Consider the following 57,076-nt stretch of genomic DNA (forward strand, 5'->3'; position numbering starts at 1 on the left):
CCGACAGCGACGCCGTATAGGCGCCAGTATCCATCTTGGCCTTGAGCGTCTGGCCAATCTCCGGCAGCGCGATATTCTCGTAGCGCCCGTACAGCGTAGGTTCGGCGGCCACCACCGGTAGCGTCAACAACGTCAGCACGGCAAACAGTGATTTCACAAGCAAGGTTCCTTGATCGATTTACGGATTAGACCGCACAAGCAGCCCAGGTTCGCGGTCCAAAGCCTAACCAACATAATGTGAAACATTTGTCCGTGCCGCCGGGCATTGGAGGTTTGGCGTAGTCCGCAAGCCTGCTTATCATTGCCGATCGTTATGGTTCTGACAGAAAGAGTCTCCTTATGCGTCGCGTGCTGACCGGCATACTTACAGCCACCTTGCTGCTGCTCAACACCTTGGTGTTGATCGGGCCCCTGCTGGTGTTCGCCTTGTTCAAACTGGTGCTGCCTGGCCGTGGGCGCGACCGTGCATCAGGAGCCGTGATGTGGGTGGCCGAAACTTGGTCGGAAATCGACAAAGCCATCTTTGCCTTGTGCACACCCACCCAATGGGACATTCGCGGTATCGAAAACCTGCGCCGTGACACCTCGTACCTTGCAATGAGCAATCACCAGAGCTGGGTGGACATTCCCGCCTTAATCGAGAGCCTCAACCGGCGTACCCCCTTCTTCAAGTTCTTCCTGAAAAAGGAATTGATCTGGGTGCCGCTGCTGGGCCTGGCGTGGTGGGGCCTGGACTATCCGTTCATGAAGCGCTACAGCAAGGCCTTTCTGGAGAAGCACCCCGAGCTCAAGGGCAAGGATCTGGAAATCACCAAGGCTGCCTGCGAGCTGTTCAAGCGCCAACCGGTGACCGTGGTCAATTACCTGGAAGGCACCCGCTTCACCGAGGCCAAGCGCCAGGCGCAACACTCACCTTACCGCCATCTGCTAAAGCCCAAGGCCGGTGGCGTGGCGTTCGTGCTCGCAGCGCTGGGTGAGCAGCTCGATGCGCTGCTGGACGTCACCATCGTGTACCCCGGCGACAAGGCGCCAGGTTTCTGGGACTTGCTCAATGGCAGTGTCAGCCGGGTAATTATCGACATTCAGGTGCGCGAGCTCGACCCAGCGCTGTGGGCGGGCGATTACGAAAGCGATCCTGTTTTCCGTCAGACAGTGCAGGCGTGGGTGAACCAGCTGTGGCTGGAAAAGGATGAGCGGATCGGGCGGTTGCGTTGGGAATGAATGCACTTTGTTGCTTCTGTGGCTCTAGCGCCGGCAAGCCGGGGCCTGAAGGATCATGACAGCCATCAGGACATTCAGGCGGCCGGGCTACTTGACGCTGGAACAGCCTGCCAATGCCCGCCAAGTTTTTTTTCGGCCTCCTGATACTTCTTGTCACACACCCCTTTTGTGGATAAAGATCGATCACAGACAACTACAAAAAACTCTGGATCGATCGATGACCCAACCATCAAGCTCAGCCCCACCCCAACTCCGTCGAGTTCTGGGCCTCCCTGCCCTGGTATTCTTCGGCCTTGTGTACATGGTCCCGCTGACCATTTTCACCACCTACGGCATCGTCACCGAGCTTACCGGTGGCCGCACGTCAGGCGCCTATCTGATCACGCTGATGGCCATGCTGTTCACAGCCGCGTCCTACAGTTTCATGGTCAAACGCTTCCCGGTCGCGGGTTCGGCCTACTCCTACACCCACATGGCTTTCGGCCAGAACACAGGCTTTCTGGCGGGCTGGTCGCTGCTGCTCGACTACCTGTTCCTGCCGATGATCAACTACCTGCTCATCGGCCTGTTCCTGAATATCGCCTTCCCAGCAGTGCCGGCTTGGGCTTTCGTACTCGCCTGCATCGCCTTGGTGACCGTCCTCAACGTGCTCGGTATCAGCTCGGTGGCCAAGACCAGCAACCTGATCGTGGGCGCGCAAATCGTCTTCATTGGGGTGTTCATCGCGCTGTCCTGGCAGACCCTCAACCACGGCCAGCCCATCGACTGGCTGGCGCCGCTGCACGGTGACGGTAGCGCACCTGGCTTTGGTCCGATGATGGCAGGCGCGGCAGTGCTATGCCTGTCCTTCCTGGGGTTCGATGCCGTCTCCACCCTCGCCGAGGAAAGCCGCGATGCTCGGCGTGACGTGCCTCGGGCGATCATCCTCACCACGCTGTTCGCCGGCCTGCTGTTCACCGTGCTGGCCTATGTGAGCCAACTGGTGCTGCCAGGCAGCACCTTCGCCAATGCCGATGCTGCTGCGAATGAGGTCATGCTCAAGGCAGGCGGGCAGTTCCTGGCCAACTTCTTCACTGCCGCTTATGTCGCCGGTAGCCTCGGCTCGGCCTTGGCATCGCAGGCCGCAGTGTCGCGCATTCTCTACACCATGGGCCGTGACCGGGTGCTGCCGCAGCGCACCTTCGGTCACCTGTCGCCACGCCTCGGTACACCGGTATTCGCCATCGTGGTGGTGTCGGCGTTCTCACTGCTGGCGCTGGTGATCGACTTGTCCACCCTGGCCTCGCTGATCAGCTTCGGCGCCTTGGTGGCGTTCTCGGCGGTGAACCTGGCGGTGGTGAAGACGCATCTGATGGACGATGCAAGCCTGCGCACTGCGAAAGGGCTATTGAGCTATGGCGTAGTGCCACTGGTGGGCTTGGGATTGACACTGTGGCTGTGGACCAGTCTGTCGGCGCTGACCTTGGTGATTGGCCTGTGCTGGTTTGCGCTGGGGCTGGCATACCTGGCAGTGCTGACCGCCGGCTTCCGCCGCCCGGTGCGCCTGGTGGACTTCACCGAGGCTGCCTGACCCAATCATCTCGCGGCCTGCGCGGCCCCTTGAGCGGCCTTGCCGGGGCGCCGGACCGGTCGGAAAGGGCCGCGTAGCTGTCCTGGCAGTCTCCAAGGCGAAGCTGAAATTCCGGAGCCGCTACGCCAGGGCAGCTCCCCTGAAGTAGTCTGAAGCCAGCGGCGTGCACTAGTAATTCTGCTAGTTGTACCTGGCCTCGAAAGCGCCAAGACTCAGGCTTACCGACTTGCAAGGCCAAACCCTGTGTCAACAACGCTGCCTGCCTATTGCCCTTATGGGTACCACCAAAATCAAGCAAGCCCTGCATCCATGCTTGGCTTCAATGGTGAGCGATACGACCCGTTTACTTATGGGTATGCCTTGGGTCAAGGCTACCGTTGCTACAGCCCGACATTGATGCGTTTCCAAGGGCCAGACGACCTCAGTCCGTTTCTAGAAGGAGGGTTTAATACCTATATTTATTGCAAGGGTGATCCCGTTAATTACCAAGACGACTCAGGGCGTGCTCCGACGCCCGCGCAACTGACTGCGGCCATCAATAAGCTGAAGCCTGTTTCATCGGCCCGTGCCGAACAGCAAATCTTTACCAAAACAAATAGGCACCACGAGCAACCCGCCGCCCGTGCGATTAAAATGAAGCAGAAGGCAAAAAGCGTGAGTTTTGCGGGAGACACCATCTTTGAAAGGAACCGCTCTGCTCATTACAGGGAGTACCAAGAGCGAAAAAAACTCATCAACGAAATGAACCGGCTTCATACATTCAATGAGGAACTGAATAACGACCTCAATCAACTCTGGAGCCCTGTCACTCGAAGCAACTATCGAGCGTATAACCTCTTACCCGATTATCGGCGCCGGCTTGAGTCGATCAATCACAGCCTCCGTAAAGTGCAGTTGAAAAAGGAAGCAATCCAGTTACGCCTGCAACAAATCCGGCGATAAAGCACGCTATTTCACACCGACGGAGTGGCTGCCGCTGCTGGCATAGTCCATAGACTACCCAGATTCTGCAACAACGACCCGGCAATCCCCTGCTGCCCCAGGTACTGCAGAATCAACGGCGCAAACTTCCCGATCATCCCGGTATCCATCCCCAGCGCTTTGAACGCATTGTCCAGGTCGCTCCGGCTCTGCACATCGTAGCCCAACGCCTTGTTCAAGGCGGACTGGCTGCCCTTGTCATTGCCCAGCAATTCACCCAGCGCGCTCAACCCGCCCAGGACATTGGCGCCCGACAGCAGGTCCAGGCGCGGCATGACCTTGGTCAACTGGCCATAGTCGTCGCTGCTCAGGTTGTTACGCGCCAGCCCCAGCATCGCCCCTGCCCCGCCCACGGCCTGCTCGAGGGTAATGTTCAACTGGCTGCCCAGCGTGTTGAGCAGGTTGGCCTGCCCTTCAGGCGACTGCACCTGGCCTTGTTGCTGCGGGTTCTGCATGGCGGAGACGGTGTTGGCAGCATCGCTGAGGTTGAAGGCGAACACAGGGCTTGCGGTGAGGGTCACCAGGGTTGCCAGGGTGAACGCTTGCATCGGGAGGGACCTCGTTGGCCGGGATGGCCTGGGAAACGACGATTTTGACTCGGTAATTGGGAGATTGTTCCGATACTGTTGTCAGCGGGTGTTTTCCGACCAGAACCGTTAGCCACTCCCTGTTATTTCTGCCAGTAGCGGTGTGCGCAGATCGCCGAGATACTAAGCAGTACCCATGTAACGGGGCGAAAAATATGTTCCGCCTTCAAAGCGAGCACAACGGAACAAAGTACCCAAAGCACGCCATCGAGCATCAGCCGGTCACTAACTCGAGGCGGACCACGCCTACGGGTTTCGATTAAAAGATCGGAAACCGCATCCCAGGCCTCATGCGAGATTTCGTATCGCTTTGCCATCACAGGATTCCTTTCCGTTGGTGGCCGGGGAATGTACGAAATCATTGGAGATGCGTGGAGATAACTGGGTTTCTACGAATTTTGTACAGAGCCTAGAAGCAGACGTGCTTTGTGTTGGGACAGGTCGGCTTGTGAAACACAGCTTGAACGCGTGGCGTCTAGCAATTCTGCTAGTTGTGGATGGCCTTACTGTGAGGAACACTTAGCCGACACGTCCTTGCGGAGCCTACACGGTGACAACGGCCTACAGCGCTTACGAGTACAACAGTCAATCTCACCAGCTCGCCATCCTTGGGCTCAACGGAGAGCGGTGCGACCTACTCAGTAGCTTACACATGCTAGGGCAGGGCTTTCGATCATACAGTCCCATGCTGATGCGCTTCAATGCATCGGACAGCTTAAGCCCATTTGATGACGGGGGGGTATCAATATGTACAGTTATTGTTCTGGAGACCCTATCAACTATTCAGACCCAACGGGCAATTTTAGAAGTGTGGCGGGACGCCCAAGAAGCATCCTGAAAAGAACCTCGACCTCCGTATCTATGTTTGCTGAAACGGGTACGCCACGCAGACAGGTTCAAACAGCCGACTGGGTTAAATTCCACCATTACGACGAGGAGGTTCGCATGAGATCTGCAAAGCTCTATACTGAGATGAAACCTATAAAGCTTGAGCCAGACATGACACAGCCCCCATTCGCGGCCCAACCTTGTTACCCATACCTTCACGTCAAAAATTGACAGAGGGTTATCGAGGATTGGTTACAATCTACAGTACAACAACCACTAAGCTTCATCGAGCAAGGTCATATCTTGAATATAAAGCGATCCGGCAGGAGTCAGTATCGCTAGACAATCTTGAGCGCATTGAAAATGCTGGAGTTCCGATACAGTACATTACGCAATCTGTATTATAGCTACCATACCGATTATAGGCGGTCGCCCCCACAGCATGCGGCGGAAGTCCGGCAGTTTGGTTGACTGCTCGATGGTCAGAAACGAGCGCTCCTAAAGGAACCGACGGCGTAGCCGGGAGTTACGACAGTGACGTGCGTTTCCGCAGACACTAGAGACACGATCTGGGCTTAATCGTCCTGATCAGGTTCTGGGGCCGCGCTCCGTGGTGAAACCCTGTATAAACCGGGGCCATGAATTCTCTGTCTGGTGACCTTTCTGATGACCTTATTTTGCTCAAGCAACTTTTGTTTTAGCCCCTCAATCGCCAGGATGAAACCAGGTGCTGAGGCAGCGATCCTTCACCTATCACTTATACCAGTAGATGGACATAAACCAATCAAGATACTGATAGTCCATGGGACGCCAAGTACTCTCAAATATCCAGGAGGTCTGAAAGATGGAGTTGATTGAAACACGTACTTATACTGCCTATGGGCAGTGGCGAGCGTTGTCATCGAACGCGACACGCCTAGGGTTCAACGGAGAGCCCATAGATAAGTCTTTAACACTCTACCTTTTAGGAAATGGCACCCGCGGCTATTACCCGGCATTAATGCGATTCATAAGCCCCGATACAGAGAGCCCATTTTTCAGAGGGGGCCTGAATTGCTATTGCTTCACACTCAACGACCCGATTAACGGTAGCGATCCAACGGGCCACTTTACGATATTCAGTAAAAGCATAACTTACAAATATCCATTATTGCCAGTCAAAAATCTCCCGGGCAAAGCCTTCTATGCCCCCTCCCCTGTTAACCCCGAGATGAAGGCTCTAACGATAATGGCGCATTCTGGAGAGCAGGGCTTTGGCAATAGAACAACTGTAGACTATCGAGAATTAATGACGTTATTAACCAATGCCAAGGTACTCAAGAAAGGAATGCCCTTACATATCATAGGCTGCAGATCTGCACACTTGGCCGAATCAATCACAAAAGACTATAACATCGAAACCATTGCTTATAAAGACATTGTGAACGCCCCCTTTATCCGCGCACCCGCACTCCACTCCAATTTCAAACTCATCGAAAAAGAGTCTACGTTCAATAAGTTGACCGGCAGTAAATCAGCTTACTCCAGCCGGGTAGTTTTCGAACCCATCAGATCAGCTCGGAGGCATACTACAAACAGCCAAGCCATCAGAAACCCTAACCAACGGACTGATTTACTTTATTAAACGAACGCTGCTACCGTCGCCATGACTCCATCCGCACCGGAGGTTGCTCAAATTCCCGAACATTTGAATGTGCATTATTCCCTGGTGGAGGCTTTTGAAAGATACTTGCCGGCGCTCTAGGTCGCTTTTACACTGGGCTGCATGATGGTCTCGGCCCGTCGTTGTGAACGTGCCGTCCGAAGGGCGCGGGTCGGCGTTCTAGGGATTCGTACAGCGCCTAGCATTTTTGTCAGTAGCGGCTCCCCCCTCATCCGATCCATGATCGGTCACATCTCAGTGAATCATGACGGGAAGTCTCCCATGCCAACGAGTATGAATATCACTCAATTGTTCTACTCTGGTAGCCATTTGCATACCGTTTCAGGAGCAACTCACAGCGTCCTCCTGCGTGGCGGAGTCCTGCCACTGGCTGAACTCAACAGCACGCTCCCTACGGGATTGCTCGCAACCGATCAAAACGGCTCAGCCATGCACGCTGTTAACTCAGCTGACCAACTCAAGGTGTATACCCCATACGGCTACCACCGCGCTGCGCCATCAGGGCTGCAACTCGTAGCCTTTAACGGTGAACGGCTCGATCCAATATCGGCAGGTTACCCGCTCGGCAATGGCTACCGGCTATACAGTCCGGCACTGTTGCGTTACTTGGCGGCTGACAGCCTTAGCCCATTCGACATTGGCGGCATCAATCCCTATTGCTACGTGCTAGACGACCCCATCAATAAATCCGATCCTTCCGGACGTGCCCCAGGCATACCGCTGATAAACAAACTAGGTGTACTGGCAATCGCGAAAAAAAAACCTTTTAGCAGGTCGCTTACCATCCAGGCTCATGGTGGGCCAGGCGAGGCGCTCGTGGGCAGTGAAAGACTGGGTGCAGCGGAATTTAATGCGTTTCTTCAAGAGAATGGCGTGTTTGCTGAAAAATACAAAAAAATAACGTTATGCATGTGTTATTCAGCCAGCACCGCCGAGAATAATTCGATTTCTTTTGGGCAAACATTCGCCAACTTTACCGGCCGTCCAATCAAAGCGTTCGATGGCATCGTATTTCACCTCGTGAGTGAATATAAAAAATCCGGAAAATTTGAAATTCAAATCTTGAAAAAGGACGCTCGCAATCACACCGATGCGCAAATCAGTGTCTCTCCGGACGTGCCCTTCAACTACCGCCCCAAAATATTCATGCCAATTGATCAACAAAAAAAGGTAAGGCAAGACTGACCAGTCGGAAATTTATAGGTTCGAGACAGCTCTAGTGCCACACTAAGAAATGTACAAAAATTTGAGCATGAAGAAAGCTTTAGCCTTTTCAAGACACAACAATGACGCCCCAACCGGCCTCAAATATCTTACGAGTAGTTGACCCATAGGGCAATGGAGGCTTTCTTGCTTAATCTATTCTACCAACACAGCACCTTGTGCACAGTCACTGACGCTCATCGTCAACGCTCCCTCTTTCGGTCCGATAAACATAGTCTGGCAGAACATAATTCCGATAGGAGTGGAGCACCTCTTCTGCTAGGCTACGGACCAAAGAAACATCATTCTGCATGACCGCTCTGGCCGGGATCTAGACGCTCACACCTATCTGCCTTTCGGATATTCAGTAAATTCCCCAGCCAGCGAATACTACAAGGCTTCAATGGAGAGTTCATTGAGCTACAGCTCGGCGCCTATCTACTAGATTTGGAATACCGCATGTATACGCCTGCACTGATGCGCTTTCAATCGCCAGACAACCTAAGCCCTTTTAGGCGGGGGGGGGGGGGATCATCTGTTATGCCTACTGTAGCAATGCCCCCGTCAACTACACCAACCCGACAGGCCATGCACTTGTCCACTTGAAAAATGGTCAAACACTGCAACCTTATAAGAACCACGCGGCGCCCCTGCCTCATGTGTTCAAGCCATCCAGGCTAAGACGCACAACCTCTCATGCTAGCGCGCTGAATCCAAACCCACCCAAATATGTTCCTCCCACAGAAGACTATTACAAGAGGATCAGGGAGCCTGACATATTTGAATCAATCATCAGCAATCTTACTTTCCAAGATGCCGCCGCCTTTGCAAAGACTGCCCAATCCAATAGAAGCTATGCCGTGCCGGTCATCGAGCGGTACATGTCAATAATCTCAGATACAGATGCCACCATGGAAGCCGTCCGGTCTGGCGTACTCCCCGGTGTCCCTAGGAGGTTTGGACAAAGCCTGGGCTTGGAGCTGAATCCCTATCTGCGAGACATAAACGCTTTAAGCTCAATTCATAGAGCAGCGCTTGGCGGCATCCGAAACGTTGTCCGACTTATAAGATTTAACGGGGAGTATGATGCACACGCAAATCGTTTGCGTCGCGACAGTCTGCTGGGAGAATGAACCACGGTCGAATCAGCGTGGTTAAATTAACTTGCTATAAATACGCCTGGGATCAACTTACTTGTTCCCTTGATGCAGAAAGCCCCTCGAATTGAGGGGCCTCCATTATTCGGCGCTAATTACGCCGCCCCCCACATCTTATGCGGGTCAATCACAAACTTCTTCGGCACGCCCGCATCAAACTCGCCATACCCTTCTGGCGCCTGATCCAGGTTAATCACCTGCACGCCCACCACTTCGGCAATGTTGATGCGGTCCCACATGATTGCCTGCATCAGCTGGCGGTTGTACTTCATGGTCGGAGTCTGGCCGGTGTGGAAGCTGTGCGACTTGGCCCAGCCCAAGCCGAAGCGGATGCTCAGTGCACCGATTTTGGCAGCAGCGTCCACCGCACCCGGGTCTTCGGTCACGTACAGGCCCGGAATACCGATCTGCCCAGCCACACGGGTCACCTGCATCAGCGAGTTCAATACAGTTGCCGGCGCCTCGTGCTTGGCGCCTTCATGGCCATGACCGCGAGCTTCGAAGCCTACGGCATCGACGGCGCAATCCACTTCCGGCTCGCCGAGAATGTCCACGATCTGTTCGTGAAGCGGCGTGTCCTTGGACAGGTCGACCACTTCGAAACCCTGGGACTTGGCGTGGGCCAGGCGCGCAGGGTTCAGGTCACCGACGATGACGCAGGCAGCGCCCAGCAGGCGGGCCGAAGCGGCAGCAGCCAGGCCTACAGGGCCAGCACCGGCTACGTAGACGGTGCTGCCAGGGCCGACCCCAGCGGTCACCGCACCGTGGTAGCCGGTCGGCAGAATATCGGACAGGCAGGTCAGGTCACGGATCTTCTCCATGGCCTTGTCGCGTTCTGGCAGTTTCAACAGGTTGAAGTCAGCGTACGGCACCAGCACGTATTCGGCCTGGCCGCCCGTCCAGTCACCCATGTCGACATAACCGTAGGCACCACCAGCACGGGCCGGGTTGACGGTCAGGCAGACGCCCGTATGCATTTCCTTGCAGGAGCGGCAGCGACCACAGGCGACGTTGAACGGTACCGAGACCAGATCGCCGATCTGCATGCGCTCGACGTCACTGCCCTTCTCGACAATTTCGCCGGTGATTTCGTGGCCCAGCACCAGACCGACCTGGGCCGTGGTACGGCCTCGGACCATGTGCTGGTCGGAACCGCAGATGTTGGTGGAAACCACCTTGAGGATCACGCCGTGCTCGATCTTCTTGCCGCGTGGGTCTTGCATTTTCGGGTAGTCGATTTTCTGCACCTCGACCTTGCCCGCGCCGAGATACACCACTCCACGATTGCCAGACATGCTCTTACCTCGCTTTATTTGTATTTATGCAGCGGTGGTGAACGCGCCGCCATCCATGGGCGGCATGTGTTACTGGATGGGGGAATTGTGGGCTCGATGGGCGATGTCACAGTGACTGGTTGCGACAGGGGTATGCCTGTTAGCGGCGCCTACCGCCTGGAGGGTGAGCGGTCGCAGCCAAGCCGCTACCTGACATTTATTTGTATGCAGCCAGCGGTGGTGAACGCGTCACCCTCCATGGGCAGCCCGTGTCATTGAAATGTAGGGGTGGTGGGCGTGTTAAGCCGCTGTGCGGTGACTGGAGACAGCAGGGGGATACTTTTTCACCGTGCCCCGTTTGGCAACCTATTAGTTTTGCCAGTGGTAGAGGCACGGCGGGTGTTGAGAATGGACGTGTGTCAACCGCGCTCATCCGTTGCACAGAGACGTTCATCATGACGACAACGAACCGTTCACTTTATTTCTACCAGGCCAACAGACTCATCGCAGTGCAACAGAGTGGCGACCACCGCTCAGTTTTTCGCACCGCAGGCACACCCTTAGCCGAACAATTATCAGGACAACTGGGCACGAGCCTGCTCGCAGTCGAGGGGAGCGGGACCGTACTGCGGGCCGGCTGTGCTGGTCAGAACGAACCACACCACTACACAGCTTACGGGTACGATCCGAAACTGCCGTCCTACATGACGCTGCTGGGGTTCAACGGCGAAGTATTAATTGCGTTGCAAGATGACTACGCCCTTGGCCAAGGCCATCGCTGTTTCAGTCCGGTGAGGATGCGCTTCAATACGCCCGATAGGTTGAGCCCTTTCGAGGCGGGCGGTTTGAATACTTACTGTTACTGTGAAGGGGATCCCGTCAATTACATAGACCCCAGCGGGCAAATGAAACGCTTAGGGAGGAACGCCAAGCCGTCCGTAAGTGCTCCTAATGCGAGTACCCGACGACCCCGCCACTCACCGCCACCCACCACCGGGTTGTCAAACTTAACAAACAACAACACGGTGGCGGCCGCACAACCGCTTGCGTCAAGGAAACCCGTTGGGCTTTTACCCCGGCAGGCCGTATTACGTTCTGACAACCCTAATCCCAGCCCTAGGTCTGACTGGATAGAGGACCCCCGAAGTGACTCATTTATATTCAACGTAAATATAAACCCAAAACCCACGGCCGTGGTCACACCCATTCAAACTTCACGGCCATCAAGCCCCTACCGGCAGCAGCCCCACTCCCCTGCATCTTCAGCGAACTCGTCAAGGGACTCGACGCCCGCTGAAAGTCGATCATCCAGTCCTCCATCTGGACTGATACCCGACTTCGTTCAGAGCACTATCGATATTCGCCAAAGCTCTTTTTACAGCCGTCGACATGATCCATCTAATTTCTATGGCTCATAGCCAGCATGCCGGCTCCCACACGGGCATCCACTGCCCTGATGTCCAAACAGCCAGCACAACCGGTCAGAGCACAACCGTCCGATTGGCGTTCAGAAACACCCGCCTTTCAATGTGGTACCCCACCGCCCGCGCCAAGGTCAGGCACTCGATGTCTCGCCCTTTGGCGATCAGGTCCTCGGGGTAATAGGTGTGGTCCACCACCTCCACGCCCTGGGCGATGATCGGCCCTTCGTCCAGGTCGTTGTTGATGTAGTGCGCCGTGGCCCCGACCATCTTCACACCTTTGTTGTACGCCTGGTGGTAAGGCTTGGCGCCCTTGAAACCCGGTAGTAGCGAATGGTGGATGTTGATCGCGCGGCCATCGAGCTGGCGGCACAGTTCAGGCGAGAGCACCTGCATGTAGCGGGCGAGGATGACCAGCTCTGCGCCCGTGTCCTCGATCACCTGCAACACCTTGCGCTCCTGCGCAGGCTTGTCTTTGGGATCGAGCGCGAAGTGGTAGTAGGGAATCTTGTGCCAGTGTGCCAAAGGCTCGAGGTCGGGGTGGTTGGAAACCACCGCCGCCACGTCCATGCCCAGTTGACCGATGCGCTGGCGATACAGCAGGTCGTTCAGGCAATGATCGGCCTTGGAGACCATGATCACCACCTTGGGGCGATGGTTGGGCGCCGTCAGCTCGAACGCCATGCCAAACGCCTCGCTGCGCTCGGCAAGGCCTGCACGCAACCCGTCTTCGTCGAAGCCATCAGGCACGCGAAACTCCACGCGAATGAAGAAGCGCCCTGACAGCCGATCATCGAAGGAATGGTGCTCCGTCACGTAGCAGCGTTGCTCGAAGAGGTAACGCGTCACCACGTCGACGGTACCGAGCATGCTCGGGCAGTCGGCGGTGAGAATCCAGGTATCCGGTGCCCGACTCATGGTGTTTCTCCTTAAGCCTCGATGGCCAGTCCGTACTCAGCCGATGCGTCCTGCAGCCACAGCCACCAGTAATCGGAGAAGCTGCGGCGGATGACCAGTTCCCAGGTGTCTTCGGCGGTGCGCCGAATCACCAGTTGCGACTTGGCAAACACCGTGCCGACAGCCTTGCCGACCGGGAAGTTGTTCGGATGCACATCATAGCTGGTGGATTTCATCAGCACTTCGCGCACGTTCGGGCCGCGCAGTTCCAGCAGGCTCTGCCCACCGCTGACGTTGACCACCTGGATGTGTTGCCCTTCCAGGGCATCGCGCAACTTCTGCTCAATCGCCACTTCCTGCCCACCCGGAACGATCAGCAGCCATTCGTCAGGGCCGACCCATTGCAGCGACAGGTCGCCATTGGCAACGACGGTCAGTGCCACCGGCAACTCCAGGCCCAGGGCCTTGTGGACGCCACCGGCAAAGGCGGGATCATGGCCGTTGCCACGCAGGGTCAGGTGACCGAGGAACTTGCGCTCGCGCAAGGTCACGCCGGCATTTTTGCGGCCCTTACCCACCAGGCTCGCCAGGTCGGCGTGGTGCAATGGCGACTCGGCCTTGGCCGAGGCACCAGGGTTTTGCTCGAAGACGTTGATAGCGCTCATTTCATACCTGCCTAGAATTCTTGTTCGTCGATGGGATGCAGACATCCGGTCCTGCAAACTCTGCCGGCCTCATCGCCTGCGAGCCTGCGCCGATCCTTGACATCTGCATCGCGCCATTAGGAGCAGGCCTGGCCTGCTCCTAATGGAGCCCGGAGTCAAACGTTCTGCCGCTCACCCTTCGGATCGAAGAACACCGAAGACACGATTTCCGCCTCGATCACGCTGCCATCGGCCTGAGGCGAGTAGACACGCTCGCCCATGCGCTTGAGGCCGCCCTTGACCACACCCATGGCGAACGAGTAGCCCAGAGAGTTGGCAGCGTAGCTGGAGGTAACGTGGCCAACCATGTCCATCGGGATGGGCTGCTTCGGATCGAACACCAGTTGAGCGCCTTCAGGCAGCCACTGGTTCGGGTCGATCGGTTTCAGGCCAACCAGCTGCTTGCGGTTTTCACGCACGCAGTCTTCACGGTTCATGCCGCGCAGGCCGATCCACGAATACGGCTTGTTGCGCCCTACGCACCAGCTCATGTTCAGGTCGTCCGGGGTCATCGAGCCGTCCGTGTCCTGGCCGACGATGATGAAGCCCTTCTCGGCACGCAACACGTGCATGGTCTCGGTGCCGTACGGGGTCAGGTTGTACTTCTTGCCTGCCTCGACGATCTGCTCCAGCACGCCCATGGCGTAGTTGGCCTGCACGTTGATTTCGTACGACAGTTCACCGGTGAACGAGATACGGAAGACACGGGCCGGCACACCGCCGACGTTGCCTTCCTTCCAGGTCATGAACGGGAAGGCTTCCTTGTCCATGTCGATGTCGGTCAACTCGCTGAGCAGCTTGCGGCTGTTCGGCCCGGACAAGGTCATGGTCGCCCAGTGGTCGGTCACCGAGGTGAAGTACACCTTCAGGTCCGGCCACTCGGTCTGGTGGTACAGCTCCAGCCACTGCAACACGCGCGCCGCGCCGCCAGTGGTGGTAGTCATGATGAAGTGGTTGTCGCCGACGCAGGCGGTTACGCCGTCGTCGAACACCATGCCGTCTTCCTTGCACATCAGGCCATAGCGCGCCTTGCCCACATCGAGCTTGGTCCAGGCGTTGGTGTACACGCGGTTGAGGAACTCGCGCGAATCCGGGCCCTGAATATCGATCTTGCCCAGGGTAGAGGCGTCTAGGAAGCCGACGCTGTCACGCACGGCCTTGCATTCGCGGGCAACGGCGGCGTGAATGTCTTCACCGGCCTTGGGGAAGTACCACGGGCGCTTCCACTGGCCGACGTCCTCGAACTCGGCGCCGTTCTTCACGTGCCAGGCATGCAGGGCCGTAAAGCGCACGGGCTCGAACAAGTGCCCACAGTGACGGCCCGCCACCGCGCCGAACGTCACCGGCGTGTAGTTGGGGCGGAACATGGTGGTGCCCATTTCCGGAATGGTAATGCCCATCGAACGCGCCGCAATGGCTAGGCCGTTGATGTTGCCCAGCTTGCCCTGGTCGGTACCGAAACCCAGCGCGGTGTAGCGCTTGACGTGCTCGACCGACTCGAAGCCTTCACGGGTAGCCAGCTCGATGGCAGCGGCCGTGACGTCGTTCTGCTGATCGACGAACTGCTTCGGCGCACGGGCGGTGCCCTTGTCGTGTGGCACCTGGAACAGCGCCAGGGTGGCGTCTTCCTTGCGCGAAACGGTTTTCGGCAAGGTGCCTACGCTGGCCTTGAAACCTGCTTCGGTGGCTGCACGCACGCCGCCTTCGAAGCCGTCGGCAATGGCATCGCCCAACGGGTAGACACCGTTGATGCCGCCAACGCACTCGCGCTTTTGCGGGGCATTGCCCGGCACGAAGCCCAGGATGTCTTCACGCCATACCGGACGGCCGCCCAGGTGCGAAGCCAGGTGAACTACAGGGCTATAGCCCCCGGAGGTGGCGATCAAATCGCACTCGAGGGTTTCACCAGGGCTGGTGACCTTGTGGGCCTGCACATCGATGGCCGCCACACGAGCGCCGGTGACGTGCTTGCTGCCCTTGGCTTCGATGACGGCACTGGAAGTGAGGATACGAATACCCTTGGCGCGCGCTTCTTCGACCAGCGAGCCACGTGGGTTGTGGCGCGCATCGGCGATGGCCACCACTTGCAGCCCAGCATCGTGCCAGTCCAGCGCGGTACGGTAGGCGTGGTCGTTGTTGGTCGACAGCACCAGCTTGCGGCCAGGTGCTACGCCGTAGCGACGGACGTAGGTCGAAACGGCGCCGGCCAGCATGTTGCCCGGCACGTCGTTGTTGCCGTACACCAGCGGGCGCTCATGGGCACCGGTGGCCAGTACGACACGTTTGGCCCGTACACGGTGCACGCGGTGGCGCACCTGACCAAGCGGAGCACGGTCGCCCAAGTGGTCGGTGAGGCGCTCATGGATGGTCAGGAAGTTGTGGTCGTGGTAGCCGTTGACCGTGGCGCGTGGCAGCAAGGTCACTTCCGGCAGGCCTTCGAGCTCCTTGATGACGCCACTGACCCATTCAGCGGCCGGCTTGCCATCGAGGGTTTCACGGGTGTCCAGCAGGCTGCCACCGAATTCTTCCTGCTCGTCCGCCAGGATCACGCGAGCACCGCTGCGCGCAGCGGCAAGGGCCGCCGCCAGGCCCGCAGGCCCTGCACCGACGATCAGCACGTCGCAGTGCTGGTTCATGTAGTCATAGCTGTCCGGATCATTCTGCAGCGGCGCGCGGCCAAGGCCGGCTGCCTTACGGATGTACTTCTCGTACGTCATCCAGAACGACTTAGGGTACATGAAAGTTTTGTAGTAGAAGCCCGGCGGCATCATGCTGCCGCCCACCTTGCCGAGGATACCCATGACGTCATTGTTGACGTTCGGCCAGCCATTGGTGCTGGTGGCGACCAGGCCCGAATACAGGGCTTGCTGGGTGGCGCGCACGTTGGGGATCTGGGTGGCTTCGCTGGAGCCGATCTGCAAGATGGCGTTCGGCTCCTCGGTGCCTGCGGCAATGATGCCGCGCGGACGCGAGTATTTGAAGCTGCGGCCAACGATGTCGACGCCGTTGGCCAGCAGGGCCGCTGCCAGGCTGTCGCCGGCATAGCCCTGGTAAGTCTTGCCGTTGAAGGTGAAGTTCAACACCTTGCTGCGGTCGATACGGCCGCCGCTGGCGAGGCGATAGGTCTGGCTCATACGTTGACTCCCCGTTCGTTTACAGCAGCCGAGCGCGCCGGTGTGTGTTCACGGGCGCTGACTTGCGGCTTCTCGCCAATCTTGTAGGTTTCCAGGATCTCGTAGGTTTCGGTGTTACGGGTGACGTTGAAATACTGACGGCAGCCGGCAACGTGATCCCACAGTTCGTGGTGGATACCGCGCGGGTTGTCACGGTAGAACATGTACGTGCCCCACTCCTGGTCGGAGCAGGCGTTTGGGTCCAGCGGGCGGGCAATGTGCGCCTGGCCAGAGGCGTGGAACTCTTCTTCGGAGCGCAGCTCGCCGCAGTGGGGACAGAAAATATGCAACATGACGGTGTCTCCGGTTAGTGGGCGACGGCGGCAGCGCCGTGTTCGTCGATCAGGGCGCCGTTGTAGAAGCGGTCCATGGAGAACGGCGCGGCCAGTGGGTGCATCTCGCCCTTGGCCAGGCTCGCGGCGAAGACGTTGCCCGAACCTGGGGTCGCCTTGAAGCCGCCAGTACCCCATCCGCAGTTGAAGAACATGTTCTTGACCGGGGTCTTGGTGATGATCGGGCAGGCGTCCGGCGAGGTGTCGACGATGCCGCCCCATTGGCGGTTCATGCGCACACGCGAGAGGTTGGGGAACATCTCGACGATGGCCTGCAAGGTGTGCTCGATCACCGGATAAGAACCACGCTGGCCGTAGCCGACCCAGCTGTCGATACCCGCACCGATCACCAGGTCACCTTTGTCCGATTGGCTGATGTAGCCGTGCACGGCGTTGGACATGATGACGCTGTCGATGATGGGCTTGATCGGTTCGGAAACCAGTGCCTGCAAGGGGTGCGATTCGAGCGGCAGGCGGAAGCCGGCCAGCTTGGCCATGTGGCCGGAGTTACCTGCCGTGACCACGCCCACGCGCTTGGCGCCGATGAAGCCCTTGTTGGTTTCCACGCCGATGACCGCGCCATTTTCCTTGCGGAAACCCGTCACTTCGGTCTGCTGGATCAAATCCACGCCCAGGGCGTCGGCGGCACGGGCGTAACCCCAGGCCACGGCATCGTGACGGGCAACGCCGCCACGGCGCTGTACGGTAGCACCCAGGATTGGGTAACGGGTGTTCTTGGAGCAGTCCAGGTACGGAATCTCGGCCGCGACCTGGGCGGTGTTGAGCAGCTCGCCATCGACGCCGTTGAGGCGGTTGGCGCTGACCCGGCGCTCGGAGTCACGCATGTCCTGCAGGGTATGGCACAGGTTGTACACACCGCGCTGGGAAAACATGACGTTGTAGTTGAGGTCCTGGGACAGGCCCTCCCACAGCTTCATGGCGTGCTCGTAGAGGTGGGCCGACTCGTCCCACAGGTAGTTGGAGCGCACGATGGTGGTGTTACGGGCGGTGTTGCCGCCGCCCAGGTAACCTTTTTCGATCACCGCGACATTGGTGATGCCGTGTTCCTTGGCCAGGTAGTAGGCCGTGGCCAGACCGTGGCCACCACCGCCGACGATGACCACGTCGTACACCTTCTTCGGTGTCGGCGTACGCCACATGCGCTGCCAGTTCTCGTGGTGGCTGAGGGAGTGCTTGAGAAGGCCGAAGCCCGAGTAACGTTGCATGGTATGGGACTCCACTCAGCGGTAAACAGGGAAATCTGCGCACAGCGCCGCGACATTGCTGGCCACATCGGCTTCGACGTCAGCGTCACCGAGGTTGTCGAGCACGTCGCAGATCCAGCCGGCCAGGGCCACGCATTGGGCGACCTTGAAGCCACGGGTGGTGACCGCTGGGGTGCCGATGCGCAGGCCCGAGGTCACGAACGGCGATTGCGGGTCGTTGGGGACGGCGTTCTTGTTGACGGTGATATGCGCGCGGCCCAGGGCAGCGTCGGCATCTTTGCCCGTCAGGCCCTGGCGAATCAGGCTGACCAGGAACAGGTGGTTGTCGGTGCCACCGGAAACCACGTCATAGCCGCGTTCGATGAACACCTGCGCCATGGCCTGGGCGTTTTCGATGACCTGCTTCTGGTAGCTCTTGAACTCAGGCTCAAGCGCTTCCTTGAAGCACACCGCCTTGCCGGCGATCACGTGCATCAGCGGGCCGCCTTGGGCGCCCGGGAAGACGGCAGCGTTGAGTTTCTTCTCGATCTCTTCGTTCGACTTGGCCAGGATCAGGCCGCCACGCGGGCCGCGCAAGGTCTTGTGGGTGGTGGTGGTCACCACGTCCGCGAACGGGATCGGGTTCGGGTAAAGGCCCGCAGCGACCAGGCCGGCCACGTGGGCCATGTCCACGAACAACAGCGCCCCGACTTTGTCGGCGATGGCGCGAAAACGCGGGAAATCCAGGGTCTTGGAGTAGGCCGAGAAGCCCGCGACGATCATTCTAGGCTTGTGCTCGACCGCCAGTCGCTCGACTTCGTCGTAGTCGATCAGGCCGGTATCGGTGTCGATGCCGTACTGCACGGCGTTGTACAGCTTGCCCGAAGACGACACCTTGGCGCCGTGGGTCAGGTGGCCGCCATGGGCCAGGCTCATGCCTAGAATGGTGTCGCCGGGCTGCAGCAACGCCAGGTATACAGCGCTGTTGGCCGAGGAGCCGGAGTGCGGCTGGACGTTGGCATAGTCGGCACCGAACAGCTGCTTGGCGCGCTCGATGGCCAGCGCTTCGACCTTGTCGACATGCTCGCAGCCACCGTAGTAGCGCTTGCCTGGGTAGCCTTCGGCGTATTTGTTGGTCAGGCCGCTGCCTTGGGCCTGCATCACGCGCTTGGACGTGTAGTTCTCCGAGGCGATCAGCTCGATGTGGTCTTCCTGACGCTGCTCTTCGGCACTCATCGCCGCCAGCAGTGCATCGTCGTAACCTTGAATCTGGTCTTGCTTGCTGAACATCTTGTATCTCCCGGCAGCGATCATTTTTTGTTCGGAGGGTTCACTTTGACCCTTTGTGGCGATGGTAGGGCTGGCCGGGGTGTGCCAGATGCCTGCGCACGCCTTGCAATGGCGCGTTTACGACATTGGTCAGCGTCCCGATCACACTGACCACACGTACGGCTTGCGTTGGGGGGCGCTGGCCTGAACACCCGCCAGGCCACGGCCCGTTTCTTCATCGGGCCAAGCTCACTGACCTGACGCTTCGGCAAGCCTGCCTGGATCTGGATACAGCGAAGCCCGTGAACAAGTGCGCTTGAAACGCATGGGTATCGGGGTTGTATAGTCAACCGCTGAATCGATGGTTTAGAGTGCTGTCCTGCGTCGTTCACAGGACAGTGTCATGACAGATAAGAGCCAACAATTCGCCAGCGACAACTATTCCGGCATCTGCCCGGAAGCCTGGTCTGCGATGGAAAAAGCCAACCACGGCCACGACCGCGCCTACGGCGACGATCAATGGACGGCGCGCGCCTCGGAATACTTTCGGGCCTTGTTCGAAACCGACTGCGAAGTGTTCTTCGCCTTCAACGGCACCGCCGCCAACTCGCTGGCCCTGGCCTCGCTGTGCCAGAGCTACCACAGCGTGATCTGCTCGGAGACCGCGCATGTCGAAACAGACGAGTGCGGCGCCCCGGAATTTTTCTCCAATGGCTCTAAGCTGCTTACCGCCCCAAGTACCAACGGCAAGCTCACCCCCGAGTCGATCCGCGAAGTGGCGCTCAAGCGCCAGGACATTCACTATCCAAAGCCCCGCGTGGTCACGCTCACGCAAGCCACGGAAGTCGGCACCGTCTACCGCCCCGACGAACTCAAGGCGATCAGCGCCACCTGTAAGGAATTGGGCCTTAACTTGCACATGGACGGCGCGCGCTTTACCAATGCTTGCGCTTTCCTGGGCTGCAGCCCGGCCGAACTGACCTGGAAAGCCGGCGTCGACGTATTGTGTTTTGGCGGCACCAAGAACGGCATGGCCGTCGGGGAAGCCATCCTGTTCTTCAACCGGCAGTTGGCCGAAGACTTCGACTACCGTTGCAAGCAAGCCGGGCAATTGGCTTCGAAGATGCGGTTTCTGTCTGCGCCTTGGGTCGGGATACTCGAAGACGGCGCCTGGATGCGGCACGGCAAGCATGCCAACCACTGCGCCCAATTATTGGCATCACTGGTGAGTGATTTGCCAGGCATCGAGCTGATGTTCCCAGTGGAAGCCAACGGGGTGTTCCTGCAAATGCCCGAACCGGTGATCGAGGCCTTGCGAGGCAAGGGCTGGCGCTTCTATACCTTCATCGGCAGCGGCGGTGCGCGGTTCATGTGTTCCTGGGACACTGAAGAAGAACGTGTGCGCGAGCTGGCGGCAGACATCCGGGCCATCGCCGGCACTTGATACTTCTGCCAGTCGGCTTCACCTGAAACTCAGTCATCGAGCAACTGGGGGAAACCGTGAAGCGTGGGGGCGAGGTTAGCCGCTCCCCACTTGGCTTGGCCAACGACCTGTCACTGCTCGGCCATGGTCCGAACGATCGCGTCAACGGTGGCGTCGATCTGCGCCTGGGTCCGTGCAAGCGTCTGCTGATGCTCCTTCTGCAGTTCTACCTGCTTCGAACACAGGTTCAAGGCTGCCAGCACCAGCAGCTTGTCGCCGATCAACGTCGGATACGAACGCTTGGTCTCGGCCAGGGCCGTGTTCAACATACGCACCGCGTGCGCCAAGGTTTCTTCCTGGCCTTCGGGCGCCTTGATCGAATAGTCGTTGCCAAGAATCGACACGACATTGATCGGCTGCGCTTGCAGGTTCATGCGTTGACGACACCCGCGCTGGCACGCTCGACCAACGCCTGGATACGGGCAGCGGTGGCGCCGTTCTTTTCTTCCTGCTCCATCAAGGACAGCTGCAGGGTTTCGTTCTCTTCGTTTGCCTGGGCCAGTTGCTGACCGAGTGCGTTGTTCTGCTCGGTGAGTTGAGCGTTCTTTTGCATCAGGTCGCTGACCAGTTGCTCGAGTTGATTGAGGGAAGCTTCAAGCATGGGTCTATCTCAGGTTGTTGCGAGGGGCGCACACGATAAAGAAAACCGTTGCCCATCGCCATTAAATATCGGATTCACAAGGTTTCTACCCCGCACATTGACAGGGTAACCCCCCTCTTGTTCCGACCTGAGTCAACCATCGGTCAGTCAAACACAGGGAGCTGCACAGCAGCCCCCCCTGACAGATCCAAGGCCGTGCCAGAAACTCAGTAGTCGATGCGCACATCCCCTTTCGGCACGCTGCAGCACGACAGGATGTACCCCTCGGCTTCATCTTCCTCGGTGATACCGCCGTTATGCTCCATTTCGACTTCGCCACCCAGCTTGAGCACCTTGCAGGTACCGCAAATGCCCATGCCGCAAGCTTTCGGGATCATCAGGCCGACCTTGGCCGCTGCAGCGTGCACGGTTTCGCCGGGGGCGATGCGGATGCTCTTCTCGCTGCCGATGAACTCAACCAGGTTGAGGTCGGCGGCGTCCACTTCAGGTGCCTCGGCGGCCGCTTCGGCGTGTTCGACCGCATCGGCCTTGGCTTCGGCTGGCGTCGCCCCGAACGACTCCTCGTGGTAATTGTTCATGTCGAAGCCGACAGCCTCGAGCATGCGCTTGACCGCCGTCATGTAAGGGGTCGGGCCACAGCAGAACACCACACGCTCCATGTAGTCCGGCGCGATCAGCTCCATCAGCCGTTGGTTCAGGTAGCCACGGTAGCCCGCCCAAGGCTCGCCCAGGCCATGCTTCTCGCAGATGATGTGCAGGCTGAAATTGGGCACGCGGGACGCCATCTGCTCCAGTTCGCGATGGTAGATGATGTCCTTGGGTGAACGGGCACTGTGAACGAAGACCATGTCGACATTGGCGTTGGTGTCATAGAACCAGCGGGCCATGGACATGACCGGGGTGATGCCCACGCCGCCAGACAGGTACAGCACCTTGGCGCCTGGAAAATCGATGGCGTTGAACAGCCCCACAGGTCCGTGTACCGGCAGCTCGGCACCTTCGTGCATGGTGTCATGCAGGAAGTTGGACACCAGTCCGCCGGGTACGCGCTTGACCGTGATGGAGAAGCTGTAGGGCACCGATGGCGAGCTGGATATGGTGTAGGAACGCATCACCGGCTTGCCTTCGATTTCCAGCTCCAGGGTCACGAATTGCCCGGGCTTGAAGAAGAACATGATCGGCTGGTCTGCCATGAAGCAGAAGGTGCGCACGTCCCAGGTCTCCTGGATGACCTTGACGCAGCGCACGATGTGGCGGCCGTTGGCCCAGGTCTGAGTAGTGACCGGATTGAGGAAGGTTTCGGACATGTTCATCTCCAGCAGCCGACAGTTGGCCTTTTTATGGCTCGGATGATGCTCAAGCTTGCGACCTTGAACATTCCTGCCAGCGACATCGGCGTACTTATCGCGACCAGCCCCGCACGACAAGGGTTGCGGCGTCGTAATTCAAATCGGCCATGTCGCCCATGGATACGGTTCACGCCGCCTTCGGACGCACACTCCACCGCAAAACAACACGCTGTTCATGGTTAACAGCCTTGCGGCACCACAACAACGATTAGCCACCTTTTGCCGGCCGCACACGGCCCCGAGGAATACACGATGGACGTCACCGCAACCCTGAGCCTGGGCGATCCACTTGAACCTGCACGCAAGGCGACTGCCCAGATGCTGCAGAACCGCGAGCGCACCTACTCGCTGCCCCAGCCGTTCTACACCGACGAGCGTCTGTTCCAGATCGACATGCAGGAGATTTTCCACAAGGAGTGGCTGATCGCCGGCATGACCTGCGAGATCCCGGCGAAGGGCAATTACCTCACGCTGCAGATCGGCAAGAACCCGATCATTGTAGTGCGTGGTACCGAGGGCAAGGTGCATGCGTTTCACAACGTGTGCCGTCACCGCGGCTCGCGCCTGTGCGTCAGCGAAAAAGGCAAGGTGGCCAAGCTGGTGTGCCCTTACCACCAGTGGACCTACGAGCTGGACGGCCGCCTGCTGTTCGCCGGCACCGAAATGGGCGCCGACTTCGACATGAACCAGTACGGCCTCAAGCCTGTGAACGTGAAGGTCGCTGGCGGCTACATCTTCATCAGCCTGGCGGAAAACCCACCAGCCATCGACGAGTTCCTGGCCACCCTTGACCACTACATGGAACCGTACGACATGGAAAATGCCAAGGTGGCGGTGCAGACCACCTTGATGGAAAAGGCCAACTGGAAGCTGGTGCTGGAAAACAACCGTGAATGCTATCACTGCAATGGCTCGCACCCGGAGCTGCTGCAGACCCTGCTGGAATGGGACGACACCAACGACCCACGCGCCAGCCAGGAATTCAAGGACCACGTGGCCGCCTCTGCTGCCGCCTGGGAAGCCGAGAAGATCCCGTACCTGCACAAGAGCCACGGCCTGCGTAACCGTATCGTGCGCATGCCGCTGCTCAAGGGCACGGTCTCGATGACCATGGACGGCAAGCAGGCCTGCCAGAAGCTGATGGGCCGCATCAAGAACCCAGACCTGGGCTCGATGCGCATCCTGCACCTGCCGCACTCCTGGAACCACTGCATGGGCGATCACATGATCGTGTTCACCGTGTGGCCGATCAGCGCCCAGGAAACCATGGTCACCACCAAGTGGCTGGTGCACAAGGATGCCGTCGAAGGCGTGGACTACAACCCTGAGAACATGCGAAAGGTGTGGGACGCCACCAACGACCAGGACCGCCGCCTGGCAGAAGAGAACCAGCGAGGCATCAATTCCACGGCATACCAGCCTGGGCCTTACTCGAAGACCTACGAGTTTGGCGTGGTGAATTTCATTGACTGGTACAGCGGGCGCTTGCTGAACAACTTGGGGGCGGAGCCTGCTCCGTACTTGAAGGAAGTGCTAGCTCAGTAGTTATCAGATGGAGCAGTAGCGCGCTCTGCCTTTCACCGGCAGAGCGTGCTTGGCCTCATGGCATTCTTAACGCTAGCTCTGCACGTCATAGGGGCGAGTACCCCAGGACCTTATCTTGGCCGCAGCTGATATGAACCCACGGCCAACAGTGGATAGCATCTCGTCCACCATCGTGACATCCATCAGCGTCTCGAAGGCTACTGTGGGAATTTCTCGCGGGTTAGCCCGCAAATAACCGACTACCTCGCGAGCAGCCGCAAAGTTACCGATCGAGCCGCCGCTCAGATTCGTGACTGCGTTCACGACGCCCAGTACATCCGTGGCCGATTGAAAAGTGGCAGTTGCACCTGTGAACGCGGCAGTGAGCTGACCCGCCACCCCTGCGCTTCCAGTGATGAAGAATTGCTGGTTTGCAACCCTGGAAGCCTGCGTCAACTCCGTATGATTGAGCGGACTTTCTCTGCTTGCATTGGTGCTTGCAGCCTTGAATGCGCTTCTACGCCCAACAACGTTCCTGGCGGTTCGCATCAATGAACCGAAGAGCGTTGCGCCGCTGGATGCAACACCAATGGTTCTGAGCAGAGCGCTCCAGAAAGCGCCATCCGGATCGTGGCGATTGACGGGATCACCACCGCAGTACCCGTATGCATTGATACCCCCCTTGCCAAATGGGCTCAGCGAGTCCGGGCTGGTGAAGCGCCCCAGCCTGGGACTGTAGAAACGACGACCGTTTCCTAGCGGATACTTAGCCGTCAGCGCATCCCTGAACTCACCACAGAACCCTATGCAGGTGGCCTGTGCCAAGCACCGGGCACCGTAGGGTGTGTAGGCAAGTGGCTTGCGGTGACTTTTTCCCGATACAGAATAAAGTCGGTCGGTGCTATCCAGAAGGGTCGCCATGATCACTCTGACTCGCTTGGCATACGCGTAGAGTAAGTGAGGATGCGGTGCTTGCGAACTGGCAGAAATGACAGGTAGTGAACGGCGCGTATCGTTCATTGTGAGAGCGGACGAACCCGCGATCACTGCCAGCTACTGCGCTGGATACCTCGCAGGTTCAGTCATGTGGCATGCCCATCAGCGCAGCACGCCTTCCTCCACCAATAGTTTCATGATGGCTTCGGCGCCTTCCTGCGGCGTGACGTCCTTCAGCACCTTGCCCCCGCCCCCACTGGCCTTGGCCGTTGCGGCCTTCATCCGGTCAGCGCCGCTCTTGGCCTTGATAACCTTCAAGCGCTTGGGCCGTGGACGCGCCGGCTGAAGGGCCTCTTCGCCCAACAGCTCATCCTCCACCACCTGTACGTCCTGCGCCGCCAGCACACCACGGCGCGCTGGCCCGAAGGCGCTTTGACGCGGCTTTGGCGCGGCATTATCCACTGTCGCCACCATGGGTAGGCGTACTTTCAAACGCCGGCGCTGACCGCGCGGTAGCGCCTGCAACACCTGGGCAGTACCGTTCTCGATGGATTCCACCTCGGCCAGCCCCACCACCAACGGCCAGCCAAGTTTTTCGGCGAGCAGGAACGGCAGCATGCCCGACCCCTCCCCCGTCTCGGCCTGGCTGCCGGTAAGTACCAGTTGCGCACCGGCACCGCGCAGGTAATCGCCTAGTACTCCCAGCACATCGGCGCCTGCGGGTTGCTCAAGCACATCCAAATGTTCCAGGCCCATCCCCAGGTAACCGCGCAACGCTTCCTCACGGGGATCCCCTGCGTGCACGACTTGCAGGTCTTCGCCGGCCAGTTGCAGGCCCAACTCGACTGCCCGCGAGTCCTGCTCGGCGCGCCGCGTGCGACCGGAGCTTGGATGCGCACCGATCGAAACCAGGCTGATGACTTTCGTACTCATGCTCGTGCCCTTATGCCGCGTCACGCTGGGCGCCGTTGCGGAACTGCTCCACAGCGTCGATCAGTGCCTGAAGAATCGCCGCGCTGTCGCCAATCACCGACAGGTCGGCCCGTTTGATCATGTCGCAACCCGGATCCATGTTGATCGCCACCACTTTGTCGCACGCACCGATGCCCTGCAGGTGCTGGATCGCGCCAGAGATACCCACCGCCATGTACACCCGAGCCGTTACCCACGTACCCGTGGCGCCGACCTGGCGATCACGCGGCATGTGGCCATCATCCACCGCCACCCGCGATGCACCTTGGGTCGCGCCCAGTGCCGTGGTCGCCTTGTGGAACAAGGCCCAGTCCTTGACCCCGTTACCGCCGGATACGATGAACTCGGCTTCGGCCATGGCGATCTTGGCCGGGTCGACGGCCACCGAGCCCAGGTCCTCGATGCGCGAGATACTGCGCGCCACACTGCCGGACAACTCGACCGGTAAAGCCTCGTGACGGGTTTCGCTGACAGGCTCTGCACATTCGGCCGCAGCCAGGATCAGGCGTGGCAGCGCGCGTTGCATGTCTTGCTGGCCCGCACCGGCGCGGCCGATGCACTGCCCATCCTTGACCTGCCAGACGCGTGTTGCCGGGCGCTCGCCCAGCGCAGCACCCAGGCGTCGGCCGAGCTCGCCACCGCCGGTGCGGCTGTCTGGCAGCAGCCAGTGGCGCGGAGCGAACTGGTTGTCGACAGCGCGCAGGCCCTGCACCAACTGCTCCGGTGCATACCCTTGATACGCCTCGCCTTCGATGACCAGCAAGCGGTCCACACCTGCGCCGGCAAAGTTGGTTTCCTTGTGCTCGCCGAACACGATTGCCAGTACCGCACCGTCACTGCCCGCCAGCCCATGGGCTAGGCCCAGCAGGTCGCGGTCATGGCTACCCAGGCGCCCGCCGATCATGTCCGGTACTACGGCAATGTAGAACGCAGGCTCTGGCACCTGGTGCAGCGGCAACTGCACTTCGACCGCAGCGCTACGGCGTGCGCCACCACTGGTGCCCTGCTGGGCCCCCGAGCGGTCGATGCGCTTGAGCCCATTGGGGCCGATGAAGCCCGCTGCACTGGCGTGAGGGTTCTTGCGCACGAGGCCGTTGGGCCCCATCCAGCTGGTCTGTTGCGTCTGCATGGCTGCATGCAGCGGATGCAGGCGGTTACGGGCGATCCACTCGGCGCGAGGGTCGCGGCGGATGATGTCGCTCATCAATGCACCTCCGCAGGTTCACGTTTGGATTTCGCAGGCTTGGCAGCCGCTGGCTGGGCCTCTTCCTCGATCAGTACATCGGCCACCAGTTCGGCCAGGTCCTTGATCAGCGGCCGTGGCTCTACTACCCCTTCAAGCATGGCCGTGCACTGCGGGCAGCCCACGGCAACCACTTCGGCTTCGGTGGTGCGGATGTCGTCCATGCGCATGTCGGGAATACGCTGTTTGCCAGGGATGTCAGTGATCGGCGCACCGCCTCCCCCGCCACAGCAGCGTGAGCGAAAGCCCGAGCGCTCCATTTCGCGAACTTCGATTCCCAGCGCGCGGAGCACCTCGCGAGGCGCCTCGTACTCGCCGTTGTAGCGGCCCAGGTAGCACGGATCGTGGTAGGTGACGCTGCCGCCCTTGTGCTGCCCCAGGTTGAGTTTGTTGGCGCCAATCAGCTCGGCAATGTAGGTGCTGTGGTGCTGCACCTGGTAGTTGCCGCCCAGTGCGCCGTATTCATTCTTGAGCACATGGAAGCTGTGCGGGTCGCAGGTGACGATGCGCTGGAACTTGTACTTGGCCAGGGTCTGGATATTGCGTTTGGCCAGTTGCTGGAACGTCGCTTCGTCACCCAGGCGGCGCGCCACGTCGCCGCTGTCGCGCTCCTCCAGGCCCAGCACGGCGAAGTCCACACCCGAAGCCTTGAGTACCTTGACGAACGAACGCAGCGTGCGCTGGTTGCGCATGTCGAACGCGCCGTCGCCCACCCAGAACAGCACCTCGGTGCTCTTCACCTCCGACAGCAGCTTGAGGTTCAGGTCGGCAGCCCAGTTCATGCGGCCACCCGGTGCGAAACCACCGGGGTTGTCAGTGGCAATCAGGTTGTCGAGCACTTCGGCACCCTTGTTCGGGGTGGCGCCCTTTTCCAGGGTGAGGTGGCGGCGCATATCGACGATGGCATCGACGTGCTCGATCATCATCGGGCACTCTTCAACGCAGGCGCGGCAAGTGGTGCACGACCAAAGTGTCTCGGCATCCACCAGGCCGTTGACGATCGGCTGGTGCGGATGGCCACCATGCTCGCCAATCGGCTTGCCGGGGTAAGGGCTGCCGGCGAACTTGGCGTCAGTGCCACCGGCCAGGCCGATGACCATGTCCTGAATGAGTTTTTTCGGGTTCAACGGCTGCCCAGCGGCGAAGGCCGGGCACATGGCCTCGCACTTGCCGCATTGCACGCAGGCATCAAAGCCCAGCAGCTGGTTCCAGGTGAAGTCCACCGGCTTTTCCACGCCAAGCGGCGCACGTGGGTCTTCCAGGTCCAACGGCTTGAGGCCGGTCGAGCGGCCGCCACCGAAACGCTCGGCGCGCCGGTGCCAGGCCAGGTGCAGGGCACCGGCGAAGGCGTGCTTCATGGGCCCGCCCCAGGTCATGCCGAAGAAGAGCTCCGACACGCCCCACAGCACGCCCAGGCCCAGAATGCCGACCATCACCCAGCCGCCCGTGTTGGCCGGCAGAATACCGGCCACCGGCAAGGTGGCGATGAAGAAGCTGGCAGCAAATACCAGCAGGCTCTTGGGCAGGCGCATCCACGGGCCCTTGGACAGGCGCGAAGGCGGGTTCAGGCGGCGCTTGAAGACGAAGATGGCGCCGGTGAACATGACCACCGTGGCCAGCAGCAAGGCGTAACCCAGGACCTTGCTCTGCAGGCCGAAACCGTGCACCAGGATCGCCAGCAGCGCCGAGAGCACGAAACCACCAGCGGTGGCCACGTGGGTGTTGGACATGTACTTGTCGCGCTCGACCACATGGTGCAGGTCCACCAGGTAGCGGCGCGGCATGGCCAGCAGGCCGCCGACCAGGTCCACCTTGGAGGGCCGGCCACGGCGCCACATGTTCACACGGCGCAGCGCACCGAGCACGGCAAGCCCGAGCGCGGCGAACAGCAGGATGGGTAGAAGGGTGTTCAACATGGGAAGCTCCCACAACAGCTAGATTCTTGCGCCACCCCGAAGGCCAGCGCGGGCCCCTGTAGGGGCGGCCTGTTGCCGCGAAAGGGCTGCGAAGCGGCCCCAGCATCCGTGGTACTGATCAAATGCTGGGGCCGCTTCGCAGCCCTTTCGCGGCGCAAGGCCGCTCCTACAGGGGGGCCAGTCCCGCTTTCAGAAAGGCGGTGCGATCAGAAGTCCTTGCACAGCCGCAAGGCATCGTAGATCGCCGCATGCACGTTACGCTGGGCCACACAGTCGCCGATGCGGTACAGCAGGTAGCCTTCGCCTGGCTGGCTCAGGATCGGCTGTGGCTTGATGGCGAACAGCGCCTCCACGTCGATCTGGCCCTTGTTGCGCGAGCCGTCCTTGAGGGCGTAGTACAGCTGCTCGTCCGGACGCACGCCGTTTTCCACCACCACCTGATCGACCACCCGCTCTTCCTTGGCACCGGTGTACTCGTTCTCCAGCACAGCGACCAGCTTGTCGCCCTCGCGGTAGACTTTCTCCAGCATCATGTCCCCGGTCATGATCACTTCCTTGGGGTACATGCTGCGGTAGTAGGTCGGGAAGGTCGTACCGCCCATGGCCACACCCGGCTTGATGTCGTCGGTGACGATCTCGACCTGGCTGCCCTTGTCAGCAATGAAGTCGGCCACCGACATGCCGGTGAACTCGCAGATGGTGTCGTACACCAGCACGTTCTTGCCCGGCGCGACCTTGCCGTCGAGCACGTCCCAGCTGCTGACCACCAGCCCTTCTGCTGCACCCCAATGTTCGTTCTGCTCCAGGAACGAATGCCCGCCCACGGCCAGCACGATGATGTCCGGGCGCAGATCCTGGATGGTGTCCACATCGGCCGCAGTGCCCAGGCGCAGGTCCACCTTCAGGCGGGCCAGCTCCAATTGGTACCAGCGGGTAATGCCAGCAATCTGGTCACGTTGCGGCGCCTTGGCCGCGATGGTGATCTGGCCACCGATCTGGTCGCGTTTTTCGAACAGGGTCACATCGTGGCCACGCTCGGCGGCCACGCGCGCCGCCTCCATGCCGGCAGGGCCGGCACCGACGATGACCACCTTGCGCTTGGCGCCGGTGGTCTTCTCGATGATGTGCGGCACACCCATGTACTCACGGGAGGTCGCGGCGTTCTGGATGCACAGCACGTCCAGGCCTTGGTACTGGCGGTCGATGCAGTAGTTGGCGCCGACGCACTGCTTGATCTGGTCGATCTGGCCCATCTTGATCTTGGCGATCAGGTGCGGGTCGGCCATGTGTGCACGGGTCATGCCGACCATGTCCACATAACCACCTTCGAGAATCCGGGTAGCCTGGTTTGGGTCCTTGATGTTCTGCGCGTGCAGGACCGGGACCTTGACCACTTCCTTGATGCCAGCTGCCAAATGTAGGAACGGCTCTGGCGGGTAGCTCATGTTCGGAATGACGTTGGCCAGGGTGTTGTGGGTATCGCAACCCGAGCCCACCACACCGATGAAGTCGAGCATGCCGGTGCCATCGTAGTAGGCAGCGATCTGCTTCATGTCTTCGTGGCTGAGGCCATCGGGGTGGAACTCGTCGCCGCAGATACGCATGCCCACGCAGAAGTCGTCGCCCACTTCGGCACGCACGGCCTTGAGTACTTCCAGGCCGAACTTCATGCGGCCTTCGAAGCTGCCGCCCCACTCGTCGGTACGCTTGTTGACGCGCGGGCTCCAGAACTGGTCGATCATGTGCTGGTGCACCGCCGACAGCTCGACGCCATCGAGGCCACCTTCCTTGGCACGGCGGGCCGCCTGCGCATAGTTACCGATCACACGCCAGATCTCTTCCACCTCGATGGTCTTGCAGGTGGCGCGGTGCACCGGTTCGCGGATGCCCGAGGGCGACATCAGGGTCGGCCAGTTGAAGCCATCCCAGCGCGAACGACGACCCATGTGGGTAATCTGGATCATGATCTTGGCGCCATGCTTGTGCATGGCGTCGGCCAGGTTCTGGAAGTGCGGAATGATACGGTCGGTGGACAGGTTGACCGACGACCACCATTCCTGCGGACTGTCGATGGCCACCACGGACGAGCCGCCGCAGATGGCCAAGCCGATGCCACCCTTGGCCTTCTCTTCGTAATACTTCACATAGCGGTCGGTCGTCATGCCGCCGTCAGTGGCGTAGACCTCGGCGTGCGCGGTGCTGAGCACGCGGTTGCGGACGGTCAGTTTGCCGATCTGGATCGGCTGGAACATTGCTTCGAATGCCATGACGCTATCTCCGGCTTACAACGGCTTCGTTACGAACAGGCCATCTTCGTGGCCTTCTTCCGACCCGCCATATACCTGCTCGGCAACAGTGCGGATCGAGCTGCCGCGGGCAGCGAGAATCTGGTCCATGGCACCGGCGAACCAGCCAGTGAACATGTAGTCGACCTTGCGGCCGCACTTGCCATAGACATAGACGAAAGCCGAGTGCTTGAGCTTGACGCTGCACGTGCCCTTGTCCAGATCGATGTCCTGAATCTCGAACAGCCCCCAGCCGCGCTGGCTCAGGCGTTTCATGTAGTGCTCAAAGACCGCGACCCCTTCCAGGCCATGGCACTCGGCTTCCTTCTCGCACCAGTGCCACGCCGACTTGTAACCGGCCTTGTAGAGAATTTCGGCGTACTTGTCGGCGCCCAGGACCTCTTCGATGCCCATGTGGTTGTTGACGAAGAAATGGCGTGGCACGTACAGCATCGGCAAGGCGTCGCTGGTCCAGACACCGGTCTCGCTGTCGACTTCGATTGGCAATTGCGGGGCGATCTTGGCCATGGAAACTCAACTCCAGAAAAAATTTTTATTGGGTTGCCCCGGCGTTGCTGGCAGGGGCTTGAAGCTTGGAGAGCGGCTTATTCGCCCCAGACGTCTTTCAACACGTTGACCCAGTTCTCGCCCATGATCTTGCGAACCACGCGCTCGGAGTGGCCACGTTTGAGCAAAGTCTCGGTGAGGTTGGGGAACTCGCCCACGGTACGAATGCCCAGTGGGTTGATGATCTTGCCGAAGTTGGTCAGGCGACGGGCGTAGCCCTTGTCGTGGGTGAGGTATTCGAAGAATTCCTTGCCGTGACCTTGGGTGAAGTCGGTACCGATGCCGATGGCATCTTCACCCACGATGTTCATGGTGTACTCGATGGCCTCGGCATAATCGTCGATGGTCGAGTCGATCCCCTTGGCCAGGAACGGTGCAAACATGGTCACGCCAACGAAACCACCGTGGTCGGCGATGAACTTCAGTTCCTCATCGGACTTGTTGCGAGGGTGCTCCTTGAGGCCCGATGGCAAGCAGTGGGAGTAGCACACCGGCTTTTTCGATTCGAGGATGACTTCCTCGGAGGTTTTGGACCCGACGTGGGACAAGTCGCACATGATGCCGACGCGGTTCATTTCGGCAACGATCTCGCGACCGAAGCCTGACAGGCCGCCGTCGCGCTCGTAGCAGCCGGTGCCCACCAGGTTCTGGGTGTTGTAGCACATCTGCACGATGCCCACGCCCAGCTGCTTGAACACCTCCACGTAACCGATCTGATCTTCGAAGGCATGGGCGTTCTGGAAGCCGAAGAGGATACCGGTCTTGCCCAGTTCCTTGGCCTTGCGAATATCGGCGGTGGTGCGCACGGGCATCACCAGGTCGCTGTTCTCGCGGATAAGCTTCTGGCTGGCGGCGATCTGGTCGACGGTGGCCTTGAAACCTTCCCAAACCGACACGGTGCAGTTGGCGGCGGTAAGGCCACCTTTGCGCATATCCTCGAACAGCTCGCGGTTCCACTTGGCGATGATCAGGCCATCGATGACGATGCTGTCGGCGTGTAATTCGGCTGGGCTCATCAGGCGTCCCCTTTTATTGAATGGGCTGGCGCCAAACCTTGTGCCGGCGCTTTGGGGCCAGCATATGCCTGTGCCCCGAGGCGCCCCGATGCAAAAACGACAGGGGGTTTGCCGAAAGCGTCAATGCGCGACAACGCGCGCTCTGGCGCGGTCTGTGGCGATGAGACACAGTCTCGATAACGACCATGGAGGGTCCTTTGATGAACAATTTGCCCAGGTGATACCGTACGCGCCGAGAGTGCGCGAGAATCGTCGGCATTCGTCAGTCGATGGAGGAAACAGCGAATGAAAGCGATGGCAGCAGTGGTACTGCTGGCGGTGGCGGCAGCAGCCCAGGCCGGTGAGGAGGAAAATACCCCATGCGATAACGTCGAGACAGAGGCGCAAGCCCATGCCTGCGCAGCGTTCAACAAGCAAGCTTCCGAACGGGAGCTAAAATCGGCCTATGACGAACTTCTCCAGCGCATTCACGACGCGTTTGACGACAAAGGCGGCATTGCAGCAACGATGATCGAGCGCTTGAAACAGGCTCAGGGGCTATGGACGCAGCTTCGCGATGCCGATTGCAAGGCGGAAACCTTCGCCCTGCCCACCAACGGCAAGGCTTACCAGGCAGCCTGGGACACCTGCGTCGCGCAGCGCACTGATGACCGGTCCGAATACCTGCAATCGATTCTGCAACAGTAGAGTAGGACTGCCTGGTTAGGAAAAGTTTGCGGCTTATTCATCAAGCTGGCTCGTATCAAAGTGAGTGCCAAGTGCCCTTATCCAAGGCGCTTCACCCACTTAACAGGAGTCGCAGATATGACCGTGAACCTCACGAAAACCGACATGGACAGTGCCATCGCTGCCTTGAAGAAAGAAGGCGAAGAGCGGGCCGTCATGGTGGCAAACACTGTGTGCATCTTCGCACCAGACGTACCGGCCAGCGTCGCTGAAGACGTGCTGGACGGCATGCGCCTGATGAACCTGTCGGCGAACAAGAAGTTCGACAAGGAAACGCAGCAGCGCGAGTGGTACAACTTCTACAATGATGGGCTCGGCAAGTTCGGCTGGACGCTGACCGGCGCCGCCCATGTGGAAGAGGCGGTCGACAAGGACACCCATACCCTGGCAACCCTGGTGCCAGAAATCGTCTCGGTGCAGATTGGCCACAACCATCGTCTGAACCGCTGCGTCAAACGCTCTTTCGAAGTGATCGTCAAGACACCCAAGGCCCAGCAGTTGCTGGAAGAAAGCGCCGCGAGCGTTTCCGGTAAATCCAGCACCGTGCAGATTTCGACCTGCGAAATGTCGCCACAGGGGCTGCCGATCATGCACATGACCAGTGTTCAACTGAGCTACGACAAAGCCGAGAAGACTGCCGGCGCCACTGGCCGCACCCTCGACAAGTCCAATACCCGTGTGTATCGCGCCTCGCAGCAGGGTTCCTTCAGCATCCGCCACTTCAATGCCATGCGCGAAGCGGTCAGGCTGAAACTGGCCAGCCAGGCCGTCGATATTCTGGCCCTGGACATCTGAACAAGCCCTGGCGCCGCGCTGCGGCGCCAAGCTTCCCTGTTTGCCGAAGGCCTATCTAATGCCCATGGAAGTTGTCAGCCACCCTTACGAGGACCTGCAGGGCTGCCTGCGCGTGGCGCAGTTGGAAGCCAACCTTGTCCACAATCAACACCTGGACAGCCAACGCTGGTTCGAGCATTTTCTAACCAACCTGGAGCGCTACGGCGCCTTGTTATTCGAGCGGACCACCAGAACAATACCGTACGTGCCCACCGAGGCAGTTTTCGAAGACATCTTCTCAGGTTGGATCCCCGCTCCCCAAGGCAAGAATCTCAAGTTCCAACGTGTGGGCAACGACATTCTGCAGGGACTGAAGCAGCCAGACCCGGCCTTGTTGAAGATTCGATCGGCAAGCTCACACATGCTCATCGACTTCGACACTGACGAGGCGGCACGGCCCGTGGCCATCGTTCTGCACATGGCCTGCTCGACCAACCCAGATACGAGTCGAACCAAGGCGTTGCTTGAACTGGATCACTTGGGTATCCGGCTTGTCGATGAATACGCAGCGCTGTACAGAGACTGCGTAGAACGACGTCTCGAAGCGCATAGCAGCATCGATCACCTCTAATTCGGTGGAGACGACTTCACGAACTTGCGCTCTTCGCGTGGGCAGCACCCGAAGCGGCGCTTGTAACGTCGGGTAAAGTACGACGGCAGTTCAAAACCGCATGCCACGCTGACCTGGGTGATCGTCATCTGGGTCTGGCGCAGCAACTGGCGAGCCTTGTCCAGGCGCAGGCCAAGGTAAAAACCGCTGGGCGTATCGTTGAGATGCAACCTGAACAGGCGCTCCATCTGACGACGCGTGATCATCACGCGCGCGGCCAATTCTGTTGTACCAAGCGGGTGTTCGGTATGCTTTTCCATCTCTGTGATCACCTGCACCAGCTTGCGGTTGCTGATGCCATAGCGTGCAGCAATCTGCATGCGCTGATGATCTTGGCGCGGTCGAATACGGCTCAACACGAACTGCTCGGAAACTTGCACAGCGAGCTCGGCGCCATGGGCCTGGGCGATCAGATCGAGCATCAAGTCGATCGAAGCGGTCCCGCCCGCACAGGTGATGCGTTGCCGGTCAATTTCGAACAGCTCCTGGGTGGCATGCAGGCTGGGATAGTTTTCCCTGAACGCATCCAGCGCCTCCCAATGCACGGTCGCACGATGACCATCGAGCAAGCCTGCCTCGGCCAGCACCACAGCGCCGGTATCGATACCGCCTAGCATGACGCCCTCGTGAGCCAGGCGGCGCAGGCTTTGCTGAAGCTTTGGGGCGTAGCAGCCCAGGGGTTCGAAGCCTGCCACGATCAGCAATGTACTGCAGGGCGTTTGCGCGCCCAACGCTGCATCGGCATTGACTGACATGCCGTTGCTGGCGTTCACGGCGCTCCCATCCAGGCTCAATACCTGCCAGTGGTATGCCTGGGCTTTGAACCTGTTGGCCACGCGCAGGGGCTCCAGGGCACTGATGAACCCCATGGCAGAGAAACCGGGCAACAACAGAAAGTGGATGATCCGCGCCATGGCATGCCCCAGCGAACAGGTCGCCTGCGTGCAAATGTTGGTCGCCGGCGTGCGATTTTCAATAGTGCCACCAGCGTAGCGTGTTCACACGGTCCGCAGAGGCCGCCCCCATAAAAATATGCACTGCCGATGGAGAGCCACCATGCACAGCTTGATCCGCCGCAGCCTGTTGACCTTGGCCCTGACCAGCCTTGCTACCCCCTCGCTTTACGCCGCCGATGCCGCTGCTTGCAAGAATGTCCGTCTGGGCGTGGTCAACTGGACCGATGTGATCGCGACCAGCGCCATCGCCCAGGCTTTGTTCGATGGCCTGGGTTACACCACCAAGCAAACCAGCGCGTCGCAGCAGATCATCTTCGCTGGCATTCGCGACAAACGCCTGGACATGTTCCTGGGCTACTGGAACCCGATCATGACCCAGACCATCACCCCCTTCATCGATGCCGGGCAGGTCAAAGTCATGGACAAGGCCAGCCTCGAAGATGCCCGGGCCACCTTGGCAGTGCCCAAATACCTGGCCGACAAGGGGCTGCGCACCTTCGCCGACATCCATAAATTCGAGAAGGAGCTTGGAGGCAAGCTCTATGGCATCGAGCCGGGTTCGGGCGCCAACACCCAAATCAAGGCCATGATTGCCAAGAACCAGTTCGGCCTGGGCAAATTCCAGCTGGTCGAGTCCAGCGAAGCGGGCATGCTGGCCGCCGTGGACCGGGCAGTACGGCGCAAGGAAGCCGTGGTGTTCTTCGGCTGGACCCCACACCCCATGAACGTGAACATCGACATGGTGTACCTCGGGGACAGCCAGGACGCGCTCGGCCCGGACGAAGGCCGCGCGACGGTGTGGACCGTCACCGCACCCGATTATGCAGCGCGCTGCCCCAATGCCAACCGCCTGCTGGCCAACCTGAGTTTCAGCGCCGAAGACGAGAGCCGCATGATGCAGCCATTGCTCGATCACAAGGACCCGCTGGAATCGGCGCGCCAATGGCTCAAGGACCACCCCGAGGACAAGGCCCGCTGGCTTGAGGGTGTAACCACCTTCGATGGCAAACCGGCCGCCGACAATCTCAAGCTTACCGCCAACTGAAACCGCCCCATCACCGACAAACCAGCCCCTACAGATCCACGGACACCAAGGTTCGTCCAGAACCTTGCAGGGGTCGGCTTGCCGGCGAAAAGCCCACAACAGATCGCACAGGATCCCCCATGAACCACGACGTCATCATTACGTGCGCCCTGACCGGCGCCGGCGACACTGCCTCAAAAAGCCATCTGGTCCCCGTCACGCCGAAGCAGATCGCTGCAGCGGCCGTGGAAGCCGCCAAGGCCGGCGCCACAGTGGTCCACTGCCACGTACGCGACCCGCAGACGGGGCGCTTCAGCCGTGATGTCGCCCTGTATCGCGAAGTCATGGAGCGCATTCGCGAAGCCGACGTGGACATCATCGTCAACCTCACTGCCGGCATGGGCGGCGACCTGGAAATCGGGCCCGATGAAAACCCCATGGCATTCGGGCAGGGCACTGACCTGATCGGCCCGCTCGAACGCCTGGCCCACGTCGAGGCGTTATTACCGGAAATCTGCACCCTGGACTGCGGCACCCTCAATTTCGGTGACGGCAATTCCATCTACGTTTCCACGCCCGCGCAACTACGCGCCGGTGCCCGGCGCATTACGGAGCTGGGGGTCAAGGCAGAGCTGGAAATTTTCGATACCGGCCACCTGTGGTTCGCCAAGCAAATGATGAAGGAAGGGCTGCTCGACAACCCCTTGTTCCAGCTGTGCCTGGGAATACCGTGGGGCGCACCGGCTGACACCACCACCATGAAAGCTATGGTCGATAACCTGCCCGCCGATGTCACCTGGGCCGGCTTTGGCATCGGCCGCATGCAGATGCCCATGGCCGCGCAGGCCGTGTTGCTCGGCGGTAACGTGCGAGTCGGCCTGGAAGACAACCTGTACCTGGACCGTGGCGTACTGGCGAGCAACGGCCAGTTGGTCGAGCGCGCGGTAGAGATCATTTCGCGCCTGGGTGCCCGTGTCCTGAGCCCCGCAGAAGGCCGGGCAAAGATGAACCTGAACCGTCGCTGATCGCTTCTGGAGACCTGCATGACCTTCATCACTGACATCAAGACATTTGCCGCGTTGGGCAGCGGCGTGATCGGCAGCGGCTGGGTTGCACGCGCCCTCGCCCATGGCCTGGACGTGATCGCCTGGGACCCGGCGCCAGGCGCCGAACAGGCCCTGCGCAAACGCATCGCCAACGCCTGGCCTGCCTTGGAGAAACAGGGCCTTGCGCCAGGCGCATCGCAAGCCCGCCTGACCTTTGTCGATACCGTTGAAACGTGCGTGCGCGAGGCTGATTTCATCCAGGAAAGCGCGCCTGAGCGGCTGGACCTGAAGCTCGATTTGCATGCACGGATCAGCGCCGCTGCCAAACCCGATGCAATTATTGCCAGCAGCACGTCGGGCTTGTTGCCCAGCGAGTTCTACGCCTCGGCCGTTCACCCTGAGCGCTGTGTGGTAGGCCATCCTTTCAACCCGGTGTACCTGCTGCCATTGGTCGAGATCGTCGGCGGCAAGCAGACTGCGCCGCAGGCCATCGAGGCGGCCAGCACTGTTTATACCGCCCTTGGCATGCGGCCACTGCACGTACGCAAGGAAGTCCCCGGTTTCATCGCCGACCGGTTACTCGAAGCGCTGTGGCGCGAGGCGCTGCACCTGGTCAACGACGGGGTCGCCACCACGGGTGAAATCGACGACGCCATCCGTTTTGGCGCGGGCCTGCGCTGGTCGTTCATGGGCACCTTCCTGACCTACACCCTGGCCGGTGGCGATGCCGGCATGCGTCACTTCATGTCGCAATTCGGGCCGGCACTGAAGCTGCCGTGGACCTACCTGCCGGCGCCTGAGCTGACCGACAAACTGATCGACGATGTGGTGGAGGGTACGTCGCAGCAACTGGGTGATCGCAGCATCGCCGCGCTGGAACGCTACCGGGATGACACGCTGCTGGCGGTGCTGGAAGCGGTGAGCACCAGCAAAGCCAACCATGGCATGTCGTTCAGCGACTGAGGAGAGCACGATGCCTGCATTGATCACCTACCGGACCCAAGTGCTGGAAGACTGGGTCGATTACAACGGTCACCTGCGTGATGCGTTCTACCTGCTGATATTCAGCTACGCCACCGACGCGCTGATGGAGCGCATTGGGCTGGATGCCGAAAGCCGTGGGCAGGGTGGCAACTCTCTGTTCACGCTCGAGGCGCACATCAACTACTTGCACGAGGTAAAGCTCGGCACCGAGGTGTGGGTGCAGACGCACATCGTCGGTTTTGACCGCAAGCGCCTGCATGTCTACCACAGCCTGCACCGCGCGGGGTTTGGAGATCCATTGGCGGCGAGCGAACAGATGCTGCTGCATGTGGACCTCGCGGGGCCGAAATCCGCACCCTTCAGTCAGCGCAGCAGCGCTGCCCTGGCCGCCACCCTCAATGCTCAGGGGCCTGTACCGGCCAACGCCTATACCGGGCGGGTGATCCGCCTTCCAGCGAACGGCTAGGGTCTTGCGAGCGATTGAAAATGGATAGGTGATCTGCAAAAAAATAACCCCGGAAAGCCGTGAGCATCCGGGGCCAAGAGCGAGCAACATCCACTGTGCACGAGTGAGGGTGACCAAACCCTCCGTAGCGGTAGATGACTAGAGTGTGCGCAGTTCCTGGGCAGCGGATTTAGCCGGAAACGACCTGTTCATAGCCAAAGCGGCCACTCTGCCCTTTCGAGGTTGCGAGCATGACGGCGGCGCCACAGAATCGGTCGTGATCACTGCAGCACTCTCTATGCGATAAAAGGGACAACAGCCATGATGCATGCCGATTTGATTGATCAAGACGACCTGGCGGGCCACCTGCGGGCACGCGGGTTCGACATTCCGGCCGGTGCCAGCGCCGAGCAGGCGTGTGAGGCCGTAGTACGCGGGCTCACCGAACCGAATGCGCGGGCGCTCAAGGGGATGGTCGAGCAGATGTACGCGGGCAGCGCCACCCTGTTACCGGCCGTGCGGCAGGCGATTGATAAACAGCTGCTGCCAGCCTTGGCGCAATTCAACAAGCGCGCCTGAGCGATTGCTCCGATGCCGGCGTGATCGTCGGCAAGCCGGCCCCTAGAGGGGCCGCGCGATGCCGGCGAACGGGCTGCAGCGCAGCCCTGAACCCTTAGAGCCTTACACTGGCAAACGTTGACTCATTACGCGCCTGGCTCAATGCCGCCATCGGACCACTGTGGGGCGACAGGGTGATGGCCTGTGGAATCGGCATCATCGCCACCTGCTGGGTGGTATTGGAGCCAACACGCTCGTCGCGCGGTGGAATGCCGAAGTATTCGCGGTAGCACTTGGAGAAGTGCGGCGTGGACACGAAGCCGCAGACCGAAGCCACCTCGATGATCGACATCGGCGTCTGCTTGAGCAACTGGCGTGCGCGTATCAGCCGCAGCTTGAGGTAATAGCGCGAAGGCGAGCAGTGCAGATACTTCTGGAACAGCCGCTCCAGCTGCCGACGCGACACGGATACGTAGACGGCGAGTTCGTCCAGGTCGATCGGCTCCTCGAGGTTGGCTTCCATCAGGGCGACGATTTCCTGCAGTTTCGGCTGATTGGTGCCCAGCATGTGCTTGAGCGGTACGCGCTGGTGATCCTGCTCGTTACGGATGCGCTCGTAGACGAACATCTCGGAAATGGCCGCCGACAATTCCCGACCATGATCGCGGCTGATCAAGTGCAGCATCATGTCCAACGGCGCGGTGCCGCCAGAGCTGGTGAAGCGGTTGCGGTCGAGCGTGAACAGGCGCGTGCTCATGTTGACCCGTGGGTAGGCCTCTTGCATGGCCGCCAGGCATTCCCAGTGCACGCTGCAATCGAAGCCGTCGAGCAGGCCGGCACAGGCCAGCGCCCAGCTGCCGGTGCACACCGCCCCAAGGCGGCGCGACTGGCGAGCCTGGGCTTGCAGCCAGGTCACGTGCTCACGCGTCACGGTGCGCTGGATACCCACACCGCCACAGACGATGACCGTGTCCATGGGGGGCGCGCTGTGCATGGCGGCATCGGGTGTGATCTGCAAGCCGTCGCTGGCCCAGACCTGGCCGCCATCGACGGTCAGGGTATGCCAGCGGTACAGCTCGCGGCCGGACAGCTGGTTGGCCATGCGCAGGGGCTCGACCGCCGACGCCAGAGAAATGAGGGTGAAGTTGTCCAGGAGAAGAAACCCGATGGACTGGGGGGTTGTGCGGTTCTGGGTTGGGTTCCCGGAGGTGTACGACGTCATCGCGATTTCTCCTCACACAAATGCAGGGCGTGCCTCAGGCGGACACTGATTTCTTGTTATTGCCCCGGGGTCGTCCACGGGGCTTGGTTGTCTATCACTACGCAAACGCCGTGCCTGAAATTGAACAGCTATCCGAAAAAACCTGAAAACGACCTACTCCGTCGTCAAAATCAGGACTTTCCTACAAGTCTGTTACAGCCCTCAAACAGGCGTTCTAGGCGGCATGCGTGTCACCCCTGAGCACTTTGGTGACACGCATTACCCAAGTTGCCCAGAAACGACACTCTTGAGTGTCACCGACAACGCCTGCACCGATCGCGACATCCGACTGACGGTAGGCATCGTCTTGCACGTTTTAAGGTCACGAGGTGGTGCTTTGCACCGTTATGATGAGCGTGGTGCCAGCGCCGATCGCTCGACGATGACACCGCAGGTCGAAGAAGTGCATCAGCACTCGATGGCGCTGACGGCAAGGCCGCCGCGCGAGGTTTCCTTGTACTTGTCGTGCATGTCGGCACCTGTATCACGCATGGTGCGGATCACCTGGTCGAGGGAGATGAAATGCTCGCCATCACCACGCAACGCCATCTGCACAGCGTTGATGGCTTTCACTGCAGCAATTGCATTGCGCTCGATGCAGGGCACCTGCACCAGTCCGCCTACCGGGTCGCACGTCAGGCCTAAATTGTGTTCCAGGGCAATCTCGGCTGCGTTTTCAACCTGGGGCGGGGTAGCGCCCAGTACCTGAGCAAGTCCTGCAGCGGCCATGGCGCAGGCCGAGCCCACCTCACCCTGACAGCCCACCTCGGCCCCTGAGATCGAGGCGTTCTTCTTGCACAGGATGCCCACGGCGGCGGCCGCCAGGAAGAAATCCACCACGCTGGACTCGTCCACCTCGTCACTAAAGCGCATGTAGTAGTGCAGCACCGCCGGAATGATGCCGGCCGCGCCATTGGTAGGCGCGGTGACCATGCGCCCGCCTGCGGCGTTTTCCTCGTTCACGGCCAAGGCGAACAGGTTGACCCACTCCATGGCGCTCATGGTCGAGCCGATCACGTTGGGCTTGCCGATTTCCTGCAGGCTGCGGTGCAGCTTGGCAGCACGACGACGGACATTCAGCCCGCCCGGCAGCGTGCCTTCGTACTTGAGCCCATTGTTGACGCACTCCTGCATGGCATCCCAAAGCGTGTGCAGGCCGGCCCGAATTTCTGCCTCGCTGCGCCAGACCCGTTCATTGGCCATCATCAATTGCGACACACTCAGGTCGTTTTGCTTGCACAGGCGCAACAGCTCGGCCGCGCTGTTGAAATCGTACGGCAGCACGGTCTGGTCGGCGTCCAGCACGCCACTGGCGGCCTGGGCGGCATCGACCACGAAGCCACCGCCGACTGAGTAGTAGGTATCTCGGTGAATTTCGCCCTGCTCGCCTTCTGCCACAAGGGTCATGGCGTTCGGGTGGTAAGGCAGGTTCTCGTCAAGCAGCAGCATGTCACGGGCCCAGATGAAATCGATGGGCAGGCGGTTATCGAGTTTGAGCACTTGGGTTTCGCGCAGGTCGGCGATACGCGGGACAATCTGGGTAGGGTCGATGGCGTCTGGCCATTCGCCCATCAGCCCCATGATGGTGGCGTTGTCGGTTCCATGGCCGATACCGGTAGCCGACAGCGAGCCATACAGGCGCACCTCGATCCGCTTAACCTGTTCCAGCTCGCCGCGCTCGCGCAGCCCCTGGACAAACAGGGCACCGGCTCGCATGGGGCCGACGGTATGCGAGCTGGAAGGCCCGACACCGATCTTGAACAGGTCGAACACGCTGATGGCCATTGTCGAATCACCTCTTGCTGGGCTTGTCTGTACGCGCAATGCGCAGGGCGGGGCAGCTGCTAGGCTGGACTGCAGGCCGCCTTCAATGCACGCATCATCGGGCTTTTGCCACCCTGCTCGCCGTCTGCAACCGACGTAGTCTTGTCCAGCCGCGCCGCCTGTTTTGCAGGCTCAGTGCGCCGCTTTCCGGTGCCTTGGTGACGCAAAAAAGCGGCAGGATGGGTAGAAGAATCCATAAGCGACATTGCCCATACTGGATGCGACCCGTTGCGTACTGGATACGACTCCACCAGTAGGCGATTGCCCGGCGCTGGAGGATTATCGAAAGCGACTCGTAAAGCACGGCCACGCAACCTGCCCTCTGCAGGCCTGATCGATCGGACCCTCAGAACGTCCGACGAACCACGCGAACCCGAAGACAAAATCACAGGAGTCCACCCATGAAAGGTTCACCCTCGCTGTTGCTGGTCGCGTTGCTGTCCGCACCGGTACTGGCCCAGGCCGCAGAACCCGAGCAGTGCCAGACGGTGCGGTTTTCGGATGTCGGCTGGACCGACATCACGGTAACCACGGCCACCACCAGCGCTGTGCTCGACGCCCTGGGCTACAAGACGCACACCACCATGATCTCGGTGCCGGTGACCTACAAGTCGCTGGCGGCCGGTAAGGACCTGGACGTGTTTCTCGGCAACTGGATGCCGACCATGGAGAACGACATCAAGCAGTACCGCGACGCCGGTACGGTCGAAACCCTGCGCGCCAACCTGGAAAACGCCAAGTATACGCTCGCAGTACCGCAAGCCCTGTACGACAAGGGTTTGAAGGATTTCAGCGACATTCCCAAGTTCAAGGATGAGCTAGGCGGCAAGATCTACGGGATCGAGCCGGGCAACGATGGCAACCGCACCATCCAGAGCATGATCGACAAGAACGCCTTCGGCCTGAAGGACGCCGGCTTCAAGATTATCCAGTCCAGCGAGGCCGGCATGCTTTCCCAGGTGGACCGCTCGCAGAAACGTGGCGAGGCCATCGCATTCCTGGGATGGGAGCCGCACCCGATGAACACCCGGTTCAAGATGCAGTACCTGACCGGTGGCGATGAGTTCTTCGGCCCCGATTTTGGCAAGGCGACGGTGTACACCAATACCCGCAAGGGGTATGCGCAGGAATGCAGCAACGTCGGCCAACTGTTGAAGAACCTGTCGTTCGAGCTCAAGGACGAAAGCACCATGATGGGCTATGTCCTGGACGACAAGATGAAGCCTGACGCCGCTGCGCGCAAATGGCTCAAGGACAATCCCGGCAAGCTGGACACCTGGCTGGCAGGCGTGACCACTGTGGATGGCAAACCTGGCCTGGAGGCGGCCAAGGCCAAGCTGACGCAATAACCGAACTACGCAGTAGCGCTACCTCGGGGCAGGACCGTGCCCGCCCCGGGTTGATTTCAATCTACGCAGGTGGAAGCTCGCTATCATGCTTATCGATCAGAAAATACCCCTGGGCCAATACATGTCCTCGTTCGTCGAGTGGCTGACCCAGCACGGCGCGAATTATTTCGACGCCATCGCCCAAGGCCTGGAGTTCATGATCCATGGCGTCACCAGTACCCTGACCTGGTTCAACCCGCTCGTGCTCATCGCCCTGTTCGCTGCACTGGCGCACTTGATCCAGCGCAAGTGGGCATTGACCGCCTTCGTCGGATTGTCCTTCCTGCTGATCCTCAACCTGGGCTACTGGCAGGAAACCATGGAAACCCTGGCCCAGGTCAGCTTCGCCACCGTGGTCTGCGTGGCTATCGGCGTGCCGCTGGGTATCGTCGCCGCACACAAGCCGATGTTCTACACCGCCATGCGGCCGGTGCTCGACCTGATGCAGACGGTCCCCACCTTCGTCTACCTGATCCCTACCCTTACCCTGTTCGGCCTGGGCGTGGTGCCTGGGTTGATCTCGACGGTCGTGTTCGCCATCGCCGCCCCCATCCGCCTGACCTACCTGGGCATCTGCGATGTACCCCAGGAACTGATGGACGCCGGCAAGGCCTTTGGCTGCTCGCGCCGTCAACTGCTCACCCGTATCGAACTGCCCCATGCGATGCCGAGCATCGCCGCAGGCGTCACCCAATGCATCATGCTGTCGCTGTCGATGGTGGTGATCGCCGCCCTGGTGGGCGCCGACGGCCTGGGCAAACCTGTGGTCAACGCACTGAACACCGCCGATATTTCCCTGGGCTTCGAAGCGGGCCTGGCAATCGTGCTGCTGGCGATCATGCTCGACCGTATCTGCAAGCAACCGGAGCTGCCGGCCAGGAGTGAAGCATGAGTATCATTCGATTCGAAGACGTCGACGTCATCTTCTCCAACAAGCCACGCGAAGCGCTGTCGTTGCTGGACCAGGGCAAGACCCGCGAAGAAATTCTCAAGCAGACCGGCCTTGTGGTCGGCGTAGAAAAAGCCAACCTGGACATCCAGAAAGGCGAGATCTGCGTGCTCATGGGCCTTTCCGGTTCGGGCAAGTCCAGCCTGCTGCGCTGTATCAACGGGCTGAACACCGTGAGCCGCGGCAAGCTGTTCGTGGAGCACGAAGGCAAGCACATCGATATCGCCCACTGCACCCCGGCTGAACTGAAGATGATGCGCACCAAGCGTATCGCCATGGTGTTCCAGAAGTTCGCCCTGATGCCTTGGCTCACGGTGCGCGAGAACATCAGCTTCGGCCTGGAAATGCAGGGCCGCCCCGAGAAGGAACGGCGCAAGCTGGTCGACGAAAAACTCGAACTGGTAGGCCTGGCCCAGTGGCGCAACAAGAAGCCCGATGAATTGTCCGGCGGCATGCAACAGCGCGTAGGCCTGGCACGTGCGCTGGCCATGGACGCCGACATCCTGCTGATGGACGAACCGTTCTCGGCCCTGGACCCTTTGATCCGCCAAGGCCTTCAGGACGAATTGCTGACCCTGCAGAGCCAGCTGAACAAGACCATCGTCTTCGTCAGCCACGACCTGGACGAGGCGCTCAAGCTGGGCAGCCGGATCGCGATCATGAAGGACGGACGGATCATCCAGTACAGCAAGCCCGAGGAAATCGTGCTGAACCCGGCCGATGAATACGTGCGCACCTTCGTGGCCCATACCAACCCGCTGAACGTGCTGTGCGGACGCAGCCTGATGCGCTCGCTGGACAACTGCAAGCGCGTCAACGGTTCGGTCTGCCTGGACCCCGGCGGCGACTCGTGGCTGGACCTGGGTGAAGGCAATTCGATCAAGCGTGCGCGGCAAGGCCAGAATGGCCTGGAGATGCAGAACTGGGCGCCAGGGCAGGCAGTGGAAGGCCTGAGCCGCAGGCCAACCCTGGTGCATGCCGACATCGGCATGCGTGAGGCCCTGCAGATTCGCTACCAGACCGGCAACAAGCTGGTGCTGCAGGAAAACGACAAAGTCGTGGGCATTCTGGGAGACACCGAGCTGTATCACGCGCTGCTGGGCAAGAACCACGGTTGATTGCACGAGGGCCGCACTCGCGGCCCTCTTCTTTGAGGAGAGCGGTTCGCGCTGCGGGCTGGCTTGCCTACATCTTCAGAAACGCTTTACAGGCTGCCAATTCATCAGGTTAGAATCGGTTGGCACGCGACCTGCTAGCAAACATCGAATACGCGCTACCACGTCTTCCCTCCTCGTTGTCCCGGAGTACCTGCCTTTGGATGCCAGTACCATCAATAGCCTGTTCCTGATCGGCGCATTGCTGGTAGGGGCAAGCATCCTGGTCAGTTCGCTGTCGTCGCGGCTCGGCATCCCGATTCTGGTCATTATCCTGGCCGTCGGCATGATCGCTGGCGTGGACGGGGGTGGCATCATTTTCAACAACTACCCGACCGCCTACTTGGTGGGCAACCTCGCGCTTGCCGTGATCCTGCTCGACGGTGGTCTGCGCACGCGGGTAGCAAGCTTCCGGGTTGCCTTGTGGCCGGCGCTTTCGCTGGCAACGGTCGGGGTCATGATCACCACGGCGCTGACCGGCATGGTGGCGGCCTGGTTGTTCGACCTGAGCCTGATCCAGGGCTTGCTGATTGGCGCCATCGTGGGCTCCACCGATGCCGCGGCGGTCTTTTCACTGCTGGGCGGTAAAGGCCTGAACGAACGGGTCACCGCCACGCTGGAAATCGAATCGGGTAGCAACGACCCGATGGCGGTGTTCCTCACCGTGACCCTCATCGACATGATCGCCAGCGGCCAGACCGGGCTGCACTGGAGCCTGCTGGGCCACCTGCTGCGCGAGTTCGGCATCGGCGGGCTGCTGGGGCTGGGCGGCGGCTGGGTGATGCTGCAGCTGGTCAACCGCATCAACCTGGCAGGCGGCCTGTACCCGATTCTGGTCGTGGCCGGTGGCCTGGTGGTCTTCTCGCTGACCAACGCCCTGCATGGCAGTGGTTTCCTGGCGGTCTACCTGTGCGGGCTGGTGCTGGGCAACAAGCCGATCCGCAGCCGCCACGGCATTCTGCACATGCTCGACGGCATGGCGTGGCTGGCCCAGATCGGGATGTTCTTGGTGCTGGGCCTGTTGGTGACGCCTCACGATCTGCTGCCTATCGCCCTGCCGGCACTGGGCCTTGCCCTGTGGATGATTCTGGTCGCACGCCCCTTGTCGGTGGTCGCCGCACTGCTCCCCTTCAAGGCGTTCCACGACCGCGAGAAGGCCTTCATTTCCTGGGTGGGCCTGCGCGGCGCCGTGCCCATCATCCTGGCGGTATTCCCGTTGATGGCCGGCCTGCCAGACGCTCAGCTGTTCTTCAACTTGGCGTTCTTCATCGTCCTGGTTTCGCTGCTGGTGCAGGGCACCAGCCTGCCCTGGATGGCCAAACTGCTCAAGGTGACGGTCCCGCCAGACCCGGCGCCCATTTCACGCTCGGCACTGGAAGTGCACATCACCAGCGAATGGGAGATGTTCGTCTATCGCCTGGGTGCCGAAAAGTGGTGCATTGGCGCAGCGCTGAGGGAGCTGAAGATGCCAGAGGGCACGCGCATCGCCGCGCTGTTCCGTGGCGAACAATTGCTACACCCTTCGGGCAGTACGGTGCTGGAAGTGGACGACATGCTGTGCGTGATCGGGCATGAGCACAACCTGCCTGCACTGGGCAAACTCTTCAGCCAGGCACCCCAGCGCGGGCTGGACCTGCGCTTCTTCGGCGACTTCGTGCTCGAAGGCGATGCCGAACTCGGCGCCGTGGCATCGCTCTACGGTCTCAACGTCGACAGCCAGGATGCCCACATGCCGCTGGCGCAGTTCATCCGACAGAAGGTCGGAGGCGCGCCAGTGGTAGGCGACCAGGTCGAATGGCATGGCACGATCTGGACCGTGGCGACCATGGACGGGAACAAGATTCAGAAAGTGGGCGTCAGATTCCCCGAAGGATCGCGACCAGGACCAGGATTGTTCCTCTAAACTTCGTTTCTGCCTGATCCACAAGTAGTCTGCCTATGTCCTTTCGCCTGCACCTTCGCACAGCCCTGCTCGGGCTGTGCCTTTGCCTTCCCCTGGCGGTCGCCGCCGCTGAAGCCCCCACCACCGCCAGCGTCCAGGAAAGCCTCGACAAGATCGCCGAGCGCAAGCTGCCCGAAGCCGATCAGAAGGCCCTGCAGCAAGTGCTCGAGCAGACCCTCGGCCTGCTGGCCAGCAAGGAAGACAACGAACGCAAGCTGGCTGCCCTCAAGCAGCAACTGGCCAGCGCGCCCAAGGAAACCAGCGACAGCCAGAAAGAGCTGGCAAGGCTCAAGCAGAGTTCGGTGCAGTCGGTGGCCCAGCGCTACGCAAACCTAGGCGTGCCGCAGCTCGAGCAGATGCTCAGTGAGCGCACTACCCAGCAAGGCGAGCTGCAAAAAGCGCTGGCCGAAGCCAACAGCCTGATCATCAATTCGCAGACCCGTCCCGAACGGGCCCAGTCCGAGATCAGCAGCAGCCAGGCGCGGGCCCAGCAAATCAACAGCATCCTCAAAAGCGGCAAGGACGCGGGCAAGCCTGTCAGCCCCGACCTGCGCAACCAGCTCAACGCCGAACTGGCCTCGCTCAACGCCCTTACCCAGTTGCGCCGCCAGGAGCTGGCTGGAAACAGTGTGCTGCAGGACCTGGGCAATGCCCGCCACGACCTGCTGATCGAGCGCACAGCACGCCTGGAACAGGAAATCCAGGACCTGCAGACTCTGATCAATGACAAACGCCTGGCCCAGTCCCAGGAAACCGTCACGCAGCAGTCGATCGAAGCCCAGAAAGCCGGCGGCAGCAGCCTGCTGGCCACCGAAAGCGCAGCCAACCTCAAGCTGTCCGACTACCTGCTCAGAAGCACCGACCGGCTCAACGAACTGACCCAGCAGAATCTGCGGACCAAGCAGCAGCTCGACACCTTGACCCAGGCCGACCAGGCGCTGGACGAGCAGATCAGCGTGCTCAAGGGCAGCCTGCTGCTGTCCAAGATCCTCTACAAACAGAAACAGACCCTGCCGCATCTCAAGCTCGACCGTGACTTGGCTGACCAGATCGCCGACACACGCCTGTACCAGTTCGAGGTCAATCAGCAGCGCGAGCAGATGAGTAGCCCGATCAGCTACGTGGACAAACTGCTGGCAGCCCAGCCCCCTGAAACCGTCACCCCCCAGTTGCGCAAGGCATTGCTGGAAGTGGCCATCACCCGCAGCGACTTGCTCGAACGCCTGAACCGGGAGCTGTCGGCCCTGCTCAACGAATCCATTACCTTGCAGCTTAACCAGAAGCAGCTGCTGGGCACTGCCCAGAGTCTGCGTACCACGCTGGACGAGCAGATGTTCTGGATACCCAGCAACAAGCCATTGGACTGGGACTGGCTGGCCTATGTGCCGCAACGCCTGGCTGACCAGGTGGCGGACCTGCCGTGGGGCTCGGGCCTCAAGGAGCTGGCTGACGGGTTGAGTCAGCGCCCGTTGCTGTTCCTGCCGCTGTTGCTGGTGATCGGCGCGTTGCTGTGGCGACGCAAGTACCTGTACCAGCGCCTGGGCAAGGTGCACCAGGACATCGGCCATTTCCGCCGCGACAGCCAGTGGCACACCCCTCAGGCGATCTTGATCAACATCCTGTTGGCGATGCCAGTGAGCCTGGGTCTTGCGCTGTGCAGCTATGCCTTGCAGATCGACGCCCGCGGGCAGAACGCCAACCTTGGCGCGGCGCTGTGGCAACTGGCCCAGGCCTGGCTGGTGTTCTATACGGCCTACCGCATTCTCTCGCCTGGCGGGGTGGCCGAGATTCACTTCCGCTGGTACAAGCCGCAAGTGGAGTTCCTCCGCGGCTGGGTCCGGCGTCTTGGCACCGTGGTGCTGGCACTGGTAGGGGTAGTGGCGGTAGCCGAACACCAGCCCTCGGCGCTGGCCGATGACGTTCTGGGGATTGGCGTGGTGCTGACTTGCTACGCATTGATGGCCTGGTTGCTCAGCCGCCTGTTGCTGAGCAGCCCTGCCCACCGCGACACCTCGCTGTTTCGCAAGGCAGTGGGTGTGGCGTTCACGGCCTTGCCCATCGCCCTGTTCATCGCCGTGTGCTTCGGCTACTACTACACGGCGCTGAAACTCACCGACCGCCTGATCTACACCCTCTACCTGCTGCTGTTCTGGCTGGTGATCGAGGCGGCATTCGTGCGCGGGCTGTCCGTGGCCGCCCGACGCCTGGCCTACCAGCGCGCGCTCAGCAAGCGGGCTGCGGCCAAGGAAGGGCTCGATGGTGAAGTCGTCGTCGAAGAACCGACGCTGGATATCGAACAGGTCAACCAGCAGTCCCTGCGCCTGATCCGCCTGGCCTTGCTCGGCGGTTTCATCGCCGGCCTGTACTGGGTGTGGTCGGACCTGCTCTCGGTGTTCGCCTACCTCAACAACTTCGTGCTGTACGAATACACCAGCGGTACAGGCGCTGCGGCGAGCATGGTCCCCATCAGCCTCGGTGACCTGCTCGGCGCACTGGTGATCGTGGGCATCACCTTCGCCCTGGCCGGCAACTTGCCCGGCCTGCTGGAGGTGCTGGTACTGTCGCGGCTGAACCTGGCCCAGGGCAGCGCCTACGCCACCACCACGCTGCTGTCCTACACCATCGTCGGCGTCGGCATCGTCAGCACCCTCTCCACCCTGGGGGTCAGCTGGGACAAGCTGCAGTGGCTGGTCGCCGCGCTGTCGGTAGGCCTGGGTTTCGGCATGCAGGAAATCTTCGCCAACTTCATTTCGGGCATCATGATCCTGTTCGAACGCCCGGTGCGTATCGGTGACACCATCACCATCGGCAACTTGTCGGGCACGGTGAGCAAGATCCGCATCCGCGCCACCACCATCACCGACTTCGACCGCAAGGACATCATCGTCCCCAACAAGACGTTCATCACCGGGCAACTGATCAACTGGTCGCTCACCGATACCGTCACCCGCGTGACCCTGAAGCTGGGCATCGACTACGGCTCGGACCTGGACCTGGTGCGCGACCTGCTGCTCAAGGGTGCACATGAGAACCCCAGGGTACTCAAGGACCCCGAACCCCTGGTGTACTTCCTGCAATTCGGGGAAAGCTCGCTGGACCACGAACTGCGCATGCATGTCCGTGACCTGGGCGATCGCAACCCCACGCTGGACGAGATCAATCGCTACATCAACCGGGAATTCAAGGCGCACGACATCAAGATCTCCGTACGCCAGGTCGAGGTGTTCCTGATGGACCCCAAAGCCGGCAAACAACAGTTGATACCGATGGACTCGCCAAAATCCGATGGCACTCCCCCGGTGTGATTGGACTCCATAGGGCAGATATGCCTGTTCCACCCGCGAGGGCGTGGTCCTCGCTCACGGCCGGTCCGCCCGCACAGGGCCACGCAGCGGCCTCTTGCCACCCCGACTCAGGAGCAGCCCCGTGAAAGCGCTCGACCAGCTCACCTTCGACAACCGCTTCGCCCGCCTGGGCGACGCATTCTCTACCCAGGTACTGCCCGAGCCCATCGCAGACCCTCGCCTGGTGGTTGCCAGTGCGTCGGCCATGGCGCTGATCGACCTGGACCCGGCCCAGGCCGAGCTGCCGTTGTTCGCCGAGCTGTTCAGCGGCCACAAGCTCTGGGAAGGCGCCGATCCGCGGGCGATGGTGTACTCCGGCCATCAGTTCGGCGGCTACAACCCGCGCCTGGGGGACGGGCGCGGCCTGTTGCTGACCGAGGTGGTCAACGATGCCGGTGAACATTGGGACCTGCACCTCAAGGGCGCCGGCCAGACACCCTACTCACGCATGGGCGATGGCCGTGCCGTGCTGCGTTCTTCGATCCGTGAGTTTCTGGCCAGCGAAGCCTTGCATGCCTTGGGCATACCCAGCAGCCGCGCCCTGTGCGTGATCGGCTCCAGTACCCCGGTGTGGCGCGAAACCCAGGAAAGCGCTGCCATGCTCACCCGCCTTGCCCAGAGCCATATCCGCTTTGGCCATTTCGAGTACTTCTATTACACCCAGCAGCCCGAGCAGCAGCGCGTGCTGATCGACCATGTACTCGATGAGCATTACCCGCAGTGCAAAGACGCCGCACAGCCTTACCTGGCCATGTTCCAGACCATCGTCGAGCGCAATGCCGAGCTGATCGCACGCTGGCAAGCGTACGGCTTCTGTCACGGCGTGATGAACACCGACAACATGTCGATCCTGGGAATCACCTTCGATTTCGGTCCGTTCGCATTCCTCGACGATTTTGATGCCAACTTCATCTGTAACCACTCCGACGACCGCGGCCGCTACAGCTATGCCAATCAGGTACCGATCGCCCATTGGAACCTCAGTGCGCTGGCCCAGGCCTTGACCACGGTGATCGATGTCGAAGCGCTCAAGCAGGCGCTGGCGCTGTTCCTGCCCCTGTACCAGGCCCATTACCTGGACCTGATGCGTCGTCGGCTCGGCCTGACGACGGCCGAGGACGAGGACATGGCCCTGGTCGAGCGCCTGCTGCAACGCATGCAGAGCGGTGGCGTGGACTACAACCTGTTCTTCCGCCGACTGGGCGATCAACCGCTGGCCGACGCGCTGCAATCGGTACGTGACGACTTCGTCGACTTGGCGGGTTTCGACGCCTGGGCGGTGGACTATCAAGCGCGCTGCGAACGTGAACCGAACCATGCTGCCGGGCGGCGTGAGCGCATGCACGCCGTGAACCCGCTGTATGTGCTGCGTAACTATCTGGCGCAGAACGCCATCGAAGCGGCCGAGGCAGGCGACTACACTGAGGTCAGGCGTTTGCATCAGGTGCTCAGCCGCCCGTTCGAGGAACAGACCGGGATGCAGGCCTATGCAGCGCCGCCCCCTGCCTGGGGCAAGCACTTGGAAATCAGTTGCTCGTCCTGAAACCCACTTACTCGAACGGAGATGAAATGACCGATTCGCTGGTTGTCCCTTGCCCTCACTGCAATGGCCTGAACCGCTTACCCGCCGACCGCCTGGGCGATGCGCCCAAGTGTGGCCGCTGCAAGCAGCAGGTCGTGCTGCAGACGCCGTTCGTGCTGACCGGGAACAGCTATGCCAGCCAGGTCAAAGGCGACCTGCCCTTGCTGATCGATGTCTGGGCCGATTGGTGCGGCCCCTGCAAGGCCTTCGCGCCAGTGTTCGAACAGGCGGCCCGCCAATTGAGTGGCCGCTGCCGCCTGGCCAAGCTCGACAGCGAAGCCAACCGCACCTTGGCCGGGCAACTGGGCATTCGCTCGATCCCGAGCCTCATCCTGATGCGCAACGGCCGCGAGGTCGTGCGCCAGGCGGGGGCTCTTCCCCTTCAGGCACTGCTGGAGTGGCTGCGCAGCAAAGGGGTTTGACTTCAGGTACCCCCCAGCAGCGACTCATAGGGGATGCGTAACCCCTCGTGCAGGCGTCTGATCATGGAGAGGCTCAGCCTACGCTTTCCATTCAAGACCTCAGATACCCGGCCACTGGGCCCGATATAGGGCTCCAGGTCTCGCGGGGTGAGGCTTTGTTGCTCCATGCAGAATTTGATGGCTTCCAGAGGGGTAGCCGACTGAATGGGGTAGTACTTGTTTTCGTACACTTCAATCAGGGTTACGAGTACTTCCATTTCATCAGCTTCGGGGGTGCCCGGTTCGGCTTGGAAGATAGCCTCAAGCCGCCGAAAGGCCGCGTGCAGATCCTCATCACTGCGAATAGGCTTAATATTCACACACTGTCTCCACGTCAATTTCGTCATAGCATTCATGGGTGCCGACGAATTTCACCCAGGCGATGCCCGACTTATATTGCATTTCCATGACGAGGCGATATTTATTACCGCCAATGTTGAAAACAATGCGGTTCCTTCCACAGATGCGAGCGTTGCCGAGCTGATCTTTCACATCCTGCGGTGTTAGCCAAGTAGCTTTGATCACTAAGTCATACCAGCTTTCCAATGCAGCCTTGGCATCGCGATTACCGGGCATCTCCCAAAATTTCACTAGACTGCTTTTGGCAATCACCCGCATTTCAAAAAATCTCCCGTTTTGGGAGATTATGATCAACACCAGACTTGCACGGAAGCTGCGCCTACCCCTCCCCACCCAGCAAATCATGCAGCGCCACGAATTGCTGGGTCAGTTTGTGGCGGGGGTCGAGGTGGATCAGGGGCAGGCTGGCGTGGTGCGACTCACGCATCTTCACCGAACTGCCCAGATACACCGGCAGCACCGGCAAGCCTTCGGCCAGTAGCGCGTCCAGCATCTGCTGCGGCAGGCTGGCACGGGGCTGGAACTGGTTCACCACGATGCCCTCGACGATCAGGTGTTCGTTGTGGTCTTCCTTGATGTCCTCGATCTCGGCCAGCAGCCCGTACAGGGCCTGGCGCGAGAAACTGTCGCAGTCGAACGGGATCAGTACACGGTCCGCTGCGATGAGCGCCGAGACGGCGTAGAAGTTGAGGGCCGGCGGGGTGTCGATGTAAATCCGCTCATAGTCTTCACTCAAGTTTTCGAGCAGTTTTCGCAGCTTGTTGATCTTGTGCTTGGCTTCGAGCTTGGGTTGCAGGTCGGCCAGCTCAGAGGTGGCGGTGACCACATGCAGGTTGTCGAATGGCGTCTGGTAGATTTCGACCTTGTTCTTCTTTGCTCCAGGTCCGCCGGACAGGCTTTGCTTGAAGAAATCGGCGATCCCCATGGGAATGTCTTCGCCCACCAGCCCAGTGAGGTACTGGGTCGAGTTGGCCTGTGCATCCAGGTCGATCAGCAAGGTTCGGTAGCCTTCATGGGCACTTACCGCGGCCAAGTTGCAGGCGATGCTGGACTTGCCCACCCCGCCTTTCTGATTGAACACCACGCGTCGCATGACTGAGCTCCGGATAGGGACGAGGTTCCGAGTATGTGGCGACACTGTGTTCATGACCAGCGCTGCTACAGCGGCCGCCCACCACCCGTGGCGCCGTAACCGACTGTCGGAAAAATGAAACTATTCAATCGGACCACGCCACATCCGCTTTAAGGCGTTGTCTTTTTGGATCCGAATCCATTGCTACATCACTGCCGCACCGGGATAATGCGCGCCACTCGATGAACGCACCACCCCTGACAGGCAGGCGCCGAGTCGTTCGCTCGGCATGGAAGCCCCTCAGGGCGGGAAGAAGACCACCGTGATCACCTTCAACATCACCCAATGGCGTGCATGGGCTCCGGGCCTTTCGGCGCCTGCCGACTGGCACGCCTGGGCTAGCGGCAATTCGCCATCGGGTGCAGACGCCTGCGCGCCTGACGTAGCCTTCCTGCCAGCCATGCAGCGTCGTCGGCTGAGCCACATGGCGCGCATGGCGTTCGCGGTGGCCTGGCCATTGGCAGAGGGCCAGCCGCCGCTGCCGCTGGTGTTCGTTTCACGCCACGGTGAAACACCCCGCACGTTTTCGATTCTGGGCGAACTGGCTGCCGGGCAGCCGCTGTCCCCTACCCAGTTCAGCCTCTCGGTGCACAACGCGGTCATTGGCCTGTGGTCGATCCTGCGCGGTTCCACCTGCGAGATGACGGCTCTGGCCGCTGCCGGGGATGGTTTCGAACAGGGCGTGGTAGAAGCCGCAGCGCTCATGGCTGATGGCGCCCCAGCCGTGCTGCTGATCGTCACCGAAGAGCAGCCACCACCGGCCTATGGCCCCTGGATAGACGACGTACCGTTCGCCTACGCGCTCGGCCTGTTGCTGACCCCGGGCCGGCAATGGCAGCTGGCGCCCGGCGAGGTCGCCGCGTCACCTGCCGTGCCTGCGCTGCCTCACGGCCTGGCCTGGCTCAAGGCCATGCTCAACGGCCGCACCGATTTCACTCACACAGGGAAGCGTCGTACATGGAACTGGCACCGACAGCCGTGAGCAGGCCAGGCGACGCCTATATCTGGCGCCTGCTGGCCACCGCCACGAGCTTTATGCTGTTTGGCGTGGGCTGCCTGACCCTGCGGCTATTCGTGTTTCCGCTGCTGGCCTGCCTGCCGGGTGGCCGGGCACGCCAC

Annotated in this window: 50 protein-coding genes and 1 pseudogene (2 of these 51 running past the window's edge); 25 read left to right on the forward strand and 26 right to left on the reverse strand. The window is 60.4% G+C overall.

The annotated features are described in order from the left end of the window. Positions 1 to 157, reverse strand: the start of a protein-coding gene (locus ACF8E5_RS07180) for an ATP-dependent zinc protease (protein WP_392475078.1). 344 nt of this gene lie to the left of the window's left edge; 157 of the gene's 501 nt are visible here — the first part of the coding sequence; the start codon lies at positions 155 to 157; its stop codon lies off the left edge, out of view. Positions 158 to 339: 182 nt separating this feature from the next. On the opposite strand from ACF8E5_RS07180, the gene ACF8E5_RS07185 reads away from it, so the two are divergent. From ACF8E5_RS07185 to ACF8E5_RS07195, 3 genes are all read left to right on the forward strand, one after another. After that, positions 340 to 1,221, forward strand: a complete 882-nt coding sequence (locus ACF8E5_RS07185) for an acyltransferase (protein WP_058639069.1) — start codon at positions 340 to 342, stop codon at positions 1,219 to 1,221. Between the two features lie 217 nt (positions 1,222 to 1,438). Further along, complete coding sequence (locus ACF8E5_RS07190) at positions 1,439 to 2,791, forward strand: APC family permease (protein WP_145254004.1); 1,353 nt, start codon at positions 1,439 to 1,441, stop codon at positions 2,789 to 2,791. Positions 2,792 to 3,034: 243 nt separating this feature from the next. Beyond that, positions 3,035 to 3,733 carry an RHS repeat-associated core domain-containing protein gene (locus tag ACF8E5_RS07195; RefSeq protein ID WP_392475079.1) on the forward strand — a complete coding sequence of 233 codons (699 nt, stop codon included), beginning with the start codon at positions 3,035 to 3,037 and terminating at the stop codon, positions 3,731 to 3,733. Between the two features lie 11 nt (positions 3,734 to 3,744). On the opposite strand, the gene ACF8E5_RS07200 is transcribed toward ACF8E5_RS07195, so the two are convergent. Both ACF8E5_RS07200 and ACF8E5_RS07205 read right to left on the reverse strand, forming a co-directional pair. Continuing rightward, positions 3,745 to 4,320 (reverse strand): DUF2780 domain-containing protein, encoded by a 576-nt coding sequence (locus ACF8E5_RS07200; protein WP_392475080.1) that lies wholly within the window; start codon positions 4,318 to 4,320, stop codon positions 3,745 to 3,747. A 221-nt stretch (positions 4,321 to 4,541) separates the two neighbouring features. Continuing rightward, positions 4,542 to 4,676: pseudogene (locus ACF8E5_RS07205) on the reverse strand (IS5/IS1182 family transposase); the annotation flags it as partial. 1,355 nt (positions 4,677 to 6,031) lie between these two features. On the opposite strand from ACF8E5_RS07205, the gene ACF8E5_RS07210 reads away from it, so the two are divergent. Continuing rightward, the gene (locus ACF8E5_RS07210) at positions 6,032 to 6,811 is read left to right on the forward strand and encodes an RHS repeat-associated core domain-containing protein (protein ID WP_392475081.1); all 780 of its coding nucleotides are present in this window, start codon (positions 6,032 to 6,034) and stop codon (positions 6,809 to 6,811) included. A gap of 300 nt (positions 6,812 to 7,111) precedes the next feature. Then, the gene (locus tag ACF8E5_RS07215) at positions 7,112 to 8,035 is read left to right on the forward strand and encodes an RHS repeat-associated core domain-containing protein (RefSeq protein ID WP_325942454.1); all 924 of its coding nucleotides are present in this window, start codon (positions 7,112 to 7,114) and stop codon (positions 8,033 to 8,035) included. A gap of 1,270 nt (positions 8,036 to 9,305) precedes the next feature. Here the strand turns inward: ACF8E5_RS07215 and fdhA are convergent. Continuing rightward, positions 9,306 to 10,505, reverse strand: coding sequence for a formaldehyde dehydrogenase, glutathione-independent (gene fdhA, locus ACF8E5_RS07220; RefSeq protein ID WP_023532721.1), 1,200 nt, complete (start codon positions 10,503 to 10,505; stop codon positions 9,306 to 9,308). Between the two features lie 434 nt (positions 10,506 to 10,939). On the opposite strand from fdhA, the gene ACF8E5_RS07225 reads away from it, so the two are divergent. Beyond that, complete coding sequence (locus tag ACF8E5_RS07225; protein ID WP_392475082.1) at positions 10,940 to 11,902, forward strand: RHS repeat-associated core domain-containing protein; 963 nt, start codon at positions 10,940 to 10,942, stop codon at positions 11,900 to 11,902. A 63-nt stretch (positions 11,903 to 11,965) separates the two neighbouring features. Here ACF8E5_RS07225 and purU read toward each other — a convergent pair whose 3' ends face one another. From purU to ACF8E5_RS07255, 6 genes are all read right to left on the reverse strand, one after another. Beyond that, positions 11,966 to 12,823: a formyltetrahydrofolate deformylase gene (gene purU, locus ACF8E5_RS07230; RefSeq protein WP_058638083.1), complete on the reverse strand. Its 858-nt coding sequence runs from the start codon at positions 12,821 to 12,823 to the stop codon at positions 11,966 to 11,968. 11 nt (positions 12,824 to 12,834) lie between these two features. Beyond that, a complete protein-coding gene (locus tag ACF8E5_RS07235; protein ID WP_058638084.1) occupies positions 12,835 to 13,467 on the reverse strand; it encodes a sarcosine oxidase subunit gamma in 633 nt (210 codons plus the stop codon). A gap of 155 nt (positions 13,468 to 13,622) precedes the next feature. Then, the gene (locus tag ACF8E5_RS07240; protein ID WP_058638085.1) at positions 13,623 to 16,640 is read right to left on the reverse strand and encodes a sarcosine oxidase subunit alpha; all 3,018 of its coding nucleotides are present in this window, start codon (positions 16,638 to 16,640) and stop codon (positions 13,623 to 13,625) included. Continuing rightward, positions 16,637 to 16,972 (reverse strand): sarcosine oxidase subunit delta, encoded by a 336-nt coding sequence (locus ACF8E5_RS07245; RefSeq protein WP_027913567.1) that lies wholly within the window; start codon positions 16,970 to 16,972, stop codon positions 16,637 to 16,639. The genes ACF8E5_RS07240 and ACF8E5_RS07245 overlap by 4 nt, the downstream gene beginning before the upstream one ends. A gap of 14 nt (positions 16,973 to 16,986) precedes the next feature. Continuing rightward, entirely contained in the window at positions 16,987 to 18,237 is a 1,251-nt protein-coding gene (locus ACF8E5_RS07250) for a sarcosine oxidase subunit beta family protein (protein WP_023532460.1), read from the reverse strand. A 15-nt stretch (positions 18,238 to 18,252) separates the two neighbouring features. After that, a complete protein-coding gene (locus ACF8E5_RS07255; RefSeq protein WP_058602972.1) occupies positions 18,253 to 19,506 on the reverse strand; it encodes a serine hydroxymethyltransferase in 1,254 nt (417 codons plus the stop codon). Positions 19,507 to 19,888: 382 nt separating this feature from the next. Here ACF8E5_RS07255 and ACF8E5_RS07260 point away from each other — a divergent pair, with 382 nt between their 5' ends. Continuing rightward, positions 19,889 to 20,929, forward strand: a complete 1,041-nt coding sequence (locus ACF8E5_RS07260) for a low specificity L-threonine aldolase (RefSeq protein WP_078479259.1) — start codon at positions 19,889 to 19,891, stop codon at positions 20,927 to 20,929. Between the two features lie 110 nt (positions 20,930 to 21,039). Here ACF8E5_RS07260 and ACF8E5_RS07265 read toward each other — a convergent pair whose 3' ends face one another. From ACF8E5_RS07265 to gbcB, 3 genes are all read right to left on the reverse strand, one after another. Beyond that, a complete protein-coding gene (locus ACF8E5_RS07265; protein ID WP_196185548.1) occupies positions 21,040 to 21,342 on the reverse strand; it encodes a cell division protein ZapA in 303 nt (100 codons plus the stop codon). Then, positions 21,339 to 21,569 carry a hypothetical protein gene (locus ACF8E5_RS07270; RefSeq protein ID WP_100852392.1) on the reverse strand — a complete coding sequence of 77 codons (231 nt, stop codon included), beginning with the start codon at positions 21,567 to 21,569 and terminating at the stop codon, positions 21,339 to 21,341. The genes ACF8E5_RS07265 and ACF8E5_RS07270 overlap by 4 nt, the downstream gene beginning before the upstream one ends. Before the next feature lie 206 nt (positions 21,570 to 21,775). Continuing rightward, complete coding sequence (gene gbcB / locus ACF8E5_RS07275; RefSeq protein WP_058638089.1) at positions 21,776 to 22,876, reverse strand: glycine-betaine demethylase subunit GbcB; 1,101 nt, start codon at positions 22,874 to 22,876, stop codon at positions 21,776 to 21,778. Positions 22,877 to 23,170: 294 nt separating this feature from the next. Between gbcB and gbcA the strand changes: the two genes are divergently transcribed. Beyond that, entirely contained in the window at positions 23,171 to 24,463 is a 1,293-nt protein-coding gene (gene gbcA / locus ACF8E5_RS07280; protein ID WP_058638090.1) for a glycine-betaine demethylase subunit GbcA, read from the forward strand. Positions 24,464 to 24,535: 72 nt separating this feature from the next. Here the strand turns inward: gbcA and ACF8E5_RS07285 are convergent, their stop codons facing one another. From ACF8E5_RS07285 to ACF8E5_RS07315, 7 genes are all read right to left on the reverse strand, one after another. Further along, complete coding sequence (locus ACF8E5_RS07285; RefSeq protein ID WP_078479462.1) at positions 24,536 to 25,363, reverse strand: RHS repeat-associated core domain-containing protein; 828 nt, start codon at positions 25,361 to 25,363, stop codon at positions 24,536 to 24,538. 177 nt (positions 25,364 to 25,540) lie between these two features. After that, a complete protein-coding gene (locus ACF8E5_RS07290) occupies positions 25,541 to 26,311 on the reverse strand; it encodes an electron transfer flavoprotein subunit beta (RefSeq protein ID WP_058638091.1) in 771 nt (256 codons plus the stop codon). 10 nt (positions 26,312 to 26,321) lie between these two features. Continuing rightward, positions 26,322 to 27,554 (reverse strand): electron transfer flavoprotein subunit alpha/FixB family protein, encoded by a 1,233-nt coding sequence (locus ACF8E5_RS07295; RefSeq protein ID WP_058602964.1) that lies wholly within the window; start codon positions 27,552 to 27,554, stop codon positions 26,322 to 26,324. Next, positions 27,554 to 29,509, reverse strand: a complete 1,956-nt coding sequence (dgcB, locus tag ACF8E5_RS07300; protein WP_058638092.1) for a dimethylglycine demethylation protein DgcB — start codon at positions 29,507 to 29,509, stop codon at positions 27,554 to 27,556. Before dgcB ends, ACF8E5_RS07295 begins: the two co-directional genes overlap by 1 nt. Before the next feature lie 206 nt (positions 29,510 to 29,715). Next, positions 29,716 to 31,776: a dimethylglycine demethylation protein DgcA gene (gene dgcA, locus ACF8E5_RS07305; protein WP_027913555.1), complete on the reverse strand. Its 2,061-nt coding sequence runs from the start codon at positions 31,774 to 31,776 to the stop codon at positions 29,716 to 29,718. Positions 31,777 to 31,791: 15 nt separating this feature from the next. Then, entirely contained in the window at positions 31,792 to 32,322 is a 531-nt protein-coding gene (locus tag ACF8E5_RS07310; protein ID WP_013970507.1) for a DUF5943 domain-containing protein, read from the reverse strand. 77 nt (positions 32,323 to 32,399) lie between these two features. Continuing rightward, positions 32,400 to 33,377: a dipeptidase gene (locus tag ACF8E5_RS07315; protein ID WP_023532386.1), complete on the reverse strand. Its 978-nt coding sequence runs from the start codon at positions 33,375 to 33,377 to the stop codon at positions 32,400 to 32,402. 285 nt (positions 33,378 to 33,662) lie between these two features. Here ACF8E5_RS07315 and ACF8E5_RS07320 point away from each other — a divergent pair, with 285 nt between their 5' ends. The 3 genes from ACF8E5_RS07320 (at position 33,663) to ACF8E5_RS07330 (ending at position 35,508) form a co-directional block, all read left to right on the forward strand. After that, on the forward strand, positions 33,663 to 34,064 hold the full coding sequence (locus ACF8E5_RS07320; RefSeq protein WP_392475083.1) for a lysozyme inhibitor LprI family protein: 402 nt from the start codon (positions 33,663 to 33,665) through the stop codon (positions 34,062 to 34,064). A 117-nt stretch (positions 34,065 to 34,181) separates the two neighbouring features. Further along, positions 34,182 to 34,898 carry a hypothetical protein gene (locus ACF8E5_RS07325; protein WP_078479264.1) on the forward strand — a complete coding sequence of 239 codons (717 nt, stop codon included), beginning with the start codon at positions 34,182 to 34,184 and terminating at the stop codon, positions 34,896 to 34,898. A gap of 58 nt (positions 34,899 to 34,956) precedes the next feature. Then, entirely contained in the window at positions 34,957 to 35,508 is a 552-nt protein-coding gene (locus ACF8E5_RS07330; RefSeq protein WP_058638096.1) for a hypothetical protein, read from the forward strand. Here ACF8E5_RS07330 and ACF8E5_RS07335 read toward each other — a convergent pair. Further along, entirely contained in the window at positions 35,505 to 36,461 is a 957-nt protein-coding gene (locus tag ACF8E5_RS07335; RefSeq protein WP_196126245.1) for a GlxA family transcriptional regulator, read from the reverse strand. The genes ACF8E5_RS07330 and ACF8E5_RS07335 overlap by 4 nt on opposite strands. Before the next feature lie 142 nt (positions 36,462 to 36,603). Between ACF8E5_RS07335 and choX the strand changes: the two genes are divergently transcribed. The 5 genes from choX (at position 36,604) to ACF8E5_RS07360 (ending at position 40,581) form a co-directional block, all read left to right on the forward strand. Beyond that, positions 36,604 to 37,548: a choline ABC transporter substrate-binding protein gene (gene choX, locus ACF8E5_RS07340; RefSeq protein WP_058638098.1), complete on the forward strand. Its 945-nt coding sequence runs from the start codon at positions 36,604 to 36,606 to the stop codon at positions 37,546 to 37,548. Between the two features lie 119 nt (positions 37,549 to 37,667). Beyond that, a complete protein-coding gene (locus ACF8E5_RS07345; RefSeq protein ID WP_058638099.1) occupies positions 37,668 to 38,552 on the forward strand; it encodes a 3-keto-5-aminohexanoate cleavage protein in 885 nt (294 codons plus the stop codon). 18 nt (positions 38,553 to 38,570) lie between these two features. Next, a complete protein-coding gene (locus tag ACF8E5_RS07350) occupies positions 38,571 to 39,536 on the forward strand; it encodes an L-carnitine dehydrogenase (protein ID WP_196185546.1) in 966 nt (321 codons plus the stop codon). Between the two features lie 10 nt (positions 39,537 to 39,546). Continuing rightward, a complete protein-coding gene (locus ACF8E5_RS07355; RefSeq protein ID WP_058638101.1) occupies positions 39,547 to 40,023 on the forward strand; it encodes a thioesterase family protein in 477 nt (158 codons plus the stop codon). A 300-nt stretch (positions 40,024 to 40,323) separates the two neighbouring features. After that, a complete protein-coding gene (locus ACF8E5_RS07360) occupies positions 40,324 to 40,581 on the forward strand; it encodes a hypothetical protein (protein WP_023532364.1) in 258 nt (85 codons plus the stop codon). Positions 40,582 to 40,675: 94 nt separating this feature from the next. On the opposite strand, the gene ACF8E5_RS07365 is transcribed toward ACF8E5_RS07360, so the two are convergent. Next, complete coding sequence (locus ACF8E5_RS07365; protein WP_023532694.1) at positions 40,676 to 41,782, reverse strand: GlxA family transcriptional regulator; 1,107 nt, start codon at positions 41,780 to 41,782, stop codon at positions 40,676 to 40,678. A gap of 447 nt (positions 41,783 to 42,229) precedes the next feature. Then, positions 42,230 to 43,606, reverse strand: a complete 1,377-nt coding sequence (locus ACF8E5_RS07370; RefSeq protein ID WP_078479266.1) for an L-serine ammonia-lyase — start codon at positions 43,604 to 43,606, stop codon at positions 42,230 to 42,232. Between the two features lie 440 nt (positions 43,607 to 44,046). Between ACF8E5_RS07370 and ACF8E5_RS07375 the strand changes: the two genes are divergently transcribed. The 7 genes from ACF8E5_RS07375 to trxC all read left to right on the forward strand — a co-directional run bounded on the left by ACF8E5_RS07375 (position 44,047) and on the right by trxC (position 54,426). Continuing rightward, complete coding sequence (locus ACF8E5_RS07375; RefSeq protein ID WP_392475084.1) at positions 44,047 to 44,994, forward strand: choline ABC transporter substrate-binding protein; 948 nt, start codon at positions 44,047 to 44,049, stop codon at positions 44,992 to 44,994. An 82-nt stretch (positions 44,995 to 45,076) separates the two neighbouring features. Then, positions 45,077 to 45,925, forward strand: coding sequence for a choline ABC transporter permease subunit (choW, locus tag ACF8E5_RS07380; protein ID WP_193754990.1), 849 nt, complete (start codon positions 45,077 to 45,079; stop codon positions 45,923 to 45,925). Continuing rightward, complete coding sequence (gene choV, locus ACF8E5_RS07385) at positions 45,922 to 47,100, forward strand: choline ABC transporter ATP-binding protein (RefSeq protein WP_023532472.1); 1,179 nt, start codon at positions 45,922 to 45,924, stop codon at positions 47,098 to 47,100. Before choW ends, choV begins: the two co-directional genes overlap by 4 nt. Before the next feature lie 196 nt (positions 47,101 to 47,296). Next, positions 47,297 to 49,039 (forward strand): potassium/proton antiporter, encoded by a 1,743-nt coding sequence (locus tag ACF8E5_RS07390; RefSeq protein WP_058602953.1) that lies wholly within the window; start codon positions 47,297 to 47,299, stop codon positions 49,037 to 49,039. A 35-nt stretch (positions 49,040 to 49,074) separates the two neighbouring features. After that, positions 49,075 to 52,383 carry a mechanosensitive channel MscK gene (mscK, locus tag ACF8E5_RS07395; RefSeq protein ID WP_078479267.1) on the forward strand — a complete coding sequence of 1,103 codons (3,309 nt, stop codon included), beginning with the start codon at positions 49,075 to 49,077 and terminating at the stop codon, positions 52,381 to 52,383. Positions 52,384 to 52,504: 121 nt separating this feature from the next. Continuing rightward, positions 52,505 to 53,965: a protein adenylyltransferase SelO gene (gene selO / locus ACF8E5_RS07400; protein ID WP_058638105.1), complete on the forward strand. Its 1,461-nt coding sequence runs from the start codon at positions 52,505 to 52,507 to the stop codon at positions 53,963 to 53,965. Positions 53,966 to 53,991: 26 nt separating this feature from the next. Beyond that, complete coding sequence (trxC, locus tag ACF8E5_RS07405; protein ID WP_197844109.1) at positions 53,992 to 54,426, forward strand: thioredoxin TrxC; 435 nt, start codon at positions 53,992 to 53,994, stop codon at positions 54,424 to 54,426. A gap of 2 nt (positions 54,427 to 54,428) precedes the next feature. Here the strand turns inward: trxC and ACF8E5_RS07410 are convergent, their stop codons facing one another. The 3 genes from ACF8E5_RS07410 to ACF8E5_RS07420 form a co-directional block, all read right to left on the reverse strand. Next, entirely contained in the window at positions 54,429 to 54,785 is a 357-nt protein-coding gene (locus ACF8E5_RS07410; RefSeq protein WP_058638107.1) for a type II toxin-antitoxin system HigA family antitoxin, read from the reverse strand. Next, positions 54,775 to 55,083 (reverse strand): type II toxin-antitoxin system HigB family toxin, encoded by a 309-nt coding sequence (locus ACF8E5_RS07415; RefSeq protein WP_197844108.1) that lies wholly within the window; start codon positions 55,081 to 55,083, stop codon positions 54,775 to 54,777. Before ACF8E5_RS07415 ends, ACF8E5_RS07410 begins: the two co-directional genes overlap by 11 nt. A gap of 61 nt (positions 55,084 to 55,144) precedes the next feature. After that, positions 55,145 to 55,918: a ParA family protein gene (locus tag ACF8E5_RS07420; RefSeq protein WP_392475085.1), complete on the reverse strand. Its 774-nt coding sequence runs from the start codon at positions 55,916 to 55,918 to the stop codon at positions 55,145 to 55,147. Between the two features lie 301 nt (positions 55,919 to 56,219). Between ACF8E5_RS07420 and ACF8E5_RS07425 the strand changes: the two genes are divergently transcribed. Then, a complete protein-coding gene (locus tag ACF8E5_RS07425) occupies positions 56,220 to 56,939 on the forward strand; it encodes a beta-ketoacyl synthase chain length factor (protein ID WP_392475098.1) in 720 nt (239 codons plus the stop codon). Beyond that, positions 56,915 to 57,076 carry the 5' portion of a 1-acyl-sn-glycerol-3-phosphate acyltransferase gene (locus tag ACF8E5_RS07430; protein WP_196185545.1) on the forward strand. 657 nt of this gene lie beyond the right edge of the window, so the window shows 162 of its 819 coding nt (coding positions 1-162); it begins with the start codon at positions 56,915 to 56,917; its stop codon lies off the right edge, out of view. Before ACF8E5_RS07425 ends, ACF8E5_RS07430 begins: the two co-directional genes overlap by 25 nt.

Source organism: Pseudomonas sp. WSY_20, assembly GCF_043104335.1.
GTDB classification, from domain to species: Bacteria; Pseudomonadota; Gammaproteobacteria; order Pseudomonadales; family Pseudomonadaceae; genus Aquipseudomonas; species Aquipseudomonas parafulva_B.

What these genes read in the sequence shown, in the direction of transcription:
- ACF8E5_RS07345 (WP_058638099.1), top strand. Translation starts at nt 37,668, where the DNA reads ATGAACCACGACGTCATCATTACGTGCGCCCTGACCGGCGCCGGCGAC.
- ACF8E5_RS07215 (WP_325942454.1), top strand. Translation starts at nt 7,112, where the DNA reads ATGCCAACGAGTATGAATATCACTCAATTGTTCTACTCTGGTAGCCAT.
- ACF8E5_RS07185 (WP_058639069.1), top strand. Translation starts at nt 340, where the DNA reads ATGCGTCGCGTGCTGACCGGCATACTTACAGCCACCTTGCTGCTGCTC.
- ACF8E5_RS07190 (WP_145254004.1), top strand. Translation starts at nt 1,439, where the DNA reads ATGACCCAACCATCAAGCTCAGCCCCACCCCAACTCCGTCGAGTTCTG.
- ACF8E5_RS07370 (WP_078479266.1), bottom strand. Translation starts at nt 43,606, where the DNA reads ATGGCCATCAGCGTGTTCGACCTGTTCAAGATCGGTGTCGGGCCTTCC.
- ACF8E5_RS07295 (WP_058602964.1), bottom strand. Translation starts at nt 27,554, where the DNA reads ATGAGCGACATCATCCGCCGCGACCCTCGCGCCGAGTGGATCGCCCGT.
- choV (WP_023532472.1), top strand. Translation starts at nt 45,922, where the DNA reads ATGAGTATCATTCGATTCGAAGACGTCGACGTCATCTTCTCCAACAAG.
- ACF8E5_RS07420 (WP_392475085.1), bottom strand. Translation starts at nt 55,918, where the DNA reads ATGCGACGCGTGGTGTTCAATCAGAAAGGCGGGGTGGGCAAGTCCAGC.
- ACF8E5_RS07250 (WP_023532460.1), bottom strand. Translation starts at nt 18,237, where the DNA reads ATGCAACGTTACTCGGGCTTCGGCCTTCTCAAGCACTCCCTCAGCCAC.
- ACF8E5_RS07320 (WP_392475083.1), top strand. Translation starts at nt 33,663, where the DNA reads ATGAAAGCGATGGCAGCAGTGGTACTGCTGGCGGTGGCGGCAGCAGCC.
- ACF8E5_RS07255 (WP_058602972.1), bottom strand. Translation starts at nt 19,506, where the DNA reads ATGTTCAGCAAGCAAGACCAGATTCAAGGTTACGACGATGCACTGCTG.
- ACF8E5_RS07225 (WP_392475082.1), top strand. Translation starts at nt 10,940, where the DNA reads ATGACGACAACGAACCGTTCACTTTATTTCTACCAGGCCAACAGACTC.
- ACF8E5_RS07240 (WP_058638085.1), bottom strand. Translation starts at nt 16,640, where the DNA reads ATGAGCCAGACCTATCGCCTCGCCAGCGGCGGCCGTATCGACCGCAGC.
- ACF8E5_RS07260 (WP_078479259.1), top strand. Translation starts at nt 19,889, where the DNA reads ATGACAGATAAGAGCCAACAATTCGCCAGCGACAACTATTCCGGCATC.
- ACF8E5_RS07350 (WP_196185546.1), top strand. Translation starts at nt 38,571, where the DNA reads ATGACCTTCATCACTGACATCAAGACATTTGCCGCGTTGGGCAGCGGC.
- ACF8E5_RS07375 (WP_392475084.1), top strand. Translation starts at nt 44,047, where the DNA reads ATGAAAGGTTCACCCTCGCTGTTGCTGGTCGCGTTGCTGTCCGCACCG.
- ACF8E5_RS07360 (WP_023532364.1), top strand. Translation starts at nt 40,324, where the DNA reads ATGATGCATGCCGATTTGATTGATCAAGACGACCTGGCGGGCCACCTG.
- trxC (WP_197844109.1), top strand. Translation starts at nt 53,992, where the DNA reads ATGACCGATTCGCTGGTTGTCCCTTGCCCTCACTGCAATGGCCTGAAC.
- ACF8E5_RS07210 (WP_392475081.1), top strand. Translation starts at nt 6,032, where the DNA reads ATGGAGTTGATTGAAACACGTACTTATACTGCCTATGGGCAGTGGCGA.
- ACF8E5_RS07315 (WP_023532386.1), bottom strand. Translation starts at nt 33,377, where the DNA reads ATGAGCCCAGCCGAATTACACGCCGACAGCATCGTCATCGATGGCCTG.
- ACF8E5_RS07200 (WP_392475080.1), bottom strand. Translation starts at nt 4,320, where the DNA reads ATGCAAGCGTTCACCCTGGCAACCCTGGTGACCCTCACCGCAAGCCCT.
- gbcB (WP_058638089.1), bottom strand. Translation starts at nt 22,876, where the DNA reads ATGTCCGAAACCTTCCTCAATCCGGTCACTACTCAGACCTGGGCCAAC.
- fdhA (WP_023532721.1), bottom strand. Translation starts at nt 10,505, where the DNA reads ATGTCTGGCAATCGTGGAGTGGTGTATCTCGGCGCGGGCAAGGTCGAG.
- dgcB (WP_058638092.1), bottom strand. Translation starts at nt 29,509, where the DNA reads ATGTTGAACACCCTTCTACCCATCCTGCTGTTCGCCGCGCTCGGGCTT.
- ACF8E5_RS07335 (WP_196126245.1), bottom strand. Translation starts at nt 36,461, where the DNA reads ATGGCGCGGATCATCCACTTTCTGTTGTTGCCCGGTTTCTCTGCCATG.
- ACF8E5_RS07265 (WP_196185548.1), bottom strand. Translation starts at nt 21,342, where the DNA reads ATGAACCTGCAAGCGCAGCCGATCAATGTCGTGTCGATTCTTGGCAAC.
- purU (WP_058638083.1), bottom strand. Translation starts at nt 12,823, where the DNA reads ATGAGTCGGGCACCGGATACCTGGATTCTCACCGCCGACTGCCCGAGC.
- ACF8E5_RS07325 (WP_078479264.1), top strand. Translation starts at nt 34,182, where the DNA reads ATGACCGTGAACCTCACGAAAACCGACATGGACAGTGCCATCGCTGCC.
- mscK (WP_078479267.1), top strand. Translation starts at nt 49,075, where the DNA reads ATGTCCTTTCGCCTGCACCTTCGCACAGCCCTGCTCGGGCTGTGCCTT.
- ACF8E5_RS07330 (WP_058638096.1), top strand. Translation starts at nt 34,957, where the DNA reads ATGCCCATGGAAGTTGTCAGCCACCCTTACGAGGACCTGCAGGGCTGC.
- ACF8E5_RS07235 (WP_058638084.1), bottom strand. Translation starts at nt 13,467, where the DNA reads ATGAGCGCTATCAACGTCTTCGAGCAAAACCCTGGTGCCTCGGCCAAG.
- ACF8E5_RS07290 (WP_058638091.1), bottom strand. Translation starts at nt 26,311, where the DNA reads ATGAGTACGAAAGTCATCAGCCTGGTTTCGATCGGTGCGCATCCAAGC.
- ACF8E5_RS07355 (WP_058638101.1), top strand. Translation starts at nt 39,547, where the DNA reads ATGCCTGCATTGATCACCTACCGGACCCAAGTGCTGGAAGACTGGGTC.
- ACF8E5_RS07310 (WP_013970507.1), bottom strand. Translation starts at nt 32,322, where the DNA reads ATGGCCAAGATCGCCCCGCAATTGCCAATCGAAGTCGACAGCGAGACC.
- choX (WP_058638098.1), top strand. Translation starts at nt 36,604, where the DNA reads ATGCACAGCTTGATCCGCCGCAGCCTGTTGACCTTGGCCCTGACCAGC.
- ACF8E5_RS07245 (WP_027913567.1), bottom strand. Translation starts at nt 16,972, where the DNA reads ATGTTGCATATTTTCTGTCCCCACTGCGGCGAGCTGCGCTCCGAAGAA.
- gbcA (WP_058638090.1), top strand. Translation starts at nt 23,171, where the DNA reads ATGGACGTCACCGCAACCCTGAGCCTGGGCGATCCACTTGAACCTGCA.
- dgcA (WP_027913555.1), bottom strand. Translation starts at nt 31,776, where the DNA reads ATGGCATTCGAAGCAATGTTCCAGCCGATCCAGATCGGCAAACTGACC.
- ACF8E5_RS07415 (WP_197844108.1), bottom strand. Translation starts at nt 55,083, where the DNA reads ATGCGGGTGATTGCCAAAAGCAGTCTAGTGAAATTTTGGGAGATGCCC.
- ACF8E5_RS07270 (WP_100852392.1), bottom strand. Translation starts at nt 21,569, where the DNA reads ATGCTTGAAGCTTCCCTCAATCAACTCGAGCAACTGGTCAGCGACCTG.
- ACF8E5_RS07285 (WP_078479462.1), bottom strand. Translation starts at nt 25,363, where the DNA reads ATGGCGACCCTTCTGGATAGCACCGACCGACTTTATTCTGTATCGGGA.
- ACF8E5_RS07365 (WP_023532694.1), bottom strand. Translation starts at nt 41,782, where the DNA reads ATGACGTCGTACACCTCCGGGAACCCAACCCAGAACCGCACAACCCCC.